This is a genomic window from Collinsella sp. AM16-21 (assembly GCF_003471905.1).
Taxonomy (GTDB): domain Bacteria; phylum Actinomycetota; class Coriobacteriia; order Coriobacteriales; family Coriobacteriaceae; genus Collinsella.
This window is the reverse complement of the sequence record NZ_QRKJ01000002.1, coordinates 70,008-115,256: the sequence shown is the minus strand read 5'-3', so window position 1 is coordinate 115,256 and position 45,249 is coordinate 70,008. Positions and strand designations below refer to the sequence as shown.

Sequence of the window (45,249 nt, the reverse complement as noted above, 5' to 3'; positions counted from 1 at the left end):
CCGCACATAAGCCAATCACCCCGGAAGCGGTTTGATCCGAAGCCGTTGAGGCGAACCTCAGGTCCCTTTTCTGCGAGCGCCCAGGGCGCCACACGCGTGCACAGACTGTCGGTTCGACGTAGAAGCCTCAGCCGTAGCAACGGATTGCCCGGCGAGAGATCGCCGCGGGCGGATATTAAACTGCAAAGACGAGCGTCGGTAAGACACGCCGAGGTCGCCGCGGACGGGTTGATATAGGGAGAGGGCCTGACCCCATATCGTTGGGGCCAGGCCCGATTTTGCCTCTTGACAATGTCCTGCTCATATTAAAAGGAACGTCCCCAAGTGCCAAGGGTGTCCCCAACGACTAGTTGAATGGGGTCGGGATTGGAGCTGGGGAGGTAGCGGATTTCTAGCTCTATGCCGAGTTCTTGCAGCTCTTTGAAGGTGGCGACGTCTGTGTCGTCTACGGCAACTGTGGGCGTCGCGGGACGCTTGCCCTCCCCTGCTTGCATGTGACCGATACTGATCTTGGTAATGGGCACACCGCCCTTGACCAGCGCGAGCGTATCCGCGGGCGACGCCACCATGATGAGAATCCATTGGCGCGGCGTTGCGGTATGAATGATGTCGATGGTCCTTTGCACCGAGAAAAACCGCGTCCACACGCCCTCGGGCGCCGCGACCCTCATAGGCGCCCACTTGCGCGAATCCGCCGCAATCTCGTCGTTGACGATTAGGACGAGGTTGGAACCCATAGCCTCGTTCCACAGCTCAACGTCTTGCCCGTAAATAAACCGGTCATCGATACGCGTGAGAAGGATCTTGGGTTGAGCCATGGCAGTCCCATTCTGTTTGAGACTCGTAAGAGCGAGACATCACGTCTCCAATATTAGTGCATTTAAAGTGAGAAAAGCCGTCAGAACACTTGCGCGGATGTGTGATGTCCCGTATCATAGATAGCCGTTGACGCCTCAGTTGCGTCATCATATGGCCGCCAGCGTAGCTCAGTTGGTAGAGCACCGCTCTCGTAAAGCGGGGGTCACCGGTTCGAGCCCGGTCGCTGGCTCCATTACACAAGATAGCCGCCTTCGGGCGGCTTTTTTGTTGCCGATTTTGAGTGCGTGCGCGCCAATCCAAACATAGCCACGTCAACAGCGGCCCACTCGGTGGACTTCGGGTTTAATGCTTAGGGGCGGGGATTTACCAAAGTGAAATCTTAATGAAAAGAAACCCAGCTGCAACAATTGCCATGGTGAGGGCTCAAATTGGCCATATAGATCTAAAATAGTCACAATATACAAATGTCGAGAGATATTGACGATATAGATGAAAAGAACTAAGGGTTTTCTTTTGTTGGTAATGATGCTGCTCGGACTGTTCTGCCTGAGTGGCCCTTCTTGGGCCGAGGCTGCCTGTCCTGAAGGTGAGCCTCAGCAGTCTTATACGGGCAGCCTGCTGATAACTGCTAAGGAGGGCGATGCCGACTCTCAGTCTGGGGTAAATCCCCTTGCCACTTTTGAGGGGGACGGCGGAACGGTCAAGCTTGACCATATTGGTAGCGGGATTTTGAGGTGGCAAGTTCTTCCGGACAAAATTGCGAACGATCCCTTCTCTTTTGCTGGAACGATTTATCTATACAAGGTTGTGAGCGGAAAACAAAAATACGTCGATTGCTATCCGACAAACGGGTCTGGAATTGCATTCACCGGCATTTCGGGGCAGATTGATACACATGTACGAAAGGGAACCTAAGTGGTGCGTTGGGTTGGAGCTGCTGCAGGTCCGATATGGATTGCGGTCTTGCGCCCCGATGTCCAAATAGGTTTCTCTCTCTAGACGGGAAGTTGCTCATGGACGCCATATATGACGGAGATGACTGGGTCGATCATTATACTTGGCGCCTGGTCGGCTCGAACGACAATGGGGATGTGGTGTTTGATGGACTATGTCCAAAGCATCTCCATCCTTTTGTCTCGTCGTTAATTGAGAGTTCCGCTCGTGTTGCCCCCTACAGCTCGGCATCGCTTCATGATACGGACGTTTTGAAGACCATAAGGGAATCAATTGACGATGGCACGATGAGCGGCCCGCTGTTTTCTCGGCTTGTGGGGCTAGATGAGATTGGCTCGAAACGACTGCTTGCGGGCGAAAAAGTGGAACTCACTTATCGGTCGATGATTTCAATCCTGCGGCTAGCCGATGTTCTTCGCAAATAAATGAGGCTTCCCTATTCAAAAACAGAAAACCCCGCCAAACGTGATTTCCCTAGGGAAAACCCGTTTGGCGGGGTCCTAGCGTGATTTCCCTAGGGGAATCACGCCATCAGACGAACAGCTCAGCCAAGCAGCTCGCTACTCTTCCCAGTAAGCATCTGCAAGCAGCTTAAAGCAAATCTTCTTGACCGGCTGTGCGCCATCGCCCGGGAACTCGAGCGTGGGCATGTGGGGCTCGCCGGCAACGAACAGTGCAAACTTATCGTCGGCAAGATCGCCGGCGATCGAAGCGTCGGAATCGACCAGATCGTAGTCGTCCTTCTCGTCAAACTCCTGAACCAGCGTCAGGCTGCCCGTGGCGACCTTAAAGGCCTCGCGACCCTCGACGTCGATCTGCAGGTCGTGATAGCGCTGATGCGTCTCATAGTGAGCCTCGGCCTCGGGACGCGTCGTGGGAGACATGACGTTCGCAAAGACCTTCTCACCCAAAATCGGATGGCTGCCGACCTCGAGCTGTGCCGGGTCGTTCTCCTCGAGCCAGTCGATCAGCACGTCGAGGCCCTTGAGCATTCCGCGGTACTCCTCGATATCGCCCAATGCACCGTAAATCATCTAAATCCCCTCTCGGATCGCTTCTTTGGCGGCTAATCGGCAAACGCGTTACCGATGCTGTTGCCACCCACATACGCCTCGACCAGGGTAAGGTCGGGATTGAACACGACAAACTCGGCGTCGCGCCCCAGCATAATGCTACCGCACTTGTCGTCGACATGAGCTAGCAAGCAATGCCGGGGCCGACGCCCAGGCTTTTACAGCTCGGTCACGACAACGCCGTTGTAGACCTCGTCCCAACGATCCATGACCAGATGGCCGGTCATGGGATCCATGGCATTGAGCTTGCCGCAGGTGTTGGCGGTACGCAGCACCGTCTCGTCATCCGCGCCAGCAGCAATCGCATGCGCGAAGCCGGCAATGGTCGAATCGCCAGAGCCCGTAGCGTTAACGGCGGGGATATCGGGGGTCTTGGCGCGGAATGCACGGCCATTATGGAAGCCCACGGAGCCGGCAGCGCCCATGGACACGACGACCCAGGGGATATCGGAGAAGCGGGCATCAGAGGCGAGCGCGGCGCGGAGCTCGTCCACATCGTCGGTGGTAAAGCTCGTGCCCAGAAGGCCGTTAATCTCGGTCAGGTTAGGCTTGACCAGCTCGGGCTTAATTTCGGACTTAAGGGCGGCCTCGAGCGAAGCACCCGAGGTATCGAGCAGCACCTTGGCGCCGGCGTTCTCGGCAATACCCGTGATCTTGGCGTAGTAGCCCGCCTCGACACCACGGGGCAGCGAACCCGAGATGGTAACGACAGCGGCCTTGCTCGCAAGCTCGGCGAACTTGGCGGTAAAGGCATCGAGCTCCTCGGGGGCAATCGTCGGGCCGCTCTCGAGTAGCTCGGTCTGGTTGCCGGCGTGGAGGATGTTAAGGCAAATGCGAGTCTCGCCCTTGATGGGTACAAAATCATTCTTAATGCCGTTGGCATCCATGAGCTCGGCCATGTAGGCGCCCATGTGGCCGCCGAGCAAACCGGTTGCCACAACGTCGTCGCCCAGCTGGCCCAGTACACGGGCCACGTTGAGACCCTTGCCGCCGGCGGTCTTTTCGGGCGTCACACGGTTAACGTCGTCGATAATGAGCTCATCGAGCTGATAGCGTGTATCGACGGACGGGTTCATCGTAACGGTGAGGATCATTTTTAGCTCCTTATCTCGCAGGCTCCTTGTGCCTCGCGATACGAGTCGACAAAACGGAATTACAGAATCTCAATCGTGAACGAGCGAACGACGGTCTCCTTGGGCTTGGCGACAAGGCAGCCACGCTTATGCTCAAGCACGTCGTCCTCATCGGAGCAGGTCGAAAGGCCGCCCCAGGGCTCAACTGCCACAAAATCGCCCTCGGGCTTGCTCCATACAATGAGATACGGGAAGCCCTCAAAGCTCAGGCGGACGCCCTTGTCCTCGCCCTTCTTGGAAAGCGTGACCTGACGGCTCTCGAGCACGTCAAAGATGGTCTCCGCAAAATCGAAGAGCTCATGCGACAGAGGCAGCGTCTTTCCCACCATGGGGTTCTTGGAGCGGTTGGTCACGTCAATCAAGCCAGTCGAGGGGACGGCAGTGCAAAGCTCCGCCGCCTCGTCCTTCTCGAAGCGTAGCTCGTAGTCCGTATAGGCCTCGCCCTCGTCGAGCGGGCACCTAAAGCCGGGGTGTCCACCGATAAAGAACGGCATGTCCTCGGTGCCCTCGTTGGTCACCTCATAGGAGACGCGCACGGCAGCGTCCTCGAGCGTATAGCGGGCGACGAGCTTAAACGGATACGGATAATCGCTCAGCAATGCAGCGTTATCCTCGGATGCCAGACACACAGCCAGCTCGTTCGTGCTTTGGCTCAGCAGTTTCCACTCCTGCTTACGCGCAAACCCGTGGCGGGCGAGCTTCACATGATGCCCAGCGAACGTCATGGCGCTGCCGTCGCGCAGACCTCCGCAAATCGGGAAGCAGACCGGCGCCTGACCGGACCATACTGCGGGGTCGCCCTGCCACAAATACTCGCGACCGTCGGCCTCAATCGAGGTAAACGAGCCGCCGGCAGTGGAAACCTTAATAGAAATCGAATCGTTGGAAAGAGCGTATTCCATTACCCATCCTTTCGAACAACTGCTTTATTTCACGCAAGCGCCCGTTTCAATCCTAACCATAGAACAAACCCGCACGCTCATCGATGCGTCCGGTATCCCGGTCATGTAACGGGGTACCATACAGACATTGATGCAATTACAGCTGAAAGGCCTTCTTATGCGAACCATCATTCTTTATGCCTCACGCCACCACGGCAATACGAAAAAGCTCGTGGACGCCATCGTCGAGGCGCACCCCGAAATCGATACCCTCGACGTGAAAACGCTCGGCAAAAACGAGTATCCCAACCTGCACGAATACCATCTGATTGGTGTCGCCACGGGCATCTATTACTCCGAGATCGACAAGGACATGGCACGCGTGCTCACTAACGTGCTGCAGCCGCAGGACAAGGTGTTTGGCCTTATGACCTACGGTGGCAAAAACAAGTGGTACGGCAAGGATATCGATGGCATCTGCCGCATGAGGCAGGCCATCTTTATGGGTGTCTACGGCTGCCCCGGCTTTGATACGTGGGGGCCGTTCAAACTCACCGGCGGGGTCCAAAAGGGGCACCCGACCGCTGAGGAAATTAAGGGTGCCGTCGACTTCTTCGACAAGATCGAAGACGAGTATGGAGACATCATCGTCGAAGAGTACGCCAAGCGCGAGAAGCGTCTAGCCTACGAAAAGGAGCATCCTGCAGGAGGCCTGGTGGCCGGCGTTAAGCGCACGGCAAAGAAGATCGCTAACAAGCTGTAACTGTAAAGGTGCTTTTGAGCGTTTAACCCATACGGCGGGTCCGAGCAGATTCGGGCCCGCCGTCTTTTTCTTTCGTTACTCGGTAAAGGCGTTGCCGACGCTCTGGCCGCCAACATACGTCTCGACGAGGGTGAGCTCATGGTCGAACACGACAAAGTCGGCGTCGCGACCCGGCATGATGCTGCCGCACTTATCCTCGATGTGCGCGGAGCGTGCCGGCACCTCGGTTGCCATGCGAATGGCGATATCGGCGCTGGCGATGCCCCAGTCGACGATGTTCTTGACGCCCTGGGCAAGCGTGAGCACCGAACCGGCAATGCTCTTGCCATCGGCGAGCCAGCACAGGTTGTCCTTCATGATGACGTCCATGCCGCCGCTGGTGTAGCTGCCCTCGGGCATGCCGCCGCAGCCCAGGCAGTCGGTGATGAGTACCGTGTGCTGCCAGCCCTTGGCCTGCAGCAGCGCCTTGATGGCGGCAGGGTTTACGTGCTTGCCGTCACAGATGATCTCGGCGTAGGTCTCGGACGTGGACATAGCAGCACCCACGACACCGGGCTCACGGTGATGCAGCCCGCGCTGGCCGTTATAGGTATGCGTAAAGCAGCTGGCACCGGCGTTGATGGCGGCGATGCACTCATCGTAGGTGGCGTCAGAGTGACCGATGCTGGTCACCACACCCTTGGCGTTCAGAGCAGCCGCATAAGCAGCGGCACCGTCGCGCTCGGCCGCCATGGCGCTCTTAACGATGCGACCGCCCGCAGCCTCCTGCCACTGATCAAAGACCTCCTCGGAGGGATCGATAAGATAAGCGGGGTTCTGCGCGCCCACGTGCTTCATGGTAAAGAAGGGGCCCTCCAGGTAGATGCCCTGAATGCGAGCACCGCAGAAGTCGGGGCCGCGACCCTCGTCCGCCTGAGCGATGGCGGCGCAGGCGTCCTTGATCTGCTCGACGCCATCGGTGAACGTCGTGGGTAGCCAGCTGGTGGTACCGCGACGGGCGAGCTCAGTCGAGCTGATATCGATACCCTCGGGGTCGTTATCGGTAGTTGAGTGGTTGTAGAAGCCATGGATGTGGGTATCGACCATACCCGGTGCGATCCACGATCCCGTGTAGTCCTTGATCTCGCAAGAGGGCTCGTCGGCCTGCCAGGCGCCAAAGACGCCATCCTCGACCATAAGATAGCCGCCCAGCTGCGGACCTGCCGGCAAGAAGAACTTGTCAGCCTTAATTGCGTACGTGCTCATATGCACTCCTTGCTTCTAAAGCAGTTGACTGTGGTGATGCTTATACCCGGTCCAAGTGAAAACAAAAAGCGCCCGCCCGCCGTTATGAGCGGACGGGCGCCCTTACAGGGGGGACGCGATTAAGCGGTGAAGGGGTGAATCGTCACGCCCTTAACCACGCGGTTGACCGTGCCGGTGGGGCTCGGCGTATCGGGCGTGTTGCCCACGCGCACGGAGTTGAGCAGGCTGATGGCCTGGGCAAACATCACGAACGGCAGGGCAAGGTAGCCCTCGGGGAGTACCTCATAGCCCTTAAAGGTGAAGGACTCGCCCTCGTAGACGGTAGCGCCATCCTGCTGAACGGCAACGGTGTGCTGAGCGATCTCGTCGCCACCGATCTCGTTGAGGATGTCGATATCGTACTGACGGGTGTAGGCATCGTTGTTGACGAACACGAACACGAGGGTCTTGTCGTCGACGAAGGACTTGGGTCCGTGACGATAGCCCATAGAGGTGTCGTAGGAAGTAGCGACCAGACCGTGAGCGAGCTCGAGGATCTTGAGCTGGCTCTCCTGGGCAAGGCCACCGAAGGAGCCGGAACCCAAGTAGGTCACGCGGTTGAAGTCGCCAGCCAGGTAATCGGCAACCTCGGACTCGCGAGCGATGACCTCCTCGCCCATCTTGGCGATGGTCTCGACCCACTCGGCCTTCTGCTCGTCGGAAGCCTCGTCAAAGATGAGGGTAGAGAGCAGGGTCATGCAGGTGTAGGAACCGGTCATGGCGAAGCCCTTGTCGTTGGCGCGCGGGATGAGCAGCGTCAGCGCATTGGGGTCATCAGCGGACTCGACAGCGAGCTTGCCCTCGGGAGCGCAGGTGATGTTGAGGAACTTGACGTTGTGGACGAGCTCCTTGGCAACGGCGACGGCGGCAAGGCTCTCGGGGCTGTTGCCAGAGCGGGCAAAGGAAACCACGAGCGTGGGATCCTCGGCGCGCAGGAAGTCGCGCGGGGCGCTCACGATATCGGTCGTGGCGATGGGCTTAAAGTCGTAGAGATCAGTGTTGCCAGCGTGACGCAGGTACGGGGCGCAGGTATCGCCAACATAGTCGGACGTACCGGCACCGGTGAAGACAACGGACAGACGGCCCTCGCCCATAGCGCGAGCCTCAGCCAGAAAGGCCTCGATGGCCTCTTTGTTCTCGCGGTAGATGTTGAGCGTATCACGCCAAAGCTCGGGCTGCTGGGCAATCTCGGCCGTGGTGATCTGGGCGCCGAGCTCAGTGAGCTCCTCGACACTCTTCTCGAACATTTCTAATACCTCTCTCTAGAAGTAATCCTCTGACGTGCAATTATACACTTCAGTTGGTTATCTGGTAGTAACCAGTTGACTGCAAAGAATCAACACAACGAAACAAGTGCATCATTAATCGTTGCGCTGGTGATAAACCTTGTACTTAAACTGGTCGGCACGAGCAACCGAGAGCGTATACTCCACAACCTCGTTTGACTCGTTATACGTAGTCCTGACCAAATCGAGCACTGGCGAGCCCTCGACGATTCCCAAAAGGTGAGCGTCGGTGGGACGGGCTATGCTCGCATAGAACTCCTCTTCGGCCACGCGTATCTTTTGTTGGAAATCTTGCTCAATCACATCGTAGAGCGGTTTACGCTCCAAGAGCGGACGCTTGAGCGACAAGAACTTACGCACCGGCAGATAGCTGCGCTCGACCATCATGGGCATGTTGTCGGCGGAACGAAGGCGCTTGAGCTTAAAGATACGGTCGCCGATGCGGCACCCCATATGCTCGGCCAGATTCTTATCGGCCTCCATCTCGCAAAAATCGAGAATCGTGGTCTCTGGTTCGCGACCCATCGCACGCATCTGCTCGGTAAAGCTGTAGGACTGCGTAAGATTGGTTACCTTTGCCGAACGGTCGGTCACAAAGGTGCCGCGACCGTGCTGCCGAACCACCAGCCCCAAGCGTTCCAACTCCTGCAGGGCCAGGCGCACTGTGGTGCGCGAGAGACCATAGCGCTCCGATAATTCGCGCTCGGAAGGAATCATGTCACCGGCATGATATTCATGGTCAATCTTTTCGGTCAGAATATCGACCAGCTGATCGTATAGGGGCTGTTTGCGCACTCCGATCGCCATCCTATCCTCCCTTTTGCTCGAATTCGGCTAACTACCTAGGGTGTTAAGCATTATCAGTCCGCAACACCCGAATCATCAAGAAAACAAAAGCCGCGCGCTCTTTCGAGCACGCGGCTTTTAACATACACATGGCTTAAGGGGTCGGGGTGTGAGCCGCGTAGGGACACACCCCTCAAGCTAGAGCCTTACCAGATGCTCGGCCAGAGACCAAGCGGGCCAGCGCCCAGGATGCCCAGGACGAAGAGCAGCAGAATGCCCTTGGTCGGGGTCCAGCTGTGCTTAGCGAACATGTAGTAAAGCAGCAGCGTAAGCATAAGCGGGACGAGCTTCGGGACGATGGTGTTGAGGGTGTCGGCAACGGAGAAGTTGACCGGATCCTCGGTGACGGTACCGTAGGTAACGGACTCCATGCCGTTGCCCAGATCGGTGACGCCGCACTCGACAGCGTTGCCGTCGGCATCGGAAGCGGTGAGGGCGTTGCCGTCCTCATCGGTCATGGCGATGGTACCGGCCTCAGCGGTCTCGGTATCGATGCCCTCCATACCGGTGAAGTTCTCGGCCTCCTTCTCGGAGACGATCACGGTATTGGCGGAGAGGCCACGGGTGGTGCCGTTGGGGATCTGGAGGTTGATCTGGGTGCCACCCATGGTGACGACCAGGCAACCGACGACGAAGACGCCCATGATGGAAGCGGCACGCGTGAAGGCCTGCATGTTGGCAGTCAGAGCGTCAATAGCGCTGGTGCCAAGCTTGTAGGACCAGTTCATGAGCCAGAAGCGCAGAGCGAACTGGACGACGTTGAAGATCACCAGGAAGATGATCGGCGCAGCGGCGTTGCCGTTGATGGCCATGTTGGAGGTGATGCCGGCCGTGATAGGCACGAGCGTCAGCCAGAACAGGGCGTCACCGATACCACCGAGCGGGCCCATTGCGGCGACGCGGACGGCGCGGATCGTGGGGATGTCAACCTTGTTCTGCTCGAGCGAAAGCACGATACCCATAACAAAGGTGACGAGGAACGGGTGGGTGTTGAAGAACTCCAGGTTGTGGCTCATGGAAGCCGCGAGGTCGTTCTTGTTGGTGTGGATCTTCTCCAGACCGGGGATGATGGAGTAGAGCCAGCCAGCGGCCTGCATGCGCTCGTAGTTGAACGATGCCTGCAGGAAGCAGGAGCGCCAAGCCATCTTGTTGAGGGTCTTCTGGTCGAGCTGCGGAGCAGGAGTGAGATCCTCGTAGTGCTCCGGGATCACATACTCATTAGATGCCATCTTCGAAGTCACCTCCGTCAGAAACAGCTGCACCCTTCAGCTCGGTCTGCTGCTGGAAGTCCCAGAAAGCGATGCCGAAGCCGATGAGAGCGAGGATGAGCAGGGCAGGGGTTGCCAGAGAATCGTTGGCAACGGTGATGAGCGCGAGGCCAAAGCCCATGAGGAAGAAGCCCCACATATCGCGGTTCATCATAACCTTGAGCAGGACGGCGAAGCCGACGAAGCGCATCATGCCGCCTGCAGCGGAGAGACCGGTCTGCAGCCAAGTCGGGATGGCGGAAGCGATGGTCTGACCGATGGTAGCGCCAGCGATGAAGAACAGGGTGACGACGACAGCGAAGATCAGGCCGAGCAGAGCCATGGCGAAGTAGTTCAGACGCTCGATACCCTTGGTGTCAGCGTTGTGAGCCATGTTGTCCGCGGAGGACATGAGCGGCGACATAAGCGTGAAGACCAGGGTAACGCCGAGCTGACCAAGCAGAGCGAACGGAATGGCAAGACCGACTGCCGCGTTGGGCTCAAGGCCCGTAGCGATAGCGAGAATGGCTGCCATGATGCCGCCGATAACAGCGTTAGGCGGCTGAGCACCTCCGATCGGCATGTTGCCGATCGTCATGAGCTGATAAGTACCACCCACGAGAAGACCGGTGTTGAGGTCGCCAAGGATAAGACCGATGACGGCGCCGGTGACGATGGGCTGATAGAGAGACTCGAGGAAGTTAAACTGGTCGATTGCCGCGACGAACGTGACGATGAAGACCAGAGCGACCTGGAAGATCGTGTATTCCATCTTGCTCCTCCTTTCAAAATGTATGTACGCACTTTGGATTTCACGTACAGAATGTCAGGGTTTCACTCCTGACAACGTGGATCACGAGGATTACGAGAAGAGCTTGCTCGTGTCCTCAACAGGCGTGCTCGGAACGCGCCTGATCTCCAACTCCACCCCCAATTCCTGCAGCTCTTTAAACGCAGCGACATCCTCGTCGTTAACTGCGACGGAGGTGGCGACTTGGCGCTTTCCTTCCGACATGTGCATGTTGCCGATGTTTACCTTCTTTATAGGCACACCGCCCTTGACGAGCGTAAGCACGTCTTCCGGTGTTTCGGCCACGATGAAGATCTTCTGGCGCGGGCTCGCCTTGCCGATGACGTCGATGGTCTTCTGCAGGGAGAAGAAACGCGTAGCGACGCCGGTGGGAGCGGCCATCTTCATGAGGTTCTGACGCATGGTGTTGGTCGACACGTCGTCGTTGGCGACGAGGATGAGGTTGGAGCCCAGGGTGGAGTTCCACTGGGTAGCGACCTGACCATGGACCAGTCGGTTATCGATGCGGGTAAGAAGAATGTTGGGTTCTGCCATGTTGATCAGCTTCCTTTCGTTATTTGCTGACGACAGTTACTTGATCTCCTGAATCGCGTAACGCGAAACATCTACGACGGCTCCGGATCGGACTTTGATCTGGACCTTTTCGCCTTCGATGCCTTTGACGGTTCCGTAGATACCGCCGGCGAAAAGAACCTCCTGACCCGGCTTGAGCTCGGTGTGCAGCTCCTTGAAGTACTTCTGCTTCTTCTTCATGTTGATTTGCGACCAGATGGTGTAAATCAAGCCCATGATGACAAGCAGGCCCAAAAGAGCGACCGAAGAGCTCAGGACGTTGGCTCCGAAATCGGCCATTAGATGCCGTCCTCGTCGCCGAAGATATCCTCTTCCTCGGCACCAGCGACGGAAGCGACCGTCTGGGCGGTGATGCCCGTCTGGCCAACGGTCACGGCCTGCTCGCCAAGCTCGGCGAGCGTGGCGTTGCCGCGGAGGAACAGAAGCTCAATAACCATGGGAAGGTTAGTTCCAGTCAGAATCTCGACGTTGTCGACATCCTGGGCAATCATCATTGCCTGGTTGAACGGGGTACCACCAAGCAGGTCGGTAAAGACGAGCACGCCATCGCACTCCTCGCGCATGGCGGTAATAGCGGCGCGGAGATCCTCACCGTAGGAAGCAGCCTGGTCGCCCTCAAAAGGAACGACGGTAAAAGCGGGCTGATCACCAGCGACCATAGCGATAGCGCTTGCGATGCCGGGTGCGAACTGTCCATGACCGGTAAGAATAAAGCCAACCATTCAAATTTCCCTTCCGAAGGTGTGTACGATCTGAGTCCGATAGTTTTCGGAAGCCAGCGGGCGGGTGCCCTTAAAGCTTCTTGGAAAGCGTTCTTTGAAGACCAGTGGTTTCTCAACTGGTAGTAACCACGTGACGTGTTGTTGTCACTATATCACCACAGAAGAGGTTGCTTTCGTTGATTCATACAGTAAAACGTTTTTGCACCGTTCACGGCGGAAAATCGACCGTTTACCGCTCATTAACACTTCTACCTGCGATTTTGAAACCGTTTCGAAATGATTTGACGAAAGATCGGAACTTTTTTCGTGTCTAAACAACGCAGGGTGGCTAAAAATGGCGTGTAGAAAAAATGCAGGTCATTGTGAAGATTTGTGAATTGGTCTTTTTGACTTAATACCAGTTAGAACCAGTTTCGATATTATCGGTGAACGGTAGTTTTTGACCGTTCACCGGTTATTTGCAATCGTTTACGGCCGTTTTCCAGGATGAATTGAGGATACCCGATGAAGCACTTGCACGGGCGCAAGTCCTATCCTAGTGGTTTCGGTAACAAAATGCCCGCTAGAACTTTGTCGTTCTAGCGGGCTTAATCAGGTAGATCGGTTAGCGCGCAGTAGTGCAGACAGATCTTACGCAAACAGGCCGTAGATGCTGATGTTGGCCTTGGCATAGAGGCCGTTAGCATACTCGGTCCACTTGGAGCTAGCGCTTGAGGCCTGCGAGGAATACTGCTGGTAGGCGGTGTAATAGGCGGTCATGGCCTGCTTATAGGTGGCACTTTCGGCGGTAAAGGCATCGTTAGCGAAGGCCTTAGCGTAGGTGCTGTTCTCGTCCTTCCAGGTGCCCTTCGAGCTATCCCACTCGTCACCGGCAAGGTTGATGATGTAATCGGCGTAATCCTTGCTCGCGGTGTCCTCGTTGCCGTCAGAAGGCTCAGTCGGAGCGGTCGGCATGCTCGCGGAAGCATCGCCCACCTTCTTCTTGTAGAGCTTCTGCAGCGTCGCGGACTGGCGGACGATCCGCTTGGCCTGGTCCTTGGACACGCCATACTGCTTGGCCATGGTGTCGTAGTCCGAGGTGCCGATAGAATCCTCGGCGTACTTCTTCATCTCCTTAGAAGAGACGGTAATGCCCTCGTCCTCGGCAGCATCGAGCAGAATCTTGTTGCGCACGTAGGACAGGATGACGTCGGCAGAGGGGGCGGTGTAGTTGCCGTTGCTATCCTTGACGGTATCGAGGCTGTACTGGCTCTCGATGGCCTCGCGCGCGGTGATGTCGCTCTTCTTGCCGTTATAGCTATAACTTGCCACGGTCGAATCGAGCTGGTCCTCGGTGAGGGTAGCCGAGCCGACACCCTTGCCGCCAAAGCCGCCATTGCCAATAAAGAAGCCGACCACCGCAGCGATCACGACTGCAACCACGAAGGCGGCGATCATCGTCTTCTTGTGCTTGGATGCATGGTCGTCTTCGTCGGAGTCGTCGTCCTCGTCCTGCTCCTCGGGCATGAGGTTCTCGTCGGCGGCATCCGCAGCGATCTTTGCCTCCAGGCGAGCATCCTCCTCCTCGGCCGTCGTGCCGGCGGCAATGTGCTCGGCAGACGTGCCGACGACCAGGTCGATCTTCTCGTCCTCGTCACCGTCGGGGCCTTCGCCGCGCTCGATGATCTGGATGCCGTCGATCTCGTCCTTCTCGTCCTTCTTTTGAATCAGACCCATATCAATTACTCCTTGTTAGGAAACATAGTCCCCAATAGAATACGCCCGACGAGGCGCCGGGCGTATTGATTCTTAGGTTATACGCAAACACTTAAGTACTATTTAGGCGTTTGCAGCGTGCATACCTTAGACCAGGTGCGCGATAACGGCATCGGCAAAGGCCTGCGTGCCCACGGCGCCCTCAACGGAGCCGGTCTGGGCACGACGCACGTCGCCGGTAACCTGCTCGCCCTCGTCGAGCGTGGCAGAGACGGCGGCGCGAATGCGGTTGGCCGCATCGTTCTCGCCCAGGTGGTCGAGCATCATCGCAGCAGAGAGGATCTCGGCCGTGGGGTTGGCGATATCCTGGCCAGCGATATCGGGTGCCGAACCGTGCGTTGCCTCAAAAATGGCGCAGTCGGCACCGATGTTGGAGCCGGGCGCCATGCCAAGACCGCCCACCAGGCCGGCGCACAGGTCGCTCACGATGTCGCCGTACAGGTTTGGCAGCACCAGGACATCGAAGTCGTTGGGGTTCTGGACCAGGCCCATGCAGGTGGCGTCAACGATCTTGTCGTTGAACTCGATATCGGGATAGCTGGCGGCCACCTCGCGCGCCACGCGCAGGAACAGGCCGTCGGTCGCCTTCATGATATTGGCCTTGTGCACGGCCGTCACCTTTTTGCGGCCGCAGCGGCGGGCATACTCAAAGGCGTACTCCACAATACGGCGGCTCTTGGCGATAGAGATGGGCTTGATCGAGATGGCGGAATCGGCGGCAAAGGTCTTCTGACCCGAGCGCTCGACGAGCTGTGAAAGCTCCTCGACCTCGGCTGCGCCCTCGTCGAACTCGATGCCGGCATAGAGGTCCTCGGTGTTCTCGCGCACGATGACCAGGTCGACGTCGCGGAAACGCGAGCCGTCGCCCGGCTGCGACAGACAGGGACGCACGCAGGCATACAGGTCAAAGTGCTTGCGCAGGGCCACGTTAACGCTGCGGAAGCCCGTGCCGACCGGCGTAGTGATGGGGCCCTTGATGGCAACCTTGGTCTCGGCGACCGCGTCGAGCACGTGCTGGGGCAGCGGCGTGCCAAACTCGTCCATGACGCCGGCGCCGGCCTCCTGGACGTTCCAGTTGATCTGGACACCGGTGGCCTCGACCACGCGGCGCATGGCCTGCGTAATCTCGGGACCGATACCGTCACCGGGAATCAGGACTACATCGTGCGCCATAATCTGTTACTCCTCGTCTTCGGCGTCGTCAGATTTTTTAACGCTAGCACGCTTCTTCTTTTTGGAGAGATCCAGGCCAAAACGTTTAACAAGCATTTCGCAAATCTCGCTCGAACGGGCCTTGAGATAGCTGCCCTTACCGTTCTCGGCATCGAACTTAAGGCGCAGCGCAAGCTTCTCGGCAACCTCGGCGTCGATTTCGCCCTGGCAAAACTCGTACAGGCAACCGAGCATGTCGCGATACTCAAGGTCGCCGTGGTAGCACTGGATGGCCTCGTCTAGGATGGGCCAAGCCTCGCACGAACGCTCGACACTTGTGGCACCCCACACGCACAGCAGGCGGAAGGCGGCATAGCGCAGCGTGGAGGAGATCTCGTCGAACAGTGCGGTCTCGGCGCCCTCAAAGGCATCGCCCAGCTGCTCGGGACAGGTGGTGGCGAGCGCCGTCAGAGCATCGAGGGCCTCCCAGCGGGTCTGCGCCTCGGGGCGGTCGAGCGCCTCGATCAGCGCGGGTACGCAGGGCTCGACGCGCTGCGGATCGCGCTCGGCAAGCAGGTGCAGCACGCGGGCGGCAAACTGGCGGATGCGGCGCGTGGGGCAGCCGAGCTCCTGGACCAGGCGATCGACGGCGTTCTCGTTCTCCTCTGCCAGCTGGAGCTGTGCCAGCTCCTCGTCGGTGAGCTGTTCGTCTTTGTTTTCTGCCATAGTTACCTCTTCTTACTATTTCTTAGCGTGCTTGCCAGCACCCTTGCTGTCATCGGTGACCGAGATGAGCTGTCGGTCGGCCGCGCCATTGCGACGTGCGCGGCGGCGCTCCTCGGCGTCGCCCGCGTCGGCGGCGGCGCGATGAGCCTTGTTGACGTTAAAGACCTCGTCGTGCTTGCGCCACGGACCGACGGACTCGCCAAAGCTCATCTTAAGGCCTGCGATAAAGCCGCCGAGCCAGCCGATCGGCGCAAACTGCACCAGCGGGAACAGCGAGAACACCCAGGTCAGCAGGACGACTGCCGCCGCACCCGCAAAGTTGGCAATCCAGTAGTCGCGCTTGGTGATCACGCGCTTTTCGCAGGCCCACTGGCCGCACAAAAAGCCGATGTAGATCGCAAAGAGAAAGAGCACCAGCGCAAGCACCACGAACGTCCAGCTCATAGGCGCTACTCCCCGTGATGGTGGCCGCAGCAGCACTCGTGGCCGTCGTCATGGCCGTGGCCACCGCAGCACTCGTGGTCCTCGCCGTGGTGATGGCCACAACCGCACTCATGGTCCTCGCCGTGCTCGCCGCAACCGCAACCTTCCTCGTGAGCGCCATGCTCCTCGGGACGATACTGCGACCAGTCCAGACCGGCGGCGATGGCATCGGCCTCCTCCTTATAGAGGACCGTGATGGCCTGGGTGCCCAGCTTGGCGCCACCGATAGCGTCGAGCATGTCGTAGAGCGTAAAGGCCACGTCGGCGCCGGGAAGCGCGAGCTCGCGGTCATCGGCGTAGGCGAGCGCCAGACGCAGGTCCTTAATGAAGTGCTCGACCATAAAGCCGGGCTTGTAGTCGCCATCGAGCGCCTTGGGCGCCAGGCTCTCCATGGCGCCGGACTTGCCGGTGCCGCCCAGGATCATCTGACGGGTCTTCTCCAGATCAAGGCCGCTCAGCTCGGCAAATGCCATGGCGTCTGCCATGCCGACCATGCAGGCGCCCAGCGACACCTGGTTGGCGAGCTTGGCAGCCTGGCCCTTGCCGGCACCGTCGAAGCAGCAGATGTTGGCCGCAAAGGTGGAAAGGATATCGCGGACCGGAGCGATGTCGTTTTCGGTAGCGCCAACGATAGCCGTAAGCGTGCCGGCGATAGCACCCGACTCGCCGCCGGTGACGGGGCAGTCAAACGCCATGCGGCCGGAAACCTGGGCGGCCTCGGCAATGTCACGGGCGAGCTCGGGCGAGCTCGTGGTGAGGTCGATCAGCACCGCGCCGGGCTTAGTGCAGGCCAACAGGCCGTCGCCCGCCAGGTAGAGCTCCTCGACCTCGGAGGGATAACCCACCATGGTAAAGACGACGTCGGCGTTCGCCACGGCATCTGCCGGCGTATCGGCCCAAACGGCACCGCGCTCGATAAGCGCGGCGGCCTTGGACTTAGTGCGGTTGTTGACCGTGACGGGATAGCCGGCATCCAGGATGTGGCCGGCAATGGGGGCACCCATGATTCCGGTGCCGATAAATGCGACGGAGAGCTTGTTTGCCATGAAACCTTTCCTTTTGGGTTGGGTGTTATTACCAGGTTGAATACTCGGTGCCAGCGTTGGGCTGTGAGTCGAGGGCGATTACGGCCGCGTTACTTGCCTACTGACCGCGCACGCGGCGGGCGATGCGGTCGGAAAGCGACGCCTTGTCGGCGCGGTTCTTGCCCCAAAACGCGCAAGCCACCATGCCGGGGCCCACGTGCGAGCCAATGGTGGGGCCCACAGAGCTGCGGATGATGGTCACGTCGGCGCAGCCTTCCTCCTTGCGGATGGCGGCCTCGAGCCAGTCGCCGTCCTTTTCGGCATCGGCCGTCATAATGGCGATGGGCATGGTGCGATCGGGCACATAGTTCTCGCGGAACGACTTGAGAATGGACTTGAGCGCCTTCTTGCGACCGCGGTTGACGCCGATCAGCGACAGCGAGCCGGCCAGGTCGTAGGACAGCTCGGGTTTGACGTCGAGCTTTGCCGTGAGCTGTGCCGCCGCGGGCGGAATGCGGCCGCCGGCAGCCAGCGCGTCAAAGCTCTCGAGCGTAAAGTAACCGTGGACATAGGTCTTGGCCTCGTTTGCCCAGTCGACCAGCTGCTTGGCGGTCAGTCCCGCCGAACGCTGACGCACGGCCTCAAGCGCCAAGAGCTCGCCGGTCGCACAGGGCAGAGCGTTGTCGACCACGTACAGCTCAAAGTTGGGATACTCGGCGCGCACGGCGTCCGCCGCCTGGCACGCGGAGTTGTAGCTCGACGACAGCGCCGAGGTAAAGCACAGGTAGACCGTGGGCGTGCCCTCTTTGGCGCACTCGGTAAAGAACTCGATATAGCGACCGAGCGACACAGCCGAGGTGGACACGCGGGCACCGGCGCGCATGCGATCGTAAAACTCCTTGGGTGTGATGCTCGACCAGATGTCATCCGTGCGCTCCTCGCCATCGATAATGAAGGGGAAACCCAAGATATCGACATCGAGGTTCGCGGCGACCTCGGGGCTAAAGTCGCAGCAGGTATCGACGACGATGCGGCAACGGTCCGAATGACCGGCGGATGCGGCCTTGTCCATCAAAGCGACTCCTTACGTAAAAAGGCGGCCACCCGCATGGGATGGCCGCCAACCGTTAACTCATGCAAGTTAACGTATTTTACTCGTCAAGTGTTTCGATGCGGGGCTTGATGATGCCATATCCACCATTCTTACGGTGATACACCACATTGATGAGGCCAGTCGTCGCGTTCTCGAACACGTAGAAGTCGTGGCCGAGCAGATCGGTCTGCACCAGCGCCTGCTCCTCAGTCATCGGGGTGACATCGATGACTTTCTCGCGGACGAGCAGGTCGTCCTCCTCCTCGGGCAGCAGCAGGTCGGCCAGATCCTCGACGCGCTCGACCGGCGCGACATCCGCGGCGCTGGCACCGCCCTGGCGGTTGTCCACGACCTTAGTCTTGAACTTACGCAGCTGGCGGGTGACCTTATCGGCGGAGAGGTCGATGGCGGCGTACATATCTGCACCGTGCTCGGCAACGCGAATCACCGAACCGCGGGCACGAACCGTAACCTCGACGATTGCCGGGTTGGGGTTCGAGGGGTTCTTCTCATAGCGAAGTACAACGTCGACCGTCATGGGCTCGATATCGAAAACCTTGAGCGCCTCGCCGATCTTCTCATCCACATGCGCACGCAGAGCATCGGTTACCGTCGTCTTGCGTCCAGAAACCTTGATATCCATACGTGGCTCCAATCTGCCTCGGGGACTTACTGTACTGGCTATGTACCCATTGCCGTGCATTTAATCACGCGGATTCCTAAAGACCCGAATAACGATTGCTTGATACCGCATACCGAAGTCTCGCACTTTTCTGTGGCAAAGTGCGCTATAGGAGGGAGCCGGCGACTTTGTATTTGGTCCCGAAAATTGGCTTTGACCTGCTGGTTTTATAGAGATGAAAAAGCCGGGCTCCCCTATTGGGGAAGCCCGGCAGTGCGTGTTGAAACCGTGAAGGGGCATCTCTCCTAGCGCATAGGAGACACCACCCCTAGCAATAACTAGCTATTAAGCTTGTTAATGTCGTCGTCGGTGATGGTGTCTTCCTGGCTGGACGATTTGTCTTCGGAGGATGCGGTCTCATTGTTGGAATCGGAGGACTCGCTGCCGGAGGATGTGGTCTCGCTGGACTCAGAGTCGCCCGGCTGCACGTTAGCGCCCGAAACCGTCTTAGTGGTGAGGTCGTAGGGCATCGTGCCGTACCAGACGCAGTGGACCGCCTCGAGCGTGCCGTCGGCCGTAATACCGTCGAGGGCATCGCTCACGGCACGACACAGTTCGTCATTGGACGAAAGGCCTGCAACACCAAGCGTCGAGGGCGCCTCGAGCGCACCGACATAGGAGATCTCGCTCATCAGTCGCGCAAGGTAACCGCCAGCCGTGGAGTCGCAGATCACATAGTCGACCTCGCCGGACTCGAGCGCCTCAAAGCACTCGTTGATGTTGGAGTAAGTCTTTTGGTTGGCGGTGATGCTCTGCTTAGCAAGCGCCTCCTGCGAGGCCGAGGACATCTGGATACCCAGAGTAGACGTGTTAAGGGTATCGGTGGAAACGCTCAGCGACCCACCATCGCTGGTTTTACCGAACACGGAAGCGGCATCGTACAGGCACGTGCCGAGCGAGCTAACGTCCCCATCCGTGGAGTTGATCTCGCCGATAAAGATATCAGCCTTTTTGTCACCGAGCGCGGAACCTGCCGAGGACGCATCGACAAAGGCGACCTTAAGGCCCATGCGGCTTGCGAGGGCGCGGGCAGCGTCGACTGCATACCCCGTGAGCTCGCCGTCAGCGCCCTGCATGGCCTGCGGCGCATCGGAGGTATCGAGGGCAACCGTCAGGGTACCGGGGGTGACCAGGGCATCATCCGACACCGCGGGCGTGACGGTCTCGTACTCGATCTGGTCGATCGTGGGAGTCGTGAACGTAGACAGCGGGTTGAACGCGCATCCGCTCAGGCCCAAAACGGCGATGACCGCTGCGGTCCCAGCACCTAACCGAGCCGCGTGCATCAAGCTGCCCCTCACCATGTCCACTACCCTGCCTTCTGTGTCGTATACGATCCGTGCGTTGCGCGGAATATCAGATTGTTCCCACCAGCTGACCTGGTATTTGACCCCACACTTGCGCACCGGGGTGTTTGCTCGGGAGGCCGCAGCCACCTTCACGACTGGCCCGCTCGCCCGCGAGGCGGTATTGCCCCAAAGAAAGTAGAACGGACGGTGCGGCTTACATCTAGGACGCGCCATGATCGCGCCGCGCGCACGCGGTCGCTTACGTGGATCCCTTTGACCGCGTCTGTCTTGGACTAGGACGGGCATTTCGTCCGTCCGCAACCACAGCCTGGCAGGAACGTAGCGCATTATAGCTAAGTTCAAGCTAAAGTTTAAGGTTAGGGGCGTCATTCGCATCGCGAGTACAGATTTCGCAGGTCAGGACGGGCCGCACGCGCCATCTTCACTGCCACAAAACCACCCCTACCAAACACGTGCGATAGCAAGGCCATCGACTGCCGCAGCGCCGGCACGCTTGAGCTCCGCCGAGGCTGCTGCCATGGTCGCGCCCGTGGTGATAACGTCATCGATAAGCAGTAGGCGGCGGCCGTGCACGTCCTCAACCGTCTCGTACATGCCTTGGGCACGCTCGCGACGCTCCTCACGACCGAGTTCGCGCTGGTCGCCATGCCCGTACTTGACGAGGGCATCGAGCAGAGGAACACCCGACAGCTCGCAAAATGGGCGCGCAATGGCCTCCATATGATCAAAACCGCGCCGCCGAAACGCTGCCGCCGTCGCAGGCACAAACACCACCGCATCCGCACCGGACAGCACACCTCCTAAGCGATCGGGCGCTACGACCTGGGCATGCAGGGCGGTGTCGTAGAGCAGCTCCGCCAGATACGGCGCCAGGCGTCGCTCGCCCGCGTCCTTGTACGCTTTAATGATGCGCGGCAGCGGATGCGCATAGACGGAGCACGCCAGGCAGCGGTCGAGCGCCTCCGCCATTGCCGAGGACGTGCCCTCGACCGAACACTCAGTGCACAGCAAATCCCCAAACGGGGCGCCGCATCGGGTGCAGCTATGACGTGGGTCGATGAGCGTGAGCGCGGCCAGGCAGTCTTGGCAAATAAGCGCACCGGCGCGCTCGCAGCCGGCACATCGTGTTGGCGACAATGCCTCGAGTGCCTCGCGTGCCGCCCGCTCGGCAAACGGCAGCAATTCGTCCGCAAACGGCAGGGCGCCGGCACCCTGCAGACGGCTCAATTTGTTCAGATGGCTCTTCAAGACACAACCCTCCCTACGTTCGGTCGCAGGGAGGGTTGTTGATTCAGCGCTATGATACCCCGATGCGCTCGGGGCAAGGCGAGCAAAATCCGCTCGCGGGCGTTATTCGCCGGCGGGCGGTTGTGGTGCAGACGAAGACGGGGTCGAGCCCTCGCCACCATCCTGGCGCGGCTTGCGGGAACGGCGACGGCGACGGCGCTTTTGGCCCTGGTCGGCCGAGCCCTCGCCACCGCGATCCTCGCGCGGCTCGCGCTCGTCGCGAGCGGCGCCACGCGAAGCCTTAGCAGCCGCTCCCCCGCCATCTCCGGGACGACGGCGCGTGACCTTGACCTCGCCATCCGAGACCTGATCGGCCACGGAGGGCACTGAAGGCTTCTGCTGCGCGCCCAAGGAATGGCGACGGCGCGGACGCGGCGCGCGCTCATCCTCGCCACGTGACTTGCCGCCCTTGTCGGCAGACGCATCGGAGGCCGAGGCGCCCTTGGAAGCGGCACCAGCCTCGCGAGCAGCTGCGGCGCGGAAGGCGTCCTCGCGCTCCTCGCTCGACAGATGACGGCGGCGGCGACGTGTGGGGTTCATGCCACCGCCGCGATTCTGCTGCTGGGGTTGCTGAACCTCGCGCTCGCGAGAGGCGTTCTTGCCCGCGGCTGCAGCCTCGGCAGCATCGCCCGAGCCCGCGCGCTTGCGACGACGACGGCCACCGGCGGCCTCCTCGGCCTCAGGCGTTGCGGCATTGCCACGGCCCTTTCCGCGGCCACGGCCCTCGCCCTGCCCCTGACCGGCGCGAGCATCGGAATCGGCATCGCGACGACGGCGCTTGGGCATCGACGTACCGGCCAGACGGTCGGCGCTCGACAGGCCATCGCCCACGTCGACGCCGTTCTCGCGGTCGAGCTCCATGAGTGCCAGGCGCATCTCGGGCGACTCGATGCGCTCGAGCACGTCGCGCGTCACGCAGTCGGGGCGGCAGTTGCAGCCCTGCTCGGCGGCCTTCTTTTTGCAGCCCTCCGAGCAGGTCATATCGGCCAGGTTGACCTTAAAGACCTTGCCGTTCTCCAGGCGCAGCACCAGCTGCTCACGCGGCGTGTCATATTCCTGAATACGCGCCTTGCCGAGCGGCGTATCGATGAGCGTCTTCTTTTTGGGCGCACGGCTCTTAAAGTCCTTGTACGCTTCGAACTCATAGCGCAGGCAGCACATCAGGCGGCCGCAAACGCCGCTGATCTTGGAGGAATTGAGCGGCAGGTCCTGCTCTTTTGCCATGCGGATCGAGACGGGCTCAAACTGTCCGCCAAAGCGCGTGCAACAGAGCTCCTGGCCGCACTGGGCATAGCCGCCCACCAGGCGAGTCTCGTCGCGCACGCCGATCTGGCGCATGTCAACGCGAATGTGCAGCGTCGAGGACAGATCCTTGACGAGCTGGCGAAAATCGACGCGCTCCTCGGCGGCAAAGTAGAACACGGCCTTCTCGCCGCCAAACAGGTACTCGACGCCGACCGGCTTCATCTCGAGGTCGAGCTCTTTGACCAGACGGCGGAAATCGACCATGGCCTCGTCACCCTGGATGGCCAGGTCGTCGGCAAGCTGCAGGTCGATGTCGCTCGCCACACGCAGCACGGGCTTGAGCGGCTGACCGATCTCGTCTTGCGGTACCTCGAAGGGATCAGCCGTGACCAGGCCGATCTCGGTTCCGCGCTCGGTGGAGCAAATAGCGTAATCTGCCTCGAGGATATCCAGGTCCTGCGGGTCAAACCACAGGTCGCGCGAGGCGTAGGTAAACTTAACGGGTACGACTAACGGCATTTCAGTGCCTTCCTGATATCGAACAGCATGACCTCGATGGCCAGCTGGGGAGTAACGTTTCTGGCGATGTTGCGCTCGGCGGTCGCGACCGCCTCGAGCGCCTGGGTGGCACCCGCAACATTGGTCGCGGCGGCAAGCCGACCGATCGTGTCGCGCACGTCCTCGTTCACCACGTCGGCTGCCTCGTCCTGAAGTGTCAGCAGCACGTCGCGCATGAGCGTCCGCGCGCTCGCCAGCGCTTCCATGATACCCGAACGCTCGCGCGCGTTGAGTTCGCGCTTGTTGCGGTCCTCAAGCTGCTTCAATGCTCCACGCGACAGGTAGTCGGCGTTTTGCTCGAGTACCTTTTCCTGCGTGGACTTGACCTCGGCAAGCGGCGCCTTGACGGCGACGATGAGCGACTTGGCGCGACTGAGCACGTCGGCCTCGTCGGCGGCAATGAGTGAGTCGATGGCACGGACCATCTGACGGCGGGCGTCCTGGCGCTCGGCGCTCTTAAGAAACTCGATGCCGCGTGTGGGGCTTCCCGCCACGGCGACCGCCATGCGGCAACGCGCAGGGTCCTGACCGGTGGCGCGGCTCACGGCCTGCGCGGCGACGGCGGGCGATACCAGCCGAAACGGCACACACTGGCAACGACTCACGATAGTGGGCAGCATCACGTCGGCCGAGGTGCCCAGCAAGATAAACATAACGCCCTCGGGCGGCTCCTCGAGCGTTTTGAGCAGTGCGTTGGCGGTGTTGGCACGCAGTTGCTCGGCACGGTCGATGATGTAGACCTTGGCCTTGGCACGGATGGGCGCCAGTGGCACGTCATCGAGCAGCTCGCGGGTCTGGGCAATGAGGTAACCCGTGGCGCTCTCGGGCGTGTAATAGTGCACGTCGGGGTGCGTATGGCGGGCGACGCGCACGCAGCTATCGCATGAGCCGCAGCCATTCTGCTCGCACAGGAAGGCTTGGGCGAGCGCCCACGCGGCGTCGAGCTTGCCCGCGCCGGGAGCGCCCAAAAACAGGTAGGCGTGCGATGCGCGACCGCTAGCGACGGCATTGGTCAAAAAGTCACGCACGCGCTCTTGGGTGTCGAGCTTGGCCAGCAGGCTTGCCTGAGCGGGGGCCATGTTACTCGGCCTCCTTGGCAAGCGCGGCGGCGACGGCTTCCTGCGGAATGTCGAGACCGTACGCGCGAACCTGCTCGACCGTCTTCTCGAAGACTTCCTCGACGGTCGTAGTGGCGTCGATGAGCTTTACGCGGTCTGGCTCCTCGGCAGCAATTGCGCAAAACCCCTCGTAGACACGCTCCTGGAATGCCATGCCCTTAGCCTCCATGCGATCTGCCGCGCCACGGGCTGCCATGCGTAGCGCCGCCTGCTCGGGCGTGATGTGGTAGACGAGTGTGAGCGCCGGGTGCGTTCCCGCGACGGCCAGGTTGTTGGCGTCGCGCACCATCTGGCGATCGAGGCCGTCGGCAAATGCCTGGTAGCAGGTCGTGGAATCGTAGAAGCGATCGCACAGGACCACCTTGCCGGCCGCAAGGGCGGGGGCTATGACCTCGTGCACCAACTGGGCACGCGCAGCCTCGTAGAGCAACAGCTCGCAGGTATCGCCCATCGCCGTGTTGGCGGGGTCGAGCAGCAGGGCGCGAATCTTTTCGCTGATGGCAGTGCCACCCGGCTCGCGCAGAGTTACGACCTGATAGCCAGCGAGTTCGAGCGCGCGGGCAAGCAGGCGCGCCTGCGTGGACTTGCCGGCACCGTCGACGCCCTCGAGCGTGATAAAGCTATGTTGAGCAGGCTCAAAAGCCATGGGCGCAGCCCCTTCCTACAAGGCGCGTAAATGCAGATATATCAACCAAGCCATGATACCCCAGTGCTCGGCGCGTCCCCAATGGCTAAAGGCGCCTTTCCAAAGTTGCGGTGAAATAGGGACTGATTGAAGCTCTGAGACCGCCAAACAGTCCCTATTTCACCGCAACTTATGATGGGGAATTTTGGATGCTGGGTATAATCGTCGTATTGCATTGAAATGTGGCGAAAGGAGTGGCAATGTCTCGGTATTGCGCCTCGTGCGGCAAGCTTCTTGCAGATGATGCCAAGTTCTGCACCTCATGCGGTGCACCCGTTGAGCAAACAGCCGCAAGCGATAGCCAGCCCGCTTTTGAGCAGACCGGCTCCCTTGATACGCCGCAAGCCAAGGCGGATGACTCCCTCGCCTATAGCCCCGACCCTGCCGCAAGGACCGAGGCCGTCGAGACCACGCAGCGCATACCCGTCGCGAGCGGCTCGCCCCAACAGCAGCCGGCTCCCGCATACGCGCCCGCTTCGCCACAGACCCCCGCTCCCAAAAAGAGCGGCACCGGGCCGCTTATCGCCGTTATTGTTGTGCTGGTGGCGATCATCATCGCCCTGGTCGTTTTCTTTGTGATCAAGCCTTTCGACAACGCCGCCACGCAGACGACTGCCGCGGTAGCTAAGCTGCACCATGACGTCGACGACGATGACCTAAAGCCTCTCGGCGATCCCAACAGCCTGTACGACGATGATGACGATGACGACGAGGATGGCGGCGAAGCAACGCTCTCCGAGCAGAACCTCTACCGTCGCCTGAGCGAATACTACGACCTGCTCGAAGATCTCGACAGCCAGGTCCGTGGCTGCGCGCAGAACTTCAACGGCAACTATCTGGAAGAGGATCGAACCACCCGTCAAAATCTCGCCGACGTCGCCGAGCGCACGGAGGACACCATCGAGCAGTATTACGACATCGTCGAGGACCTGGACGTCCCGACGAGCTCCAAGAACTACAGCTCCTGGAAGGACATCATCGCCCTGTACGACGACCTGGATCACCGCATTGACGCAATCTGTGATGCCTGGGAGATCAGCCTGAAATACGCCAAGCCTGCGGACCACAAGAATGAGATCGTGGCGCCGCTGTCGCGCGACAACGTGGCGGGTACCAATGACAATAAGTACCGCCTAGACTTTGAGGAGCGCTATCCCGGCGCCAAACCCGTCGAGGTGAACTAGCGCTTTGTCGTTCCCGAGCCGGCAGTTAGAGACGTTCCTAAACTGCCGGCAGAAAAGGAACGTCCCTAACTGCCGGTCAAAAAAAACGAGCGAGGATCGTGGGGTCCTCGCTCGTTTTTTAGGCAATGTTTCGACCGCGCCGTTACTTGTCGGAGGCTGCTTTCTTGGCAGTCGACTTCTTCGCGGTCGTCTTCTTGGCGGCAGTGGCTTTCTTAGCCGTGGTCTTCTTGGCCGCCGTCGTCTTCTTTGCCGTGCTCGCCTTGGTTGTGGTCTTGCGACCGCGGGCGGGCTTCTTCTCCTTGGTCGGGCAGTCCATGTTGACGCAGATACGCCACGGACCGCGCGCCGTGTTGACCACCACGATGGGGGCGCCGCACTCGGGGCAGGTCTCGCCCGTCGCCTCGAGCTTGCCGCGCGCCGGCAGCGGATAGCTCACGCCGCAGTCATCGTAGTTGGTGCAGCGGATAAAGCGCTTGCCGCTCTTCTCGCTCTTGTGCGCGATCAGGTCGCCGTGACGTCCGGCCTCGGCACACACCTTGCACTCGCCCACCTTAAGATCGGGCTCGTAGTTGGTGGGGCACGTGGGGTTCACGCAGATCTCGAAGGCCTTCTGGCGGAATGGCTGGCACTTGATGCGCGGCGCGCCGCACTCGGGGCACACGGCGGCCTCGCCCTCGAGCGGGCTCACCTTGACGCCGCTCGGCACCGGATAGGTCACGTCGCAGTCGGGCCAACCCATGCAGCCGATAAAGCTGCCGCGGGTCTTGGCGCTCGTCTTCATAACCAGGTCCTTGCCGCACTTGGGGCAGGCGCCCACGCGCGCATCGGCCGTGACGGCGTCGCTGATGGCGTCGCCCAGCTCCTGCGTATGCTTGAGCAGCTCGTCGAGCACGCCGGCCAGCAGCGCGCGCGAGTGCGTCACGACATGCTCTTCGGTGTCCTCGCCGCGCTCCACGCGGGTCATGTCGCCGTCGAGCTCGCTGGTCATATCGGGGCTCGTGATGCGCGGGGCAAACTGCGACAGCGCGTCGATGATGGCGATGCCCAGCTGGCTCGGCTCAACGGGATCATTTTTGAGATAGCGCACGGCATACAGGCGCTCGATGATACTCGCGCGCGTGGACTTGGTGCCCAGGCCGCGCTTTTCCATCTCCTGCACGAGCTTGCCCTGGCTGTAGCGCGCGGGCGGCTCGGTCTGCTTGGCCTCGAGCTTAATGTCGAACACGTCGACCGTGTCGCCCTGCTCAAGCGGCGGCATCTGCTCGTCGCGCTTGAGACCGTACGGATATGCCTCGCGGAAGCCCGGGGTCACGAGCACGTCGCCCGAAGCCACGAACGGCTCACCGTTCACATCGAGCTCGAGCTTGGTGTTCTCGATGGTCGCGGGCCCCATGAGCGTTGCCAGGAAGCGACGGGCGATGAGGTCATAGAGTTTGCGCTGGCCGCCGTCGAGCGTGGACGGATCGCCCTCGCCCGTGGGGTAGATAGGCGGGTGGTCGGTGGTCTCGACCTTGCCGCGCGTGGGCTTCATGGGGCCGGCGAGCACCTTTTTGCACACGGGCGCCAGCGCCGGGTTGATCTTTGCCAGGTCGCTCACCACGGCGCCCAGATCGAGCGTCGCGGGATACACGGTGTTGTCGACACGCGGGTAGCTGATGAGACCGGCCATGTAGAGGGACTCGGCGATGCGCATGGTACGCGCAGGTGAGATGCCCTCGGCCGCGGCGGCAGCCTGCAGCGAGGTCGTCGCAAACGGCGTGGGCGGCTGCTGCTTACGCGAGCGCTTGGTCACCGCGGCGACGGTTGCCGTCGTAGCGCCGTCAACGTGACCGTACGCCGTCTCAGCAGCATCCTTGTCGGTAAAGCGCGCCGTCTTGTGCGCGATCTTAAAGCGATCGTCCTCGGCAGCGCCTTGCGCGGCGCCCATGCCGCGAATCTGCCAATAGTCCTCGGGCACAAACGCCATGCGCTCGCGCTCGCGCTCGACCACCAGGGCAAGCGTCGGCGTCTGCACGCGGCCGGCGGAACGCACGTTGCCAAAGCCGCCAAACTTGGCGAGCGTCAGGTAGCGCGTGAGCACTGCACCCCAAATGAGGTCGATGTGCTGACGGCTCTCGCCGGCGTCGGCCAGGTTCTGGTCGAGCGAGACAAGGTTATCGAAGGCCTGCGTGATCTCGGCCTTGGTAAACGAAGAATACTGGGCGCGGGCGACCGGCAAGTCGGGCGCCACCTCGCGCACCTTGTTGAGGGCGTCCGAACCGATCAGCTCGCCCTCGCGATCGAAGTCCGTGGCGATGATGACACTGTCGGACTTTTTGGCGAGGTTCTTGAGCGAGCGGATGAGTTCCTTCTCGGCCGGCAGCTTAATGACGGGTGCCCAGGTGAGATAGGGCAGACTCTCGAGCTTCCAGCCCTTGATGGAGATGCCGTCGGCAAGAAACGGCTTGCGCTTGGTGTCGTACGGCGGGCGGGCCAAGCCATCGGGCATATCGGCCGGCAGCATCTCGCCGTCCTCGGTGACCGAATACCAGCCCAGCTTTTTATCGAACAGCACGCTGTCGCAAAAATCGGGCGCAAGGATGTGACCGGCAAGGCCGATCGTCACGCACTCCTCGCCCTTCCACTCAAAACGGTAGATGGCGGTGTTGTACACCTTGTCCTTTTTGGGCTTGCCCGTGGACAGACGCTCGGCAATCTGACGCGCGGCGTCGTTTTTCTCGGCGATGATGAGCTTCAAAAGAGGCTCCTATCTCGTATCTCTGCGGCTACGCCCGCCCGTATGGCGGCCGACTTACGCCCTTGCTTGCTCAATCTGCCCGATGAGCCAATCGCACCAGGCATCCATGCCCTCGCCCTTGCGCGCGCTCACGGCAAACCGCGGCGCCTGCGGATTGAGGTCATCGAGTGTCTTAGTATACCTATCCATGTCAAAATCGAAAGCCGGAGCCACGTCGACCTTGTTGAGCAGCTGCGCGCCGGCGTGCTGGAAGATGCCCGGGTACTTGATGGGCTTGTCGTCGCCCTCGGGCACCGAGAGAATCATGATGGACAGGTTCTCGCCCAGGTCAAAGTCGACCGGGCAGACCAGGTTACCCACGTTTTCGATAAAGATGACGTCGATGTTCTCCAGACCGACGGCCTGGTCGAAGGCGTCGACGGCCTCCATGATCATGTTGCCCTCGAGGTGGCACAGGCCGCCCGTGTTGATCTGGATGGCGGACATGCCGGCTTCCTTCATGGTGATGGCGTCGACATCCGAGGCGATATCGCCCTCGATGACGGCGCAACGCAGGCCGGCTTTGTCACGCAGGCGCTCGTTGGTGCCCAGAATCGTAGTGGTCTTACCCGAGCCGGGGCTCGACAGCACGTTGATCACGTAGGTGTTCGTCTGCTCAAATCGCTGACGCAGCTGATCTGCCAGGCGCTCGTTGCGCGACAGAATCGGCGATGCAATATCAATCGTTTTCTCGGCCATACTTAGCGCTCCTTACTTTGGCCCCTTTATACCCCATCACCAGATGGCTAGCGGGCTAATCGTCGGGGGTTTCGATTTCGATACTTGCGATATCGAGCTCGCGGCCGTGCAGTAGGCGCACGTTGGCACCACCACACTGGGGACAGCGACAGTGGAAGCGATCGTGGTCGAAAACCTCGCCGCAGTCCAGACACTCGCTTTGTGGATGGACCTCCTCCACGGCAAGCTCGCAGCCGCGCGTGAGCGGATCCTCGTCGCGAAACGTCTCCCACGCAAAGTCGAGCGCCTCGCGCACAACTTCGGTCATATCCCCGATACGCAGCGTTACCAAAACGGCGCGCGAGGCCCCCGCCCCACGCGCCGCGCGAATCACTGTATCGAGTATGCCGTTGACAATGCCAACCTCGTGCATACCGATTTACTCCTCGTCGTCCTCGTCGTCCGAGAACAGGTCCAGACGGCTCACGAACAGGCCCTCCTTGCCCTCGCGCGCGGTAATGACCACGCGAGCGATGGCGAGCGAAATCTCGTAGAGCGAGAGCAGGGCGCCATACATGAGACCCAGCGTAACGGGCGAGCCGTCGGGCGTAATCACAGCCGAGCCCACAAGCAGGCCAACGTATACATAACGCCAGGCACTGCGGAAAGCAGCGTAGGACACGATGTGGAAGACGGACAGGTAGAAGATGATGAGCGGCAGCTCAAACGCCACACCAAAGCCGATCATAAAGAGCAGCTCCATGTTGACGTAGTTCTCCAGATCGGGCAGCGCCGTGGCGACGGCCGAGGTCTCGCCGATGAGCCACTCAAAGCCTGCCGGGATAATGATGAAGTAGCAGAAGATGGCACCCAGGAAGAACAGCACCGTCGAGGCGAGCACCGTGGGCACGACCCATTTGCGCTCGTTGGGACGCAGTGCCGGCAGGAAAAATGCCAGAATCTGCCAGATGATCATGGGCGTGCACATGACCACGGCCATCTTGATGGCCAGCGAGAAGCGCAGTCCAAAGCCGCCGAGCGTGGTGGTGATGTAGAACTTACCGTCCGGCACAAAGGAGCGGATGGGGTCTTCCAGGATGTCGAGCACCACGGGCGTGGCGAAATACAGCACGATGGCGGCGGCAAACACCGACACGACCACGATGGTCAGGCGGCGACGGAGCTCGCCCAGGTGATCGAAGAGCGGCATGCGCGCAGGTCCGATAGGCATTACTCATCGCCTCCCTTCGGGGCGTCGGCGGCAACGGCGTCGTCCTCGGCCTCGAGCTCGCGAGCGAGCTGGTCGACGACGGCCTTGCGCTTGCGGGGACGACGGGCGTAGAGGTCAGCCGTCGTGGGCTCTGCCGGCTCGGGCTCGGGCTCCGGCTCTGCAGCAGGCTCGGGCTCGACGACAGGCTTGGCGGCAGCGGCAGGCTCGGCGCTCTCGGCCTCGGACTCCTCAGCAGCACCCTCGCCCTCAGCAGCACCCTCGCTTGCAGCCTTCTCGGCAGCAAGGCGGGCACGGCGCTCGGCGAAGGTCTCCTTCTTTGCTGGCGCAGCCGTCTCGGCGGCTTCCTCGTCCGCATCGGAATCGTCGTCGGTCGCAGCGGCCTTCTTGGGCTTGACCGGCGCCGACGCGGCCTCGCTTACCGGATCGATAATCTCGGACTGAACAACGGCCGTCATCTTTTCCTGCGTCTCGCGGAACTGACGGATGGCACGGCCGATCGTGCGGCCCATCTGCGGGAGCTTATCCGGGCCAAACAGCAAAAAGCCGAAGACCACGATGATCGCGAGCTCACCCTCTCCAATACCAAACACACATACCTCCAAGGCTCGATGTGAGTCGAGCCCGCACCGCGCCATTCGGCCGGAACTCGTCTATTCATTCGGTCAAGTATAGCGCCCGGACGCCAAAACGTCCGAGCGCATCACAAACATATGCCAAACGGCACGCCCTTTTGGGGGCCAAGATTATGCAGCGGTGATCGAAATCTCCTGGTCGACACCCAACAGCTGAACCACGCGCATCACCGGAGGCTGCACATTGGTGCAGCTAAAGCGCTTACCGTGGTCGACCGCGTGGTGCGCGGCGCCCACGAGCACGCCAATGCCCGTCGAATCGATGTAGCTCACCTGGGCAAAATCGAGCTCAACGGCCTCAGTGGGCTGCTCGAGCGCCAGGTCGATGGCATTGCGCAGGCTATCGGCGTTAGAAATATCAATCTCGCCGGTGACCTTAATGGTGTAGAGCTCTGGCGTGGGGTTGGTGGAAATACCCAAATCCATGTATACGCTCCTTTACGTATCGAAAGTGCGGATAGTACGGGAAGCCGCGCGTTAGGCGCGCTCGGCACGCGCAAGCTCGGCAGCGACAAGCTTAACGGCCAGCACCAGCACATCGAGCGCAGCCTCCAGGTCCTCGACCGTGGGATAGCTCGGCGCGATGCGGATGTTGGTGTCGCGCGGGTCCTTGCCATAGGGCCAGGTAGCACCGGCCGGTGTGAGCTTGACGCCCAAGTCGGCGCAAAGCGCGGCGACCTTCTGGGCCGAGCCCTCGGGGCCATCGAAGCTCACAAAGTAGCCGCCGCGGGGATGCGTCCAGGTGGCGCAACCCGTGTCGCCCAAGCCCTCGGTGAGTTTGCGCTCGACGGCCTCAAAGCGCGGACGCAGGAACTCGGCGTGCTTTTTCATGTGCTCCTTGACCGCCTCGATGGTGGGAAGGAAGCGCACGTGACGCAGCTGGTTGAGCTTGTCGGCGCTGATCAGGCCGGCCTTCAGGCGCTTGGAGAACTCGGCGATAACCGCGGGGCTCGCACCGATAAAGCCGATGCCGGCGCCCGGGAAGGTGATCTTGGACGTCGAGGCAAAGGCCACCACGCGATCCTCGGTGCCCGCCGCGCGAGCGAGGTCAAAAATGTTTGCGAGCTCGTCGGTCTCGTCGTACAGGTCGTGCACGCAGTAGGCGTTGTCCCAGAAGATGCGGAAATCGGGCGCGGCCGTGGGCATCTCAACCAGGCGGCGCACGGTGTCCTCGCTAAAGGTGATGCCCGTGGGGTTGGAATACTTGGGCACGCACCAGATACCCTTGATGGAATCGTCGGCGGCAACGAGGCGCTCGACCTCGTCCATGTCGGGGCCGTTGTCGGTCATCGCGACGGGGACGTTCTCGATACCCAAGTCGGCGGTGATGCCAAAGTGGCGATCGTAGCCGGGAACGGGGCACAGGAACTTGACCTTCTTGCCGTCGTGCGCGGCCTCGTAGGCGTCCCAGGGCTCGCTGCCGCACGAGCCACAGCGCCAGAACATGCCGGCGATGTCATGCTCGATCAAAAGGCTCGACGAACCCAGCACAAGCGTCTGCTCGGCGGGGCAGCCCAGAAACTCCCCCGCCAGCTTGCGTGCCGAGGGAATGCCCTCAAAGCAGCCGTAGTTGGAACAATCGACGTTGCCGTCGTGCAGATCGGCGTCGGCATTGAGGATATCGAGCATGGGGCGCGAGATGTCCACCTGGGCGGGCGACGGCTTGCCGCGGGCCATGTCAAGCGCCAGGCCCTTGGCCTTGACCTCGGCGACCTCGGCTTTGAGCGCCTCGATGGCGGCATCGAGTTCGGTGGTTTCCATCTTCTGGTAGATCGTCTGCATGGGTGCGACCTTTCGCGAAGCGGTACGTTGCAGTTTGTCTAAGTATAGACCGCCACCGCCGCAACGTTATGAAGCCGTGATAGATTAAGTTCATCGCAATGAATTACGAATCGCCGCGCATGCCGGCGTGGGGCGCCCAAGGAGGCACTATGGAGTACGGATCGTTTCAGGCCGAGGAATTCGGCGACCTGCAGCGCCTGGTCGACGGACTGTTTTACGACCGCCACGCCATCGACCGCCTCGATTTGATCGTACAGGCCGAAATCTTGGACCTGGCGCCCGATCTCATGGAAATCGTCAACCTGCTGCCGCCCGGCTATTACGATCGCCAGTCACTTTGCGACCAGCTCAACTCCGCCTTGGCCGCCCACGGCTGGGGCGCCGTCTACGGAACGGTGGAATAAACCTAGTCATTTAAGAACGTCCCCAATGACTAAAACGCCGCCTGTGATGGTGTTCACAGGCGGCGTTTTCAAACTTGCATGTGCCCTTACTCGTCCTTGGACGCGGGGTGCTTGCAGACCACACTCATGTAGATCATGCCCAGCACCGCGGCGGTAACGGATCCGGCAAGAATGGCGGCCTTTGCGGCCAGAACCTCAAACTGGGCCGTCGGGAAGGCAAGGCCGCTAATGAGGATCGACATGGTAAAGCCGATACCGCCCAGAATGCCCACGCCGGCAATCATGTGCCAGTTGACATTGTGCGGCAGCTCGGAAATCTTGAGTTTAACCAGGGCAAACGTCATGCCAAAGATGCCGATCGGCTTGCCCAGCAGCATGCCAAAGTACACGCCGAGCGTCACCGGGTCGGTGAGCAGCGTGCTCATGTCCACGCCCACCAGGCGAACCTGCGCGTTTACGAACGCAAAGATCGGCAGGATCACAAAGTTGACCGGCGTGGAGATCAGACGCTCCATGCGGATGAGCGGCGGGGTCACGCGGTGCATGACGCGCTCAACCTTGGTGGTCGAGACGGTAAAGTCATGCTGGCCCAGGATGTGCGCCTCGTCGTCGTAGCGGTCATCGAGCAACGGCAGGCACTCGCCCAACCAATCGGTGAGGCTATCGAGTTTGACGCCGCACTTGGCCGGGATGGTAAAGGCCAGGATGACGCCGGCAAGTGTGGCATGTACGCCGCTCTTGAACATGCAGAACCACAACAGCAGACCCAGTACCGAATACGGGGCAAGGCGGTAATGCTGCGTCTTGTTGAGCCACACGAGCGCGCAGGTCACAAGCGCGGCGGCGCCCAACCAAAACGGATTGGGGCTCTGACCGTAGAAGATGGCGATGGCGGCGATGGAGATGAGGTCGTCGGCGATGGCGAGCGTCGAGAAGAACACGCGCACGCCGTTGGGCACGCAGTTGCCCAAAAGCGACAGCACGCCCAGCGCAAAGGCAATATCGGTTGCCATGGGGATAGCCCAACCGTTGCGGGCGCCGGCATGGTTAAAGATCAGGTAGATGCAGGCGGGAACAACGACGCCGCCCACGGCCGCCAGCATGGGAAGCATGGCCTGACGCGGATTCTTGAGCTCGCCGACCGTCATCTCGTACTTAAGCTCAATGCCCACGAGCAAAAAGAAGATCGCCATGAGGAAGTCGTTGACGAAAAGCTCAACGGTGAGACCGGCCGTAAGGTTGCCCAGACCCACATACAGCGGGGTCTCCAAAAAGTGATGAATGGCCTCGTAGGCATCGGTGTTGGCACAGATGACGGCGGCGATGGCGGCGATCACCATGACGGCGGCGGAAATCGTGCCGTTCTCGGCAATGCGCTCCCAAATGTCGTGGCGCTCAAAACGCTTGCGCTCACGGGTGTTGAACAGCTGCTCGGTTGCTGCCATGGGCGGCTCCTTTCGCGGGAAGGTTCCCGTCTTAAAAAAGCACGGCCCGCCCAAATGGCGGCGCCGCGCTCCAACGTATTACGCTTGCATCTAGCCTACCCTGCGCGACAAACGCGCAAGCGCGGCCGAAAAGCGGAACCACAGGTTGAACATTATTTGCTCAACGGTGCGAGCGCCCCTGTCCAATAGGGGACGCGGTCCCGCGCACAAAAAACGACCGGAGCGCGGGGCGTCCGCGGTCCGGTCGTCGGTGTTAGGTCAACAAAACCTAGCAGGCGGCCATGATGGGAGCAGCGACCTGCTTCTTGCGGGAAAGGACGCCCGGCATCCAGACGCCGTCGTGCTCGTCAGCGATGCCCAGGCCCTTCTGAGCGGCCTCGGTCTCACCCTCGAGCAGGACCTGCGAGCCCTCCTCCATGATGTCGGTGATGCACAGGACGATGCCGTCGGCACCCTTCTCGGCGGCATAGGCGCGCATGGCCTCGCGGATCTCGTCAATCATGCCAAGCGCACGGCTCTTGTCGACAGTCTCGTACTGGCCGATGAGCAGCTTCTTGCCAGCGGGCTCGAACATCTTGATGTCGTTGCCGACCATCTCGGCTGCAGTGAAGGAGCCGGACGGGCGGGTGAGGAAGACCTCCATGCCAAACTTGACCGGGTCGACGCTCACCTGCTCGCCGAGCTTGGCGGCGACGGCGCGGTCGACATCGGTGGTGGTGGGGCTCTTGAGCATGAGCGTATCGGTCATCATGGCCGAGAGCAGCAGCTTGGCCTGAACGTCGGAAAGCTCAACGCCGAGCACGCCGGCGAGCTTGGTGACGATGGTGCAGCTGGAGCCCCAGGGCAGGCAGATGTAGTGCAGCGGACCGGCAGTCTCGAAGTCGCCGATGCGGTGATGGTCGACAACGCCAAAGACCGTGGCGTCCTTAAGGCCGGCGACGGACTGGGCGGACTCGTTGTGGTCGGTGAGGACGACGAGCTGACCGGCCTCGACGGACTCGATCACGCGGGGCTCGGCAATGCCGGCGTCGGCGAGCAGCTTGGCGGACTCGGCCGGAAGCTGGCCCAGCGCGCAGGCCTCGTAGGTGTTGCCGGCATACTCAACCTGGTTGAGCAGCTGGGACAGGACGACGGCGCTCATGATGGCGTCGTTATCGGGGTTCTGGTGACCAAAGACAAGAACGTTTGCCATGGATATCCTCCACTTGATATGTGTACTTGGACGTAGCTATGGTAGCACGCCGATGCCGAGCCTTCGCAGACGGAAGGGCCACGGCATATTTTGGGGCGCAGGCACGGGGGCCAAGGCTGTCCCTTTTGCACCATGTTGGTGCAAAGTAACCTGTCCCCCTTGCACCAACTATTTGCCGGCGGCGCGCAGGGCTACGTAGGCGGCACCGATGATGCCGGCGTCGTTTTCGAGCGAAGCGACCTTAATGGGCGTCTCGCGCGAGGCGGAAAGCGCGTACTGCTTAAAGTGCTCGCGGACCTTGTCGAGGTAGACATCGGCCGAGGCGGAGGCGCCGCCGCCGATGAGGAACATCTCGGGATCAACCACGTTGGCGATAAGCGCCAGTGCGCGGCCGAGATAGTCGGCCATGGTATCGGCCGCGGCCAGCGCGAGCTTGTCGCCCTCGCGGCAGGCCTGGAACACGTCCTTGGAATCAGAAGGCCCAGTGAGCTCGATGGGCTCGACGCCGGCCTTTTTGCACTCGGCAAGGTAGTTGCTCACCACGCCGGTGGCGCTGGAATACTGCTCCAGGTGGCCATGTCCGCCGCAGCCGCAGGTGCGCTCCTCTTCGGGGTTCAGGCACATGTGGCCAATCTCGCCGCCGGCGCCCACAACGCCCGACACCACGTCGCCGTTGACGATAACGCCGCCACCCACGCCGGTACCAATGGTGACCATCACCACGTTCTGTACGCCCTTGGCAGAGCCGAGCCAGGCCTCGCCCATGGCAGCGGCGTTGGCATCGTTCTCGTATTTAACAACCGCGTCGGGGCAGTGCTCCTGAATGGCGACTCTTAGCTCGGGCAGGTTAATGGCAATGTTGGCCTTGACCTTGGCATCGCCCGATGCCGGGATGGGGCACGGAACGGCCAGGCCAATACCCGCCACAAAGGCGCGCGGAATCTGGGCCTTGGCGACCACCTGGTCGATAGCCTCGGTCACCGCGGCAAAGCCCGCGGCGTCAACGATAGGCGGCGTGGGCACGCTGGCCTTGGCCAGCAGGTTACCATCCTCGTCGAACAGGCCCTCCTTAACCGAAGTGCCGCCGACGTCGATGCCGATGTAATACTGCTTAGGTTCCATGGGAGCCCGCCTTTCTCGTTTAAACATTGCCTGTATGGTACCGCTCCCAAGGCAAAAACCTGCCAAAAAGGGACAGGTTTGTTTTGGCAGGTTTTATCTGTGAAAACGCAGGGCATGGTATTTGGTTCGTTGGGCGGTAAAACGGCTCAACCCCATCCTCGAGTCGATCAATTTGCTCAATACCACATTATTCGAATGCATATTCATTTAGAGCGCTCTAGTTTTTAAAGAGAAGCGTTTTTTAATTAAACCTTTCTCGAACTTTTCAAAAACGCAATAGGGATGCTTAGGTGTTGACTATACTTTCTTCTGTACTCAATCAAGCCGGAAAGGAGGTTCCATGATTCCCAAATACGAGGCGATAGCTGCAGATATCCGTCGAAGCATCGAGGACGGCTCCCTTAAGCCGGGCGACAAGCTACCCACCGTCGTTGAGTTCTGCGAGCTCTATAGCGTTTCCAAAATCACCGTCAAACGAGCTATCGAGCAGATCACCGAGGAGGGCCTTGTCACCAGCCGGCGCGGGTCGGGCACCTACGTTAAGGACACGGCGGGTCTCCCCGACCAGGCATTTTTCCAGGGCAAAAATGACCGCGCCCAGGGTTTTTCGTATGAGCACCGCGGGGAGAAGGTGACCTCGGTGGTCTACGATTTCTCGATTGTCAATCCACCGGCGGACGTCGCTACTCAGCTGGGAATTGCCGAGGACGACTTTGCCTATCACATCGTGCGCGTGCGCCAGGTCAACGAGAAGCCCATCGTCATCGAGTACACCTACATGCCTCTCGAGCTGATACCGGGCCTTAAAAAGAAAGACCTGTATGGATCGGTCTACAGCTTCATCCGCGAGCAATGCGGGCTGAAGATTTCGAGCTTCCACCGCACCATCCGCGCCGTAGCGGCAACCGAGGAAGAGGCTGAGCGCCTGGACACCGAACCCGGCGCTCCCCTGCTCGAGCTCAACCAGATTGGCTTTTTGGATAGCGGCAACGCCTTTGAGTACTCGATTTCGCGCAACGTCGGCGACCGCTTTGAGCTGCACAACGTAACGTTGGCATAGGTTTTTGTAGTCATGCGGGCGCACGTTATGGCTCGTTTAGAGTGGGCGACCGCACAACACCATGGGGGTATGAACATGTCCGATTTGATTAAACTGACGCCGATCTTCCACGAGAAGATCTGGGGCGGCCGCCAGCTCGAAACCGTATTTGGTTACGACATTCCCGAGGGTCCCATCGGTGAGTGCTGGGCCATCTCGGCACACCCCAACGGCGACTGCCAGATCGCGGAGGGCCCGTATGCCGGCCACACACTGTCGTGGCTGTGGGCCGAGCACCGCGAGCTCTTTGGCAACTGCGAGGGCAAGGAGTTCCCGCTGCTCATTAAGATCCTGGACGCCAAGGACGACCTTTCGATCCAGATTCATCCCAACGACGAGTATGCCGCCGAGCATGAGAACGGTAGCCTGGGCAAGACCGAGTGCTGGTACGTGCTGGACTGCGAGCCCGGCGCCACGATTATCGTCGGGCAGCGCGCCAAGGATCGTGCCGAGGCCGCACAGATGATCGAAGACGGCCACTGGGACGACATGCTCAACGTGCTGCCGATTCACAAGGGTGACTTTTTCCAGATTGATTCCGGTACCGTGCACGCCATCAAGACCGGCACGCTCATTTTAGAGACGCAGCAATCGAGCGACGTGACGTATCGCCTGTACGACTACGACCGCCCCGGCACCGACGGCAAGCTGCGCCCGCTGCACATTGAGCAGAGCCTCGATTGCATCGACTTTAACGCGCAGGCTCCGACCGACGGCACGGTGACCGCGCCCGAGGTCGATGGCGTGACCGAGCTCGAGTCCAACCCCTGCTACACCGTCGATCGCGTGCGCGTCGACGGCAGCAAGACCCTCGAGCAGCGCTGGCCCTTCATGTGCCTGTCGGTCATCGACGGCGAAGGCACCGTCTGCGGCGACCCCGTCCACAAGGGCAGTCACCTGCTGGCACCCAGTACCGTCAGCTCCATTGACCTCAAAGGCAAGATGGAACTGATCATCAGCCACCTCTAGGTCGCAACAACAACCAAAACGAAACAAGGGGCTCCCCCGTTCATCAACGGAGGAGCCCCTACTCGTATCTATATATCAGCCCACCCGGCTCTCCAGACCAAAAAGCGAACGAGCAGAGCGACGTTCGCAAGCAGCGTTATCTAAGGACCTGGGCGGGCGTATAGGGCAACATCGATCGCGAGTTCCGCACGCAAAGGAGAGCACTTAATGTGCTCTCCGTCTTGCGCAGGACTGTCCGAGCAGGCGATGTTGCCCTATACGCCCGCCCAGGTCCGCTGGGATTACGACAGCTTGACGATAGGTGCGAAGCCCTTCATGAGCTTTTTGGTCTGGCCGGTTTTTTCGAACTGCACCTCGATCATGTCTCCGGCGACCGAGATCACGGTACCCGTGCCAAAGGTCTTGTGGCTCACGGTATCGCCCGCGGCAAAGTCCTGCGACGCGCTGGCGCGATCGACCTTGCGCTCCACCGTCGGCGACACCTTGGACGACGGCTTTTTGGCTCGCGGCGCGCCCGAGCCAAAGGTCGAGGCAACACGGCCGGCGTCGGGCGAGACCCCACGATGGCGCTCGGTCCCATAGCTGCTGCCGCCAAAGAAATCGTCGAAGCTCGATCCGCCGCGCGAACCGGAACCGCCGGTCGAGCGCGTATGCGAGCCAAACACCTTGCCGCCATACATATCCGAGCCCATGCCCGAGCCAAAGGTGCCGTGACGGTCGCCGCGTTTCTCCCAGCCCGTGCCCTCAAAACCGGCAGAACCGATACCGCTAAACTCGATATCCTCAAACGGAATCTCGTTGAGGAAGCGAGAGCGCGGGTTGGCAGAGGTCGAGCCGTAGGTGCGACGCGTGGCCGCATAGGTCAGGAACAGGCGCTTACGGGCACGCGTGATGGCAACGTAGGCCAGGCGACGCTCCTCCTCGAGCTTGCCCGGGTCATCGCTGCCGCCAAAGTCGTGCACGTGCGGGAAGATACCCTCCTCCATGCCGGCCACGAACACCGCCGGGAACTCCAGGCCCTTGGCGGAGTGGATGGTCATCATGGTAATGGCATGCGTCTCGCCGGCCAGGGAATCCAAGTCGGAGCGCAGGGCCAGCCACTCCATGAGTGCCGGCAGTGCCTTACAGGTGAGCGGACCGTAGGTGCGCTCGATCTCGTCGGCATGCACGACGCCCGCCGGTAGCTCTGTTGGCACGGCATACGCGTTGCCCGCGATGGCGGCGGCCAGGGCATCCTGCGGCGAGAGCGCCGGGGCGGCTAGGCTATCGAGCGGATTGGAGCCCGCGGCGTCACGAGCGCCGACAAGTGCCTCAAACGAGGATGCCGGAGCGGACGGCCCCGGCTCGGACGCGGGCGCACTCACCACGGCGGACTCGGACTCGGCGACGGACGGCACGTCGGCAACACCGGCCGCGCGCAGCTCTTCTAGACTCTCGAGCGTACCCTCGATATCCTCGTGCGTCTCCTCAAATTCGGCGGCGACGCCCAGGAATTCCTGGATGTTCTCGGCGCGGCTCTCGGACTCCATGGTGCCCTCGGCGCGAAACGCCTGCAGCAGGCCCGTCTTATCGACAATCATCTCGACGACGTCCTTGAGCTCGCCGTCCATGCGGCGGCCCTCGCGCACCAGCGCCACAAAACTCGACAGGCCGTTGCGCACCTTGGCACTAAACATGCCCGTCTCGGCTGTTGCGATCTCGCAGGCCTGGAAGAACGAGCAGCGGTTGTCGCGCGCCAGCTGCTCGATCTTTTGGATCGAGGTGGAGCCGATGCCGCGGCGCGGCGTGTTGATGACGCGCTTGACGCTCATCTCGTCGGCCGGGTTCACGATCATCTTGAGGTAGGCCATGACGTCGCGAATCTCGGCGCGGTCGAAGAATCGCGTGCCGCCGACGATCTTGTAGGGCACGCCCGCGCGCAGGAACATATCTTCGAGGATACGCGACTGGGCGTTGGTGCGGTAGAACACGGCGATATCGTCGTAGCTCGTACCCTTGGCATGCAGCTTTTCGATCTCGCCGGCAATCCAGCGACCTTCGTCGCGCTCGTCGCTTGCCTGGAAAGCCTGAATCTTCTCGCCATCGCCCTCGGCCGTAAACAGGCGCTTGTCCTTGCGCTGCGAGTTGTGGCGAACAACGGCATTGGCGGCGCTCAGGATGTGACCCGTGGAGCGATAGTTCTGCTCCAACTTGACGGTCTTGCAGTTTTTAAAGTCCTGCTCAAAGTCCAAGATGTTGGTGATATCGGCGCCACGCCAGCTATAAATGGACTGGTCGTCGTCGCCCACGACCATGAGGTTTTGGTACTTGGCGGCCAGCAGGTTGGCGATTTCGTACTGGACGTGGTTGGTGTCCTGATATTCGTCGACGCTAATGTAGCGGAAGCGCTCTTGGTACTTGTCGAGCACCTCGGGGCGGGTGCGCAGTAGCTCGAGCGTGCGCACGAGCAGGTCGTCGAAGTCCATCGCGTTGGCGGCGCGCAGGCGGCGCTCCAGCTCCAGGTAGACTTGCGCGGCCTTTTTGTCGTTGGGGCTATCGGCGCTCTTGAGCATGTCCTCGGGCCCGATCATGGCGTTTTTAGCAGAGCTGATCTTGCTGCGGATCATGTTGATGGGGAACTGCTTTTGCTCAATGCCGAGCGCCTGCATAATGTCGCGCACCATGCGCTTTGAGTCATCGTCATCGTAGATGGTGAACTGGCCGGTGTAGCCCAGCAGGTCGGCGTCCTCGCGCAGCATGCGCACGCACATGGCATGGAAGGTGCACACCCACATGCCACGGGTGCCGCTTGGGATGAGTGCCGCCAGACGCTCGCGCATCTCGGCCGCAGCCTTGTTGGTAAACGTGATGGCAAGAACCTGCCAAGGCTTAACACCCAGGTCGCCGAGCATATGTGCGATGCGGAAGGTCAAGACGCGGGTCTTGCCCGAGCCGGCGCCGGCGAGCACCAGCAGCGGTCCCTCGGTGGTCAAGACCGCCTCGCGCTGGGCGGGATTAAGGCTGTCGATGTCGACAAGCGGCTTGGCGGGCGCAGGTGCCGGCGCGGGAGCGTCGTAGATGTCGAGCGGAACGAGCTCGGGCTCCGGCGCAGCGGGGGCGGTGTATGCATCGAGTGGCACGGGTTCCGGCGCGGGCGGCACGGGTACCGCGGCGTTCTTTTCCCAGGGCAAGGGCTGGGTCATGGGCGACTCCTCATCTGACGGACGGCGCGCCTGCGGGCAGCGCCATAGTTTGAGCCGTACCAGTATACCGAGCCGCGCGGACACCGACGCAAATCACACCACGACTCCGTGCGCCACCATCGGACCCACCCCATCGCCCAAAAAAGAGGGCAGCATAGACCTTTTGGTCATGCCACCCTCTTTGAATGACAAGCTGTCGCTCTGGCCGCCGCGCAGCGTCAACCAAGTTACAGGCCGAGCATAGGCTCCAGAACGAAGAAGTATGCGAGCACCACGATGCCCAGGATGATGCGGTAGACGCCGAAGCACTTAAAGTCGTGACGGCGGACGAAGCCCATAAGCCACTTGATGGCAATGAGCGACACCACAAAGGCCACGATGCAGCCCACGCCCAAGATGGCGATCTCGTTGGTGCCGAACGTGCCGCCCTTAATAAAGTACTTGACCAGCTTGAGCGCACTTGCGCCAAACATAACAGGAATAGCCAGGAAGAACGTGAACTTAGACGCCACCGAGCGCGTGCAGCCCAGCAGCAGGCCGCCGATGATGGTAGAACCGGAGCGAGACGTACCAGGCACCAGCGAAAGCACCTGGAAGCAGCCGATACCCAGCGCAGTCTTCCAGCTGAGGTCCTCGAGCGTGGCGATGGAACCAAAGTCCAGGTTCTCGTCATCGTCCTCATCCTCAGCGGTAGCCGCGGCGGGCGCCGCAAAGTGCGCACCGGCGGGACGTCCACCCGACACCACAGCACGCGAACCAAACGAACCGGCAACGGCCATTTCCTCGCGCTTGCTCGCGCGCCAGTTCTCGATCACGATAAACAGCACGCCGTACACAATGAGCGCCAGCGCCACGACGGGAGCGTTGTAGAAATGCTCCTCCATCCAGTCGTTGAGCGGCAGGCCGATCGCCGCCGCAGGAATGCAACCGAGCACAATCTTGCCCCACAGCACCCAGGTGTCGCGACGGCCCTCCTTGCCCTTGCTGGGCGAGAACGGGTTGAGCTCGTGGAAAAACAGCACGCAGACGGCCAGAATGGCGCCGAGCTGAATCACGACCAGGAACATATTCCAGAACGTCTCGCTCACGTTCATCTTGACGAACTCGTCCACCAAGATCATGTGGCCCGTCGACGAAACGGGCAGCCATTCGGTGATGCCCTCGACCAGGCCCATGAAGGCAGATTTTAAAAGCTCGATGATATCCAAAGGGACCCCCTCGTTAGACACCCGCCGATATTGTTCTGCGGACGGTGCGGGCGATGTCCCATTATCAACCGTTGGCGGCGCGCCTGCGCCTACCCTTACCAAAAAACTCGCCCGTTCACAGAATTGCGAGCGGTCAAACCCAAATCCTTGGGTATAACTGCAACAAGATAAAGTGTCCGGCGGCCAACGCGCCCGCGCCCGCCCGATGCACGAGCCCCGTGCCCGTGCGATAGACCAAGGAGGAAACCATGAACGAGGGCTACACCAAGGTATTTGTTTCACTCGACGGTACTGAACAGCAGGATTTTGTGCTCGCACGCGCCATCAAGGTCGCCGCGAACAACGGCGCCAAGCTAATCATCGGCCACGTTATCGATTCCACGGCGCTCGAGAGCGCCGGTTCCTATCCGGTCGATCTGGTCAACGGCCTAGAGGAGGCATTTAAGAACTCCATCGCCAAGCAGCTCGAAGAGGCCAAGGCCAATCCCGACATTCCCGAGGTCGAAGTCATGATTCGCGCCGGCCGTATTCGTGAGACGCTCAAAGACGAGATGCTCGACGTGGTCAAGCCCGACCTGGTGCTCTGCGGCGCCCGCGGCCTGTCCTCGATCAAGTATGCGCTGCTGGGTTCGATTTCGACGTTCCTGCTGCGCAATACGGACTGCGACATCCTGGTCGTGAAGTAGGTTCCTTCCCGTCGGCGCAAGGCCTGCGGGGTTATCACGCCGACGTCCTCGCCGCTTCGCGGCTGCGGGATGTCGGCTTAGATAACCCCTCCCGGCCTTGCGCCTTCGTCACCATACTTCAACGAGTTAGCTGATAAAAGATGGCGTG

At 60.7% G+C, this 45,249-nt stretch carries 44 protein-coding genes and 1 tRNA gene; 9 read left to right on the top strand and 36 right to left on the bottom strand.

Going from position 1 to position 45,249, the window contains the following annotated elements; translation table 11 throughout:
• Positions 1-305 precede the first annotated feature (305 nt).
• Positions 306-818: a PTS sugar transporter subunit IIB gene (locus DW180_RS02235; protein WP_118237210.1), complete on the bottom strand. Its 513-nt coding sequence runs from the start codon at positions 816-818 to the stop codon at positions 306-308.
• Between the two features lie 157 nt (positions 819-975).
• On the opposite strand from DW180_RS02235, the gene DW180_RS02230 reads away from it, so the two are divergent.
• The 3 genes from DW180_RS02230 (at position 976) to DW180_RS02220 (ending at position 2,198) form a co-directional block, all read left to right on the top strand.
• A tRNA-Thr gene (locus DW180_RS02230) sits at positions 976-1,051 on the top strand.
• Between the two features lie 257 nt (positions 1,052-1,308).
• Positions 1,309-1,734, top strand: coding sequence for a hypothetical protein (locus DW180_RS02225; RefSeq protein WP_118237208.1), 426 nt, complete (start codon positions 1,309-1,311; stop codon positions 1,732-1,734).
• A gap of 98 nt (positions 1,735-1,832) precedes the next feature.
• Complete coding sequence (locus DW180_RS02220) at positions 1,833-2,198, top strand: hypothetical protein (RefSeq protein ID WP_117564756.1); 366 nt, start codon at positions 1,833-1,835, stop codon at positions 2,196-2,198.
• Positions 2,199-2,333: 135 nt separating this feature from the next.
• Here DW180_RS02220 and DW180_RS02215 read toward each other — a convergent pair whose 3' ends face one another.
• From DW180_RS02215 to DW180_RS02200, 3 genes are all read right to left on the bottom strand, one after another.
• Positions 2,334-2,807: a YhcH/YjgK/YiaL family protein gene (locus DW180_RS02215; RefSeq protein ID WP_089572396.1), complete on the bottom strand. Its 474-nt coding sequence runs from the start codon at positions 2,805-2,807 to the stop codon at positions 2,334-2,336.
• A gap of 197 nt (positions 2,808-3,004) precedes the next feature.
• Positions 3,005-3,940, bottom strand: coding sequence for a hexose kinase (locus DW180_RS02205; RefSeq protein ID WP_117648435.1), 936 nt, complete (start codon positions 3,938-3,940; stop codon positions 3,005-3,007).
• A 59-nt stretch (positions 3,941-3,999) separates the two neighbouring features.
• Positions 4,000-4,881, bottom strand: coding sequence for an aldose 1-epimerase family protein (locus DW180_RS02200; protein WP_117758690.1), 882 nt, complete (start codon positions 4,879-4,881; stop codon positions 4,000-4,002).
• A gap of 157 nt (positions 4,882-5,038) precedes the next feature.
• Here DW180_RS02200 and DW180_RS02195 point away from each other — a divergent pair, with 157 nt between their 5' ends.
• Entirely contained in the window at positions 5,039-5,623 is a 585-nt protein-coding gene (locus DW180_RS02195; RefSeq protein ID WP_117648434.1) for a hypothetical protein, read from the top strand.
• A 75-nt stretch (positions 5,624-5,698) separates the two neighbouring features.
• On the opposite strand, the gene nagA is transcribed toward DW180_RS02195, so the two are convergent.
• From nagA to tmk, 20 genes are all read right to left on the bottom strand, one after another.
• Entirely contained in the window at positions 5,699-6,868 is a 1,170-nt protein-coding gene (gene nagA, locus DW180_RS02190) for an N-acetylglucosamine-6-phosphate deacetylase (RefSeq protein ID WP_117646248.1), read from the bottom strand.
• Between the two features lie 119 nt (positions 6,869-6,987).
• Positions 6,988-8,154, bottom strand: a complete 1,167-nt coding sequence (locus tag DW180_RS02185) for an SIS domain-containing protein (protein ID WP_117654924.1) — start codon at positions 8,152-8,154, stop codon at positions 6,988-6,990.
• Between the two features lie 114 nt (positions 8,155-8,268).
• Positions 8,269-9,000 carry a GntR family transcriptional regulator gene (locus tag DW180_RS02180; RefSeq protein WP_117758691.1) on the bottom strand — a complete coding sequence of 244 codons (732 nt, stop codon included), beginning with the start codon at positions 8,998-9,000 and terminating at the stop codon, positions 8,269-8,271.
• Positions 9,001-9,185: 185 nt separating this feature from the next.
• Entirely contained in the window at positions 9,186-10,268 is a 1,083-nt protein-coding gene (locus tag DW180_RS02175) for a PTS system mannose/fructose/sorbose family transporter subunit IID (RefSeq protein ID WP_117758692.1), read from the bottom strand.
• On the bottom strand, positions 10,258-11,058 hold the full coding sequence (locus tag DW180_RS02170; RefSeq protein ID WP_035137676.1) for a PTS sugar transporter subunit IIC: 801 nt from the start codon (positions 11,056-11,058) through the stop codon (positions 10,258-10,260). The genes DW180_RS02175 and DW180_RS02170 overlap by 11 nt, the downstream gene beginning before the upstream one ends.
• 90 nt (positions 11,059-11,148) lie before the next feature.
• Positions 11,149-11,631, bottom strand: coding sequence for a PTS N-acetylgalactosamine transporter subunit IIB (gene agaV, locus DW180_RS02165; protein WP_117640370.1), 483 nt, complete (start codon positions 11,629-11,631; stop codon positions 11,149-11,151).
• 36 nt (positions 11,632-11,667) lie between these two features.
• Positions 11,668-11,949, bottom strand: coding sequence for a preprotein translocase subunit YajC (gene yajC / locus DW180_RS02160; RefSeq protein WP_022094612.1), 282 nt, complete (start codon positions 11,947-11,949; stop codon positions 11,668-11,670).
• Entirely contained in the window at positions 11,949-12,392 is a 444-nt protein-coding gene (locus tag DW180_RS02155; protein ID WP_117758693.1) for a PTS fructose transporter subunit IIA, read from the bottom strand. The genes yajC and DW180_RS02155 overlap by 1 nt, the downstream gene beginning before the upstream one ends.
• A gap of 630 nt (positions 12,393-13,022) precedes the next feature.
• Positions 13,023-14,108, bottom strand: coding sequence for a hypothetical protein (locus DW180_RS02150; RefSeq protein WP_118237206.1), 1,086 nt, complete (start codon positions 14,106-14,108; stop codon positions 13,023-13,025).
• 126 nt (positions 14,109-14,234) lie between these two features.
• The gene (locus DW180_RS02145) at positions 14,235-15,320 is read right to left on the bottom strand and encodes an isocitrate/isopropylmalate dehydrogenase family protein (protein ID WP_118237204.1); all 1,086 of its coding nucleotides are present in this window, start codon (positions 15,318-15,320) and stop codon (positions 14,235-14,237) included.
• A 6-nt stretch (positions 15,321-15,326) separates the two neighbouring features.
• Entirely contained in the window at positions 15,327-16,025 is a 699-nt protein-coding gene (locus DW180_RS02140) for a HEAT repeat domain-containing protein (protein WP_118237202.1), read from the bottom strand.
• Between the two features lie 15 nt (positions 16,026-16,040).
• On the bottom strand, positions 16,041-16,469 hold the full coding sequence (locus DW180_RS02135; protein ID WP_055310425.1) for a hypothetical protein: 429 nt from the start codon (positions 16,467-16,469) through the stop codon (positions 16,041-16,043).
• A gap of 5 nt (positions 16,470-16,474) precedes the next feature.
• Positions 16,475-17,554 carry an NAD(P)-dependent oxidoreductase gene (locus DW180_RS02130; RefSeq protein WP_118237200.1) on the bottom strand — a complete coding sequence of 360 codons (1,080 nt, stop codon included), beginning with the start codon at positions 17,552-17,554 and terminating at the stop codon, positions 16,475-16,477.
• Positions 17,555-17,651: 97 nt separating this feature from the next.
• Positions 17,652-18,605 (bottom strand): DegV family protein, encoded by a 954-nt coding sequence (locus DW180_RS02125; protein ID WP_089572413.1) that lies wholly within the window; start codon positions 18,603-18,605, stop codon positions 17,652-17,654.
• 79 nt (positions 18,606-18,684) lie between these two features.
• Complete coding sequence (gene hpf / locus DW180_RS02120) at positions 18,685-19,269, bottom strand: ribosome hibernation-promoting factor, HPF/YfiA family (RefSeq protein ID WP_035137685.1); 585 nt, start codon at positions 19,267-19,269, stop codon at positions 18,685-18,687.
• A gap of 317 nt (positions 19,270-19,586) precedes the next feature.
• Positions 19,587-20,612, bottom strand: a complete 1,026-nt coding sequence (locus DW180_RS02115) for an ABC transporter substrate-binding protein (RefSeq protein ID WP_233504131.1) — start codon at positions 20,610-20,612, stop codon at positions 19,587-19,589.
• Between the two features lie 447 nt (positions 20,613-21,059).
• Entirely contained in the window at positions 21,060-21,866 is an 807-nt protein-coding gene (locus DW180_RS02110) for a double zinc ribbon domain-containing protein (RefSeq protein WP_233540049.1), read from the bottom strand.
• 102 nt (positions 21,867-21,968) lie between these two features.
• Positions 21,969-23,669, bottom strand: coding sequence for a regulatory iron-sulfur-containing complex subunit RicT (locus DW180_RS02105; protein WP_118237196.1), 1,701 nt, complete (start codon positions 23,667-23,669; stop codon positions 21,969-21,971).
• Entirely contained in the window at positions 23,660-24,787 is a 1,128-nt protein-coding gene (locus tag DW180_RS02100) for an ATP-binding protein (RefSeq protein ID WP_117797513.1), read from the bottom strand. Before DW180_RS02100 ends, DW180_RS02105 begins: the two co-directional genes overlap by 10 nt.
• A gap of 1 nt (position 24,788) precedes the next feature.
• On the bottom strand, positions 24,789-25,472 hold the full coding sequence (gene tmk / locus DW180_RS02095) for a dTMP kinase (protein WP_117797514.1): 684 nt from the start codon (positions 25,470-25,472) through the stop codon (positions 24,789-24,791).
• A 239-nt stretch (positions 25,473-25,711) separates the two neighbouring features.
• Here tmk and DW180_RS02090 point away from each other — a divergent pair, with 239 nt between their 5' ends.
• Positions 25,712-26,695, top strand: coding sequence for a zinc-ribbon domain-containing protein (locus DW180_RS02090; RefSeq protein ID WP_117635606.1), 984 nt, complete (start codon positions 25,712-25,714; stop codon positions 26,693-26,695).
• Between the two features lie 142 nt (positions 26,696-26,837).
• On the opposite strand, the gene DW180_RS02085 is transcribed toward DW180_RS02090, so the two are convergent.
• From DW180_RS02085 to DW180_RS02055, 7 genes are all read right to left on the bottom strand, one after another.
• Positions 26,838-29,432: a DNA topoisomerase I gene (locus DW180_RS02085; protein WP_117806782.1), complete on the bottom strand. Its 2,595-nt coding sequence runs from the start codon at positions 29,430-29,432 to the stop codon at positions 26,838-26,840.
• 54 nt (positions 29,433-29,486) lie between these two features.
• Positions 29,487-30,170: a hydrogenase nickel incorporation protein HypB gene (hypB, locus tag DW180_RS02080; protein WP_117637070.1), complete on the bottom strand. Its 684-nt coding sequence runs from the start codon at positions 30,168-30,170 to the stop codon at positions 29,487-29,489.
• A gap of 55 nt (positions 30,171-30,225) precedes the next feature.
• Positions 30,226-30,582 (bottom strand): hydrogenase maturation nickel metallochaperone HypA, encoded by a 357-nt coding sequence (gene hypA, locus DW180_RS02075; RefSeq protein ID WP_022093859.1) that lies wholly within the window; start codon positions 30,580-30,582, stop codon positions 30,226-30,228.
• A 6-nt stretch (positions 30,583-30,588) separates the two neighbouring features.
• Positions 30,589-31,380, bottom strand: coding sequence for a twin-arginine translocase subunit TatC (gene tatC, locus DW180_RS02070; RefSeq protein ID WP_055285525.1), 792 nt, complete (start codon positions 31,378-31,380; stop codon positions 30,589-30,591).
• Positions 31,380-31,970 (bottom strand): twin-arginine translocase TatA/TatE family subunit, encoded by a 591-nt coding sequence (locus tag DW180_RS02065; RefSeq protein WP_158570915.1) that lies wholly within the window; start codon positions 31,968-31,970, stop codon positions 31,380-31,382. Before DW180_RS02065 ends, tatC begins: the two co-directional genes overlap by 1 nt.
• 153 nt (positions 31,971-32,123) lie before the next feature.
• Positions 32,124-32,438 carry an STAS domain-containing protein gene (locus DW180_RS02060; protein WP_035137695.1) on the bottom strand — a complete coding sequence of 105 codons (315 nt, stop codon included), beginning with the start codon at positions 32,436-32,438 and terminating at the stop codon, positions 32,124-32,126.
• 51 nt (positions 32,439-32,489) lie between these two features.
• On the bottom strand, positions 32,490-33,794 hold the full coding sequence (locus tag DW180_RS02055) for an aminotransferase class I/II-fold pyridoxal phosphate-dependent enzyme (protein WP_118237192.1): 1,305 nt from the start codon (positions 33,792-33,794) through the stop codon (positions 32,490-32,492).
• Between the two features lie 149 nt (positions 33,795-33,943).
• Between DW180_RS02055 and DW180_RS02050 the strand changes: the two genes are divergently transcribed.
• Positions 33,944-34,198 (top strand): hypothetical protein, encoded by a 255-nt coding sequence (locus tag DW180_RS02050; RefSeq protein WP_022093864.1) that lies wholly within the window; start codon positions 33,944-33,946, stop codon positions 34,196-34,198.
• Positions 34,199-34,284: 86 nt separating this feature from the next.
• Here the strand turns inward: DW180_RS02050 and nhaA are convergent, their stop codons facing one another.
• From nhaA to DW180_RS02035, 3 genes are all read right to left on the bottom strand, one after another.
• The gene (nhaA, locus tag DW180_RS02045; RefSeq protein ID WP_118237190.1) at positions 34,285-35,643 is read right to left on the bottom strand and encodes a Na+/H+ antiporter NhaA; all 1,359 of its coding nucleotides are present in this window, start codon (positions 35,641-35,643) and stop codon (positions 34,285-34,287) included.
• 268 nt (positions 35,644-35,911) lie between these two features.
• Positions 35,912-36,835 carry a manganese-dependent inorganic pyrophosphatase gene (locus tag DW180_RS02040; RefSeq protein WP_118237188.1) on the bottom strand — a complete coding sequence of 308 codons (924 nt, stop codon included), beginning with the start codon at positions 36,833-36,835 and terminating at the stop codon, positions 35,912-35,914.
• A 168-nt stretch (positions 36,836-37,003) separates the two neighbouring features.
• Entirely contained in the window at positions 37,004-37,957 is a 954-nt protein-coding gene (locus DW180_RS02035) for an ROK family protein (RefSeq protein WP_233514534.1), read from the bottom strand.
• Positions 37,958-38,297: 340 nt separating this feature from the next.
• Here DW180_RS02035 and DW180_RS02030 point away from each other — a divergent pair, with 340 nt between their 5' ends.
• Entirely contained in the window at positions 38,298-39,017 is a 720-nt protein-coding gene (locus DW180_RS02030; RefSeq protein WP_117785968.1) for a GntR family transcriptional regulator, read from the top strand.
• 75 nt (positions 39,018-39,092) lie between these two features.
• Positions 39,093-40,025 (top strand): mannose-6-phosphate isomerase, class I, encoded by a 933-nt coding sequence (manA, locus tag DW180_RS02025; RefSeq protein ID WP_369831514.1) that lies wholly within the window; start codon positions 39,093-39,095, stop codon positions 40,023-40,025.
• Between the two features lie 281 nt (positions 40,026-40,306).
• Here manA and DW180_RS02020 read toward each other — a convergent pair whose 3' ends face one another.
• Together DW180_RS02020 and DW180_RS02015 are read right to left on the bottom strand one after the other, a co-directional pair.
• Entirely contained in the window at positions 40,307-43,207 is a 2,901-nt protein-coding gene (locus tag DW180_RS02020; protein WP_118237186.1) for an ATP-dependent helicase, read from the bottom strand.
• 227 nt (positions 43,208-43,434) lie between these two features.
• On the bottom strand, positions 43,435-44,415 hold the full coding sequence (locus DW180_RS02015) for an undecaprenyl-diphosphate phosphatase (protein WP_118237184.1): 981 nt from the start codon (positions 44,413-44,415) through the stop codon (positions 43,435-43,437).
• Between the two features lie 248 nt (positions 44,416-44,663).
• Here DW180_RS02015 and DW180_RS02010 point away from each other — a divergent pair, with 248 nt between their 5' ends.
• Positions 44,664-45,101 (top strand): universal stress protein, encoded by a 438-nt coding sequence (locus DW180_RS02010; protein ID WP_006235921.1) that lies wholly within the window; start codon positions 44,664-44,666, stop codon positions 45,099-45,101.
• Positions 45,102-45,249 lie beyond the last annotated feature (148 nt).

Excerpts from the sequence above, each read along its gene's own strand:
- DW180_RS02235 (WP_118237210.1), bottom strand. The coding sequence starts at position 818 with ATGGCTCAACCCAAGATCCTTCTCACGCGTATCGATGACCGGTTTATT.
- DW180_RS02225 (WP_118237208.1), top strand. The coding sequence starts at position 1,309 with ATGAAAAGAACTAAGGGTTTTCTTTTGTTGGTAATGATGCTGCTCGGA.
- DW180_RS02220 (WP_117564756.1), top strand. The coding sequence starts at position 1,833 with ATGGACGCCATATATGACGGAGATGACTGGGTCGATCATTATACTTGG.
- DW180_RS02215 (WP_089572396.1), bottom strand. The coding sequence starts at position 2,807 with ATGATTTACGGTGCATTGGGCGATATCGAGGAGTACCGCGGAATGCTC.
- DW180_RS02205 (WP_117648435.1), bottom strand. The coding sequence starts at position 3,940 with ATGATCCTCACCGTTACGATGAACCCGTCCGTCGATACACGCTATCAG.
- DW180_RS02200 (WP_117758690.1), bottom strand. The coding sequence starts at position 4,881 with ATGGAATACGCTCTTTCCAACGATTCGATTTCTATTAAGGTTTCCACT.
- DW180_RS02195 (WP_117648434.1), top strand. The coding sequence starts at position 5,039 with ATGCGAACCATCATTCTTTATGCCTCACGCCACCACGGCAATACGAAA.
- nagA (WP_117646248.1), bottom strand. The coding sequence starts at position 6,868 with ATGAGCACGTACGCAATTAAGGCTGACAAGTTCTTCTTGCCGGCAGGT.
- DW180_RS02185 (WP_117654924.1), bottom strand. The coding sequence starts at position 8,154 with ATGTTCGAGAAGAGTGTCGAGGAGCTCACTGAGCTCGGCGCCCAGATC.
- DW180_RS02180 (WP_117758691.1), bottom strand. The coding sequence starts at position 9,000 with ATGGCGATCGGAGTGCGCAAACAGCCCCTATACGATCAGCTGGTCGAT.
- DW180_RS02175 (WP_117758692.1), bottom strand. The coding sequence starts at position 10,268 with ATGGCATCTAATGAGTATGTGATCCCGGAGCACTACGAGGATCTCACT.
- DW180_RS02170 (WP_035137676.1), bottom strand. The coding sequence starts at position 11,058 with ATGGAATACACGATCTTCCAGGTCGCTCTGGTCTTCATCGTCACGTTC.
- agaV (WP_117640370.1), bottom strand. The coding sequence starts at position 11,631 with ATGGCAGAACCCAACATTCTTCTTACCCGCATCGATAACCGACTGGTC.
- yajC (WP_022094612.1), bottom strand. The coding sequence starts at position 11,949 with ATGGCCGATTTCGGAGCCAACGTCCTGAGCTCTTCGGTCGCTCTTTTG.
- DW180_RS02155 (WP_117758693.1), bottom strand. The coding sequence starts at position 12,392 with ATGGTTGGCTTTATTCTTACCGGTCATGGACAGTTCGCACCCGGCATC.
- DW180_RS02150 (WP_118237206.1), bottom strand. The coding sequence starts at position 14,108 with ATGGGTCTGATTCAAAAGAAGGACGAGAAGGACGAGATCGACGGCATC.
- DW180_RS02145 (WP_118237204.1), bottom strand. The coding sequence starts at position 15,320 with ATGGCGCACGATGTAGTCCTGATTCCCGGTGACGGTATCGGTCCCGAG.
- DW180_RS02140 (WP_118237202.1), bottom strand. The coding sequence starts at position 16,025 with ATGGCAGAAAACAAAGACGAACAGCTCACCGACGAGGAGCTGGCACAG.
- DW180_RS02135 (WP_055310425.1), bottom strand. The coding sequence starts at position 16,469 with ATGAGCTGGACGTTCGTGGTGCTTGCGCTGGTGCTCTTTCTCTTTGCG.
- DW180_RS02130 (WP_118237200.1), bottom strand. The coding sequence starts at position 17,554 with ATGGCAAACAAGCTCTCCGTCGCATTTATCGGCACCGGAATCATGGGT.
- DW180_RS02125 (WP_089572413.1), bottom strand. The coding sequence starts at position 18,605 with ATGGACAAGGCCGCATCCGCCGGTCATTCGGACCGTTGCCGCATCGTC.
- hpf (WP_035137685.1), bottom strand. The coding sequence starts at position 19,269 with ATGGATATCAAGGTTTCTGGACGCAAGACGACGGTAACCGATGCTCTG.
- DW180_RS02115 (WP_233504131.1), bottom strand. The coding sequence starts at position 20,612 with ATGGTGAGGGGCAGCTTGATGCACGCGGCTCGGTTAGGTGCTGGGACC.
- DW180_RS02105 (WP_118237196.1), bottom strand. The coding sequence starts at position 23,669 with ATGCCGTTAGTCGTACCCGTTAAGTTTACCTACGCCTCGCGCGACCTG.
- DW180_RS02100 (WP_117797513.1), bottom strand. The coding sequence starts at position 24,787 with ATGGCCCCCGCTCAGGCAAGCCTGCTGGCCAAGCTCGACACCCAAGAG.
- tmk (WP_117797514.1), bottom strand. The coding sequence starts at position 25,472 with ATGGCTTTTGAGCCTGCTCAACATAGCTTTATCACGCTCGAGGGCGTC.
- DW180_RS02090 (WP_117635606.1), top strand. The coding sequence starts at position 25,712 with ATGTCTCGGTATTGCGCCTCGTGCGGCAAGCTTCTTGCAGATGATGCC.
- hypB (WP_117637070.1), bottom strand. The coding sequence starts at position 30,170 with ATGGCCGAGAAAACGATTGATATTGCATCGCCGATTCTGTCGCGCAAC.
- hypA (WP_022093859.1), bottom strand. The coding sequence starts at position 30,582 with ATGCACGAGGTTGGCATTGTCAACGGCATACTCGATACAGTGATTCGC.
- tatC (WP_055285525.1), bottom strand. The coding sequence starts at position 31,380 with ATGCCTATCGGACCTGCGCGCATGCCGCTCTTCGATCACCTGGGCGAG.
- DW180_RS02060 (WP_035137695.1), bottom strand. The coding sequence starts at position 32,438 with ATGGATTTGGGTATTTCCACCAACCCCACGCCAGAGCTCTACACCATT.
- DW180_RS02055 (WP_118237192.1), bottom strand. The coding sequence starts at position 33,794 with ATGCAGACGATCTACCAGAAGATGGAAACCACCGAACTCGATGCCGCC.
- DW180_RS02050 (WP_022093864.1), top strand. The coding sequence starts at position 33,944 with ATGGAGTACGGATCGTTTCAGGCCGAGGAATTCGGCGACCTGCAGCGC.
- nhaA (WP_118237190.1), bottom strand. The coding sequence starts at position 35,643 with ATGGCAGCAACCGAGCAGCTGTTCAACACCCGTGAGCGCAAGCGTTTT.
- DW180_RS02040 (WP_118237188.1), bottom strand. The coding sequence starts at position 36,835 with ATGGCAAACGTTCTTGTCTTTGGTCACCAGAACCCCGATAACGACGCC.
- DW180_RS02035 (WP_233514534.1), bottom strand. The coding sequence starts at position 37,957 with ATGGAACCTAAGCAGTATTACATCGGCATCGACGTCGGCGGCACTTCG.
- DW180_RS02030 (WP_117785968.1), top strand. The coding sequence starts at position 38,298 with ATGATTCCCAAATACGAGGCGATAGCTGCAGATATCCGTCGAAGCATC.
- manA (WP_369831514.1), top strand. The coding sequence starts at position 39,093 with ATGTCCGATTTGATTAAACTGACGCCGATCTTCCACGAGAAGATCTGG.
- DW180_RS02020 (WP_118237186.1), bottom strand. The coding sequence starts at position 43,207 with ATGACCCAGCCCTTGCCCTGGGAAAAGAACGCCGCGGTACCCGTGCCG.
- DW180_RS02010 (WP_006235921.1), top strand. The coding sequence starts at position 44,664 with ATGAACGAGGGCTACACCAAGGTATTTGTTTCACTCGACGGTACTGAA.